This window comes from Erythrobacter sp. HI0063, assembly GCF_001635685.1.
In the GTDB taxonomy this organism is placed as follows: Bacteria; Pseudomonadota; Alphaproteobacteria; order Sphingomonadales; family Sphingomonadaceae; genus Qipengyuania.
On record NZ_LWFF01000274.1, the window covers coordinates 1 to 56,731 of the forward strand.

Below are 56,731 nucleotides of genomic sequence, written 5' to 3' on the forward strand. Positions count from 1 at the left end.
ATCGCCGCGACGAGGCCGAACAGGCTTTCCGGTCCGAACAGCAGCAGCGGCACCAGAGCGACCAGCAGCGTCAGCGAGGTCATGACCGTGCGGGCCAGCGTCTCGTTCACCGACAGGTCGAGCAATTCGGGCAGCGGCATCTTGCGGTATTTCTTCAGGTTCTCGCGGATGCGGTCGTAAACGACGATCGTATCGTTCAGCGAATAACCGATGATCGCGAGAATCGCCGCGATGATCTGGAGGCTGAATTCGAGCTGGAACAGCGCGAACATACCCAGCGTCAACGACACGTCGTGGAACAGCGCGAACAGGCCGCCCACGCCGAACTGCCATTCGAAGCGGATCCAGATGTAGAGCGCTACGGCCAGCATGGCGGCGATCAGCGCCCAGACCGCATCGTCGCGAAATTCGCCGGAAACCTTGCCGCTAACCGAATCCACGCCGTCGATGCGGACATTGGGATGGCCCTCTTCGAGTGCGGTGGTGATTTCCTGCGACACGCGATCGGCGAATTCCTTGTCGCCCTCCGCCTCGGGTGGAAGCTTTACGCGGATCGAAATCTGATTGGGCGCGCCGAAGCGCTGGATCACCGGATTCTCGACATCCTCGAGCGATCCGACCGTGTCGCGGATTTCGGCCACGGGCGCTTCTTCCTCGCCCACGAAAGTCGCGCGAATTTCCTGCCCACCGGCGAAGTCGACGCCGTAATTGAGGCCGTTGACGGCCACCAGCGCCCAGCTCGCCGCGATCAGCACCAGGCTGACCACGAAGAACGGAATGCGCCATTTGAGGAAGGCGATATTGGTATCGTCGGGGACGAGCTTCAGAAGTTTCATGGGTCTCGCCTCCTCAAAGATTCAAGTCGCTGGGGCGCGCCTTGCGCAGCCATCCTGCGACCCACATGCGGGTCAGCGTCACCGCGGTGAACACGCTGGTGAACAGGCCGATCACGAGCACTACCGCGAAGCCGCGGATCGGGCCCGATCCGAACAGGAACAGCAGCACCCCGGCGATGAAATTGGTGACGTTCGCATCGTAAATCGCGCGGCTCGCTTCCTTGTACCCGGTTTCCACAGCGGCAACCACGCGCCGCCCGCGCTTTCGCTCTTCGCGAATGCGTTCGTTGATCAGAACGTTGGCGTCCACCGCCGCACCGATGGTGAGAACGAAACCGGCGATGCCCGGCAGCGTCAGCGTCGTGTTGAGCGCCGCCATGATGCCGAGGATCATCAGCACGTTGATGACCAGAGCCGCCGTCGCGTAGATTCCGAAGCGGCCATAGGTGACGATCATCAGCACGATCACCGCGACCGAACCGATCGTCATCGCGAGCAGGCCCGAACGGATCGAATCGGCGCCGAGGTCGGGGCCGACCGTGCGCTCCTCGATCACAGCCAGATCGACCGGCAGCGCGCCGGAGCGCAGCGAGATCGCGAGATTATTGGCCGTCTCGGTGGTAAAGCCGCCTGAAATCGAAGCGCTGCCGCCAAGGATCGGCTCGTTGATATTGGGTGCGGAGAGCACCTTGCCATCGAGAATGATCGCGAAGGGCTTGTTGACGTTTTCGCGCGTCAGATTGGCGAAGCGCGCGCCGCCCTGCTGGTCGAAGGTGATCGAGACGACCGGCTCGTTGGTCTGCGGATCGAAAGTCTGCTGCGCGCCGACGAGATTGTCGCCGCGAATGCCGCCCAACCGCCTGACGGCAAGCGACGTGCCCGCCTGCGCAGTGGTGTCGGCGAAGGGAACGATCTCGCTGCCCGGAGGCGCAACGCCCGCCGCGACATCGCTCGGCAGCGCGGTCTGATCCACCAGCTTGAATTCGAGCCGCGCCGTCTGGCCGAGCAATTCCTTGAGCGCGTCGGGATCCTGAAGGCCCGGCACCTGCACGACGATGCGGGTATCGCCCTGGCGAATGATCGTCGGCTCGCGCGTGCCCAGCGAGTCGATGCGCTTGCGCACGACTTCGGTGGCGCTGTCCATCGCGTCGGTCACGGCCTGTTCCAGGCCCTGTTCGGTCGGCACGAGGACGAAACGCGTCTCGTCCACCATCGACAGATCCCATTCGCGGACCAGGCCGTTGCCGTTCACGAGCGGGAGAAGGATTTCACGCGCCCGATCGACCTCGCCCATATCCTCGACCATGAAGGTCAACCGCCCGTCGGCAGTGGATACGTCGCCGATGCGGATGCGCGGTTCGGCCTGACGCAAAGCGGTGCGAACCGCTTCCTCGAGGTTTTCGAGCCGCTGCGCCGCGACCTGGCTCGGTTCGGCTTCCAGCAGGATGTGGCTGCCGCCGGCAAGGTCCAGGCCGAGATTGACGGTCGGATCGGGCAGCGCCTCGGGCCATTTCGCGCTGGTCATGGACACCAGCGAAGGCAGCGCGGCGAAAATGGCGACGGCCGTGATCAGCCACAGCCAGGTCTTTTTCCAGGTCGGAAAATCGAGCATTGTCAGGCGCGCCCGCTCAATCGTTCGCGGGTGCGGCGGCGGTGGGCGAAATCACATCGCCGATCGTGCTCTTGACCGCGCGGACCTTCACGCCCTTGCTGATTTCGAGCTCGGCGTAGTTTTCGTCGATCTTGGTAACCTTGCCGACCAGTCCGCCTGCGGTGACGACCTCGTCCCCGCGCTTGAGACCGGCGATTTTCTGCTGATGCGCCTTCTGCTGCTTCATCTGTGGGCGGATGATCAGGAACCAGAAGATCAGGATCATGCCGACGATCGGCAGCCAGCTGATCCAGGCGGGCGGCGGCGCGGCGCCGGTGGCTGCGCCTAACATGTAAAGCATCGGTATACTGCCTGTAATGATACGATCCGTGGGGCCGCACTTGGGGTGGCGCGTGCCGGAATCAAGACATCCCGACGCCGCGCCCCGGCGGCAATGCGGCGGCGCGTAGCAGTATTGGGCAGGCTTGCAAAGCCGGAGCGAGCGCAGCTGCAAGCGAACCGTGGATCGGCGCTTGCCTTCGCGCAAACCCCCACCTATAGGGCCGCCCTCCACTGGTTTCGGGACGTAGCGCAGCCTGGTAGCGCATCACACTGGGGGTGTGGGGGTCGCAGGTTCGAATCCTGTCGTCCCGACCAGTGGAAATTCTCTCCATTCGACGGCTCAGCGACCGGGAAGCACCGCGACTTCGGGATGCAGGTTAATTCCGTTCCGCGCACGCTCTCGCCTGGTCTCACGGGCCTTTGCTTGGTTAAAATTCCAGAAGGGTCACCTTTATTTAAGTCTGCGTCTTTAATCGCAGGGCCCATGTTCCGCGCCCGAAGAGCCAGCCCAGCCCCCGTATGGCTGATCCCTGTCGTGTTCGCAGGCCTCTATGCGGTTTTCGCCGCGTTCTCGCTGGCGACGACGCAGACCGAGCATGGTATCGCCCTCATCTGGCCGTCCAGCGGCGTTTTGTTCGCAGGCCTGTTGCTGTCGACGAGGCAGTCACGCCTGCTGCTGCTGGCGTTGATCGCGCCTGTGAGCATGGCCGTCAATATGGCCTTCGGAGCCACTTTCGCCATAGCTGCGGGATTGACGCTCGCGAATGTCTTGGAAGGTGCCATCGCGGTGGCGATCGCCTGCGGGCTGGATGGCAGATGCGGCCGCTTCGATGATCCGAGATGGATCGCCCGCTTCGTTATCGCTTCGGTCTGTGCGTCCGCGGCGAGCGCACTCATCGCTTCGGTCGCGACAGGCGCGATCGACAGCCCGACCTTTCTCTATTCCTGGTTCAAGACCGTGTTTCTGGGCATGCTGATCGTTGCCCCGGTCATAGTGACCGGCGTCCACACCGTGTCGGATCGGACTAGGATTGCGTTCGACAGGCGAAAGATCCTGGCTGCAGGCCTGTTCGCGACCGTCTCCATCGTGGCGACTTTCGGACAAACCGACTATCCGCTTCTGTTCCTGCCGGTCGTGGCGATCGTCTTCGTGACCTTCATTGCCGGTGTGGCCGGAGCGCTCGTCATGATCTGCGCGATCACGATCGCGGCGACAATATCCCTGATCGTCGGAACCAGCCCGATCACCTTCGTGTCCGATCCACTCCAGAAGATCTACTTCACGCAATTCTATCTGCTGACGATCTTCGCATCGTCCCTGCCGCCGGCGGCCCTGCTCGCCAGATCCCGCGCGCAGATGGCGGAGATCGAACTGCGCAAGGCTCAGCACGACGCCGCGCAGGCCTTTGCCCATGTCGGCCATTGGCGATATTGCCTCAGGACCAATACGAGCCAATGGTCCGACGGCATGCTCGCCATTTACGGCCTCGATCCGAAAGTGGACCGCGCGCGTAATCTGGAGCACGGATCCATCGTCGAAGAGCTCGAAGGGCATGTCCGCGAGACCTTGAAAAAGGCTGTTCTGGACCGGCAGCCGTTCACTCTGGCCGCTCGCATTCTGAACGCGCAAGGCGAGAGCCGGTACATCGAATCCGCCGGGGACGTGGAAATCGAAAACGGGAAAGTCGTCGCGATCTTCGGCGTTCTCAAGGATGTGACGAACCATGTCACCGCGCTGCGGCAGCTCGCCGTCGAGAAGGAACGGGCCGAGGCACTGGCGCAGAAATCCCAACGGCTGTCCGAAACCGATCAGCTCACGGGAATCGCGAACCGGCGCAAATTGCTCGACACGCTGGGCCGCGAGATCGCGAGGTCCGAGCGGGAACACACCGACTTGTCGATCCTGATGATCGATGTCGATCATTTCAAATCGATCAACGACCGGTTCGGCCACGCGGTGGGTGACGAGGTGCTCAAGCGGCTGGCCAATCTGGGATCGACGACGCTCAGGAAAGGCGATCTTTTCGGCCGTCTGGGCGGCGAGGAGTTTCTCGCGATCCTCCCCTCCGCATCGGCCGAAACGGCGGCTCATATCGGCGAAAGACTGCGCCGCGAGTGCGAGGAACTGGATTGGCCCAAGATCGCGAAGCTCGATGGCGTCACCATCAGCCTCGGCGTTGCGATGTGCCAGTTCGGATACGATGAAACCAGCCTTCTCCACGCGGCCGATACGGCGCTTTACGAATCGAAGCGCTCGGGCCGCAATCGACTGACCATCGCCGATCGGGACGGTTCGATCGAAAAGGCGGCGAAACTGATCTCGGCTTCCCGGCGCTAAAGCTGATATCGACAGATTCCGCTGTCCTACACTAACCGATTTGGTTAGCCAGTGCGCTTTCTCGAACCGGAGTAAGCGCCATGCCCCTCGTCGAATCGCTGATCGGCCCCCTCGCCTCGCTGATCGACAAGCTCATTCCCGACAAGGAGGCGCGCGCCAGGGCGAAGCTCGAATTGCTCGCACTGGAAGGGACGCAGGAATTGCGCGTGATCGAGACGCGCCTTTCCGCCATCCTCGCCGAAGCGCAATCGCACGATCCGTGGACCAGCCGCGCGCGACCATCCTTTCTCTATGTCATTTACATCCTCATCCTGTGGGCGCTCCCCATGGGTGTGATCGCGGCCCTGTCGCCCGATACCGCACGGAATATCGCGGCGGGGATGAACGCCTATCTCGGCGGCCTGCCCGAACCGCTCTACGCGCTCTTCGGCACCGGCTATCTCGGTTACACCGCCGCGCGCCAGTGGGGAAAGGTCAGGGGCGTGGATCGCTGACGCCGCGCTTCCCGAAAGAACGACGCTGCGATAGGAACCGCCGCATGACTGCCACCGTCTTCATTCTCAACGGCCCCAATCTCAACCTTCTCGGCACGCGCGAGCCGGAAATCTACGGTTCGGACACCCTCGAAGATATCCGCACCATGGCACAGGCGCGCGCCGCCGAACTCGGCCTCGCAGTGGATTTCCGCCAGACCAACCACGAAGGCGTGCTGGTGGACTGGCTGCACGAGGCGCACGCGGCGGGCGCGAAGGCGGTCCTTCTGAATGCGGCGGCCTACACGCACACTTCCGTTGCTCTGCTCGATGCCATCAAAGCGATCAGCGTTCCGGTGATCGAAGTGCATCTGTCGGACCCCTCCACGCGCGAGGCGTTTCGCCACCATTCCTATGTCGAACCCGGCGCGGTGGATGTGGTCAAGGGATTGGGCGCCAAGGGCTATCTCGTCGCTCTGGACAAGGCCGCCGCGCTCTGAGGATCCCCATTCGTGGCGTTACGCGCAGCCCCGCCCCCTTGCCTTGCGGCGATCGGGGTAGCATAGGCGCCCGATCCACAGAACAAGGGTTCCCATGGCCGAACGCAAAGGCACCGCCGGTTCCAAATCCGGCATGAACGTCGATATCGATCTGGTTCGCGAGCTGGCAGAACTGCTCGCCGAGACCGGTCTGACCGAAATCGAAGTCGAGGACAACGACCGCAAGGTGCGTGTCGCGCGCGGCGGATACGCGCCCGCCGCCGCCCCGGTGGCGGCCGCTCCGGCTCCCGCACCGCAGGCCGCGCCCGCCCCGGCCGCCGCTCCGGCCCCCGCCGTCGAACCGGCGCTGCCCGACACGGCCGGCGCGCTCAAATCGCCGATGGTAGGCACCGCCTATCTCGCGCCCGAGCCCGGCGCGCCCGACTTCGTCAAGGTCGGCGACAGTGTGAAGGAAGGCGATACGCTGGTGATCGTCGAAGCGATGAAGGTGATGAACCCGATCGCCGCCGACAAGTCCGGCACGGTCAAGGCGATCCTGATCGAGAACGCCCAGCCGGTCGAATTCGACCAGCCGCTTGTCGTCATCGGGTAAGGCGTCGGCGTGACTATCAAACGCATCCTGATCGCCAATCGCGGCGAAATCGCGCTCCGCATCCACCGCGCCGCGCATGAAATGGGTATCGAGACGGTGGCGGTCCACTCCACCGCCGATGCCGACGCCATGCATGTGCGCCTGGCCGATCACGCGGTCTGCATCGGCCCGCCGAGCGCGACGGACAGCTATCTCAATATCGCGAACATCATCTCGGCGGCGGAAATCAGCCAGGCCGATGCGATTCATCCCGGCTATGGATTCCTGTCCGAAAACGCCAAATTCGCCGAGATCGTCGAAGCGCACGAAATCAAGTGGATCGGTCCCAAGCCCGAACATATCCGCACGATGGGCGACAAGGTGGAGGCCAAGCGCACCGCAGGCGCCCTCGGCCTGCCGCTGGTCCCCGGTTCGGACGGCGCGGTGTCCGATTATGACGAGGCGAAAAAGATCGCCGCCGAGATCGGATACCCCGTCATCATCAAGGCGGCGAGCGGCGGCGGCGGGCGCGGGATGAAGGTCTGCGCCGAAGAAGACCAGCTCGAAACCCTGATGAAGCAAGCGGGCAGCGAGGCGAAGGCAGCCTTCGGCGACGCCACCGTCTATATCGAGAAATATCTCGGCAATCCGCGCCACATCGAATTCCAGGTCTTCGGCGACGGCAATGGCGCCGCGATCCATCTGGGCGAGCGCGATTGTTCGCTCCAGCGCCGCCACCAGAAAGTGCTCGAAGAAGCGCCCTCGCCCGTCCTTTCGACCGAAGAGCGCGACCGGATGGGCGAAATCTGCGCGCAAGCCATGCGCGACATGGCCTATCGCGGCGCAGGCACGATCGAATTCCTGTGGGAAAACGGCGAGTTCTACTTCATCGAGATGAACACCCGGCTCCAGGTCGAACACCCGGTCACCGAAATGATTACCGGGATCGATCTGGTGCGCGAACAGATCCGCATCGCCGACGGCAAGGCGCTCTCCTGCAAGCAGGACGAGATCCGCTTTTCAGGCCATGCCATCGAATGCCGCATCAACGCCGAAGACCCGTTCACCTTCGCGCCCAGCCCCGGCAAGATCGACTATTATCACGCGGCGGGCGGAATGCATGTGCGCGTCGATAGCGGCCTCTATGCGGGCTATCGCGTGCCGCCCTATTACGACAGCATGATCGCGAAGCTGATCGTCTATGGCCGGTCACGCGAGAAATGCATGATGCGCCTGCGCCGCGCGCTGGAGGAAATGGTGATCGAAGGGGTCAAGACCTCGATTCCGCTGCATCAGGAACTGATCCAGCAAGCCGACGTGCAGAGCGGCGACTATTCGATCAAGTGGCTCGAGGAATGGCTGCAAGAGCGGGAAGGCTGAGCAAGCTCGAGCTCGACCGTGATGGAGCGGCGCTCCATCACGGCGCGGCAGCTGGCTTTCTCGACACGCTCGCTTGCGCTTTCGCGCAGGGCCCATCGCCCGGACGGCGGATCAAATGCCTTACGGGGCTGGAAAGCGTTCTTGGTCGCTCCGGTCCGATAGGCAAGATCGCGTCGCGTCTTCTCGGGCCGACAAGCCGCCCCGTTCGCGTGATCGCTTTCGACAAGACCGACGGTGCGAACTGGTCCCTCGGCTGGCATCAGGATCGCACGATTTGTGTGGAACGGCGTGTCGATCTGACCGGCTTCGGCCCCTGGACGGTGAAGCAGGGCATGCCCCATGTTGAGCCGCCGTTCGATCTCCTCGCCCGGATGCTGACCGTGCGCATCCATATCGATGCCGTCGATGCCGAGAACGCGCCCTTGCGGATTGCGCTCGGAAGCCATGCCATCGGTTTGATTGCGGAAAGCGATATCCTGGCCCACGTGAAGCGGTCCGAAATACACGACTGTCTGGCCGATGCGGGCGACGTCTGGGTCTACCGCACGCCCATCCTCCACGCTTCCGACAGAGCCGCGAACGGAAGACGGAGGCGGGTTCTGCAGGTGGATTATTCGGGCGACGATCTGCCTGATGGGTTGAGTTGGTTCTACGACCAAGGCGAGGCTGAGGGTGGCCCGTCGTAGACGACATCACCGCCGACGCGTTCTTCTCCTAGGTGGAACAGATTCGCGTCGGCTGTCGCTCCCCTCGCAAAAGCTTGCTTTCTTCGCCGTTTTCGCTTAGGCGCGCGCCCGTTCTCGTACTCCTTTGGATTCTCGCAGGACCTTCGCCCGGCATTCGGCCTGGCGGAGAATACGGCCCTCTTGCTCCGTATGGCCCGCAATGGTGCGCGGCTGGCGGGAAAGACCCCGGGAAAACCGGTGGCCGGTAGCAAAACGAACGATAGGAATATCCTACCTTATGGCAACTGCAGCCAATCCCACCCGTGACGATTTCGCCGCCATGCTCGACGAGCAGCTCGGCGCTGCCGATGAAGGCGGCTTCGAAGGCCGCGTCGTCAAGGGCACCGTCACCGCCATCGAAAACGGCATGGCGCTCATCGATGTCGGCCTCAAGAGCGAAGGCCGCGTCGATCTCAAGGAATTCATGCGCGGTGAAGACGCGCACAGCCTGACCGTCGGCAGCGAAGTCGAAGTCTTCGTCGACCGGGTCGAGAACGCCGACGGCGAAGCCATGCTGTCGCGCGACCGCGCCCGCCGCGAAGCCGCGTGGGACAAGCTGGAAAGCGAATTCGGCGAAGGCAAGCGCGTCGAAGGCCGCATCTTCGGCCGCGTCAAGGGCGGCTTCACCGTCGATCTCGACGGCGCCGTGGCGTTCCTGCCCGGTTCGCAGGTCGACATCCGCCCCGTGCGCGACGTCACCCCGCTGATGGACATGGCCCAGCCCTTCCAGATCCTCAAGATGGACCGCCGCCGCGGCAATATCGTGGTCTCGCGCCGCGCCGTGCTGGAAGAAACCCGCGCCGAACAGCGCAGCGAGCTGATCAACGACCTGACCGAAGGCCAGGTGATCGACGGCGTCGTCAAGAACATCACCGATTACGGCGCCTTCGTCGACCTCGGCGGTATCGACGGCCTGCTGCACGTCACCGACATGAGCTACAAGCGGGTCAACCACCCCAGCGAAATGATCGAGATCGGCCAGACCGTAACCGTCCAGATCATTCGCATCAACGAAGACACCCAGCGCATCAGCCTCGGCATGAAGCAGCTGGAAAGCGATCCGTGGGATGGCGTTGCGGCGAAGTATCCGGTCGGCATGAAGCTGACGGGCACCGTCACCAACATCACCGAATACGGCGCGTTCGTGGAAATCGAGCCGGGCATCGAAGGCCTGGTGCACGTGTCCGAAATGAGCTGGACCAAGAAGAACGTCCATCCCGGCAAGATCGTCTCGACCTCGCAGGAAGTCGAAGTGATGGTGCTGGAAGTGGACAGCGAAAAGCGCCGCATTTCGCTCGGCCTCAAGCAGGCTCAGCGCAATCCGTGGGAAGAATTCGCCGAAGCGCATCCCGTCGGCAGCAAGGTCGAAGGCGAAGTCAAGAACGCCACCGAATTCGGCCTGTTCGTCGGTCTTCCGGGCGACGTCGACGGCATGGTCCACATGTCCGACATCGCATGGGGCATTTCGGGCGAAGACGCGCTGGCGCTTCACCGCAAGGGTGAGCAGGTCGAAGCGGTCGTGCTCGATGTCGACATCGACAAGGAACGCATCAGCCTCGGCATGAAGCAGCTCGAAAAGGGTGCTCCGTCGGCAGACGGCACCGATTCGGGTGCGCTGCGCAAGGGTCAGGTCGTCACCGTGACCGTGCTCGAAGTCCGCGATGGCGGCCTCGAAGTGCAGGTCGGCGACGATGGCGCGACCGGCTTCATCAAGCGTTCGGACCTCGGCCGCGACCGCGACGAGCAGCGTTCGGACCGCTTCCAGACCGGTGCCAAGGTCGATGCGATGGTCACCGGCTTCGATCGTTCGAAGAAGCCCACCTTCTCGATCAAGGCGCACCAGATCGCCGAAGAGAAGGAAGCGGTTGCGCAGTTCGGCAGTGCCGACAGCGGCGCATCGCTGGGCGACATCCTCGGCGAAGCGCTGAAGAAGAAGGAAGACTAAGCGCTTCCATCTTCGGATGAACTAAGAAAGGCCCGCCTGCGGATCGCGCAGGCGGGCCTTTTCTTGTCCGGCGCGGCTCCCTAGGTTGGTGCCATGCTCCAGATCCACCAATTCCTCTGCCTGTCCGACAATTACGGATTTCTCCTCCACGATCCCGACAGCGGCGAAACGGTCGCGATCGATACGCCCGATGGCGATAGGTGTCTCGAAGAGGCTGATGCCAAGGGATGGACGATCACGCAGATCTGGAACACCCACTGGCATCCCGACCATGCCGGCGGAAACGAGACGGTGGCGAAGGCGACCGGCGCCAAGATCGTCGCGCCCGCCGAGGTCGCGAAGCTGAGCGCGATCGACACGGAAATTAAGCACGGCGACACCGTCTCCATCGGATCGCACGAAGCGCGCGTGATCGACGTTTCCGGCCACACCAACGGCCACATCGCCTATCATCTGCCGCAGGACGATATCGCCTTCGTCGGCGACAGCGTGTTCGCCCTTGGCTGCGGGCGGATGTTCGAAGGCGAGGCCGGACAGTTCTGGCAGAGCCTCCAGCGGATTAAGGCGCTACCGCCAAAACGACTCTCTATTGCGCGCACGAATATACGGCAGCCAACGCTAAATTCGCGCTTCACGCCGATCCCGACAATGCCGCACTGCAAGACTATGCCGCCGAGATCGCCGACAAACGCGAGCGGGGCGAACCGACCGTGCCGATGGGCTTGGCGCGCGAATTGGAGACGAACCCTTTCCTACGCGCCGACGATGCCGACATGCAGGCTCGCTGGGGCGGCAGCAGCGCCGCCGAGACCTTCGCGGCGCTGCGCAAGGCGAAGGACGGTTTCTAGCGACTCGGCGAGCGCATCCGTCACCGTGCACCAAACGAAAAAGGGCGACCCTTGGGCCGCCCTCTTCCTTAAATTTCAAAGCGTTTTCGCGTCGGTTCAGATCCCGGCGATCAGCTGATCCGCCAGCGAGCGGTCCGCTTCCGCATCATGCTTTTCCGCGATCAGTTTCCGGCTGGCCGCCGTAGCGGCGATGGCGGCGCGGTTGCGCACGTCGGCGATCGCCTCACGCTCCGCAGCGGCGATCTTGTCTTCGGCCATGCGCTGGCGGCGTTCCACCATTGCTTGTCCGTCGGCTTCCGCCTTGGCGACGATCGTGTCCGCTTCGTTCCGCGCCGTTTCGAGCATGGTTTCCGCGTCTTTTTCCGCAGACGCGATCCGCTTGGCGTACTCGTCGCGCAGCGTTTCCGCCTCGTGGCGAAGCGCCTTGGCCTCGTCGAGCTGTTCCTTGATCGCGGCGATGCGGCCATCGAGCCCGCCGGCGATAGTCTTGTGAACCTTGGCGCCGAAGAAGGCGATCAGGAACAGGATCAGCATTGCGATCGAGACCCACTGGAAAGGCGCAAGGCCCAGCAGTTCGGGTTCGACATGCGTCGGAGCGCCGCCATGACCTTCTTCGATGAATGCTTCGGCGGATTCGGTGGCGAAGACCTGCGGTGCGTTAGCCATGGATCATGGCCTCCTTGACCGCCTTGTTCGCGGTGGGCTTGGTCACCTTGATCCCGGCGAGGCGCTGGACGATGTCCTGCGCCGCTTCGGCGGCGACGGTTTGGATTTCGCCCATGGCTTCGTCGCGCGAGGCGGCGATGCGCTGTTCGGCTTCCGAGAGACGCGCGTCCAGGCGAGCCTGCGCCTCGGCGAGCTTTTTCTCGTTGGCGAGAGCGGCATCGCTCTTCGCCTTGGCGATCAGCGCCTGGGCGGCGGCACGATTCTCGTTTTCGCGAGCCCGCCAGGCCTCTTCCCGCTCGTCGGCAGCGTCGCGCGCGGCCTGCGCCGCGGCGAGATCGTCACCGATCTGCTTGTCGCGCAGGGCGACGGTTTCCATCACGCGCGGCACCATCAGCCGCCCGATGAAGAAGAAGGTGATGCCGAAGAACACCAGCAGCCAGAAGATCTGGCTCGACCAGGTTTCGGCAAGTTGGGCTATCTGAGGCATTCACGCAACTCGCTGATAGAAGGCCGTTGGGGCAACTGCGAAAAATTCGAGCGGCGGGCCCTGGGGGAGCGGGATGACACCCGCCCTCCCCGAGGGCTCGACGCGTCCGCCTTACTGGAAGATCAGCAGGGCGGCGATGACGAAGGACAGCAGGCCCAGAAGCTCGGCACCGGCGAAACCGATGAAGAGACGGCCCTGCTGGCTGTCGGCGGCGCCGGGATTGCGCAGCGCACCTTCGAGGAACTTGGCGAACACGTTACCCACACCGATAGCGGCGAGGCCGCAACCGATCGCGGCGAGACCCGCACCCATGAGCTTGGCGGCTTCAGCTTCCATGATGTAAACTCCTTGACGTATGAAACAGGTGGTTAGTGAAGGTTTTCGGCGTCGTTGATGTAAAGCGACGTCAGAAGGGCGAAGACGTAGGCCTGGATACCGGCCACCAGCAGTTCGAGCGCGCAGATCGCGATCATCAGAACCATGCTGGGGATGCCGATGGCGACCCCGTAGAGCGGGCCGGCATTGCCACCCGAAATCACGAAGCTGGACAGCACTTCCAGAAGGACGTGCCCGGCCATCATCGCCACGAACAGACGCAGAGCGAGGCTGAACGGGCGGACCATGAAGCTGATCAGCTCGATCGGCGCGATGATCGGGATCATCGGCCAGGGCGTGCCGTGCGGCACGAACAGGCTGAAGAAGTGGAAGCCATGCTTCCAGAAGCCGACTGCCAGCACGATCGTGAACGAGATCACGGCGAGAATGCCGGTCACGGTGAAGTGGCTGGTGAATGTGAAAGGATGCAGGCCGACGACGCCGAGCGGCAGAAGGCCGAGCACGTTGGCGAACAGGATGAACATGAACAGGCTGAAGACGTAAGGCACGTATTTGCGCCCCGCCTTGCCGATATTGGCTTCCAGCATGTCGTCGATGAAGCCGGTGAAGCTTTCGACCATCATCTGCCAGCGGCCTGGCACCACCTGGCGACGCATGCCGCCCGCGACGAAGATACCGAGCACCACGACGGTGATCAGCATCCACAACGCGCTGTTGGTGAAGGCGATATTGAAGCCTGCCAGCTCCCAGTTCTCCGTGCCGGCAAGCGGCTCGATCGTGAACTGGTGCATCGGGTCGACCTTGGCCGATTGTGCCACGTCTCTGTGTATCCCTAGTCCTGCGGTCTCGACGCCTGCCCCCGCGAAGCGAGATCAGACTTCCGGCGGCCGGTTCGCCGATCGGAAGATATTCCTGAAGGCCACGATTATCCCGAGGAACAATCCGACCAACAGACCCCATGGCGCAGTGCCCGCCAGCCAGTCCACCAGCCAACCGAGCACCAGGCCTCCGAGAACACCGCCGAGCAAATCGGCCAGGACGCGGTTGCCGCTGCGATAGCTCGCATCGGCCCCCTTCACCTGTGGCTTGTTGCGTTTGTCTTCACGCTCGCGTGCGACCTTGAGCCGCTCCTCGAGCGCGTCGATCCGCGCATCTTCGCCAATGGGTTCCCGTGCGGGTTTCTCGTCGCTCATGCCAGCCTCCTTAACGGATCGCGCGGCACAGGCAATGAGGTGCCCGCCGAGGGCGCCGCCCCCTTAGGCGGGGGGTATCTGCGAGTCAACACGAAGGGGGAGGGAAATGGGAGCACCAAGCCGCTCGCGGCCGGTACAGTTAAGCACGGGACTGCATAAAATGCGGTCCCGTACGTGTCGGTTACGGACAGCGCGCGTCGCGCTGGGGCGCGCCGGAGCCGCGCGTCGCCCAGCTGCCGTCGGGCGCCTGGTATTTCTCGCCCGGAGATGTCTTGAGGATCGCCTGGCATCCGGCGGCAAAGGCGTATTCTTCCAGCGTGGCGCGGGCGGCCTGCGCTTTTTCCGAATAGACCGCGCGGCGCTTGATATTGATGTCGTTGACGATGCGCCGCAGCGCGGGCGTTTCCGCGCCGACGATGCCGATATAGCCGTCCATCTTCTCACCCACTTCGCCCGAGGCGCGGGCCGAGGCATAGGCCGGATCGCGCTGCGCGAAAGCAGGCGCCGCGATGCCGCCGAGCGCGGTGGCACCGGCGACGAGGGCGAAGGCGGCGTTACGGGCGAAGGTGCGTGCGGATTGGTTCGGTCGAATGGTCATGGTGCTGATCCTAGAAGATATCGGCATTCTCGTCGATCGTATTGCCCGCATCCTCGGCCAGGCGATAGATCACCTCCTGCCGGATATTGACGTTCAATTCGATCACGATCGGTTCCTCGGGCGCATTCACCGTTATGCAGCCGGGCAATGCGACCAGCGCCGCCAGTGCCCCGAGCACCAGAGGTGACGGCACTCCTTTGGTCCGAAGATATGGTCGGCTCATAGCGCTCCCTCGCTTTCTTGATCCTGAATGTCTCATGGTCGGGTTCCGGGGCCTTGGGGCACGATATCGTCCTCCTCGATGGGTTCCGCGGCCTCCTCGCCCGTCACCTCGCGGCCCAGCAGGCGCGTCCCGTCGCTCGATAGCAGGCCGAGTTCGCGCGGATCGCGCACGGCGGCCGGGTCGTAGAGCGATTTCAGCGACGTGATCAGCTGATAGAACGGCGCGCGGATGTTGACGCGGAACTGAAGCGGCAGCGCCGCCAGCCTGCGCGTGATGAAATTGGACGAGGCCCCCTCGCCCTGGCTGACTCCATCGAAGCGCACGCGCGTCACGATCTCGCCGGTCAGCGGCCCGTCCATCGCGAGGCGCATCTGACGATAGTCGAGGCTGCGCAGCGCATCGAAGGCGAAATTGGCGATGGGAGACAGGTCTTCATAAGTCAGCTCACCGACATAGGAGATATTGCCCCCCGGCGCGCGCGACAGCAGCAGCCCGTCCTCGATCCGGCCATTGCCTTGCGCATCGAAAACGATGGGAACGGTCCCATCGAACGTGCCGGTGGCACCGAGATTGCCGATATCCATCTGGTCGATGAAGGCGCCCGCATCCAGTCCGACGATCTCAAAGACGTAGCGCCGCTCCTCTTCCACGCCGAAATTCAGATCGACCTCGCGCAGGATTAGCTCGCCGCCCATGAACGGCCAGCGCCCCCCTTCGACCGACAGGAATTGCCAATTTCGCAGCGCGAATTCGACTTCGCCGTCGAGCACTTCGATCCCCGGATTGATCGAAGCGACACGCAGTGTCTGGCCCGGTGCGGTGGTGAGGTTGAGGAGATCGGTGAAGCGGATCGTTCCGCTCGCCCCGCGCACCGGGCCGAAGGCGGCGGCGAGATCGAGATCGTCGGTCGTCAATTCGCCGGAACTGGTCACTCCGTTCGCGCCCCAGTCCAGCCGACCCGTCCCGCTGACAATTCCGCTAACATTCGCAACCACGCCCAGGGCCAGACGCGACAGATCGTCAGGCTGGAGCAGAGGATCGAATTGCAGGTCCGCGATGGCGAGATCGGCATGGCCGCGCCCGGTCGACAGATCGTGGCGGATATCGGCCCCGGTCACGATCCGGTCGCTCGCCGGATTGCGCAGATCGGCATAGGCGGTGATCAGATTGTCTTCGAGCGCCAGCGTCGCGTCGCGCGCCACCAGCGGCTCGAACCGGTCGGGATCCGCCCGGTCGGTCAGAATGAAGCTGCCTTCGGCGAGTTCGAGCCGCCCGTCGCGATAGCGCCAGTTTCCTGTCGCTTCGCCGATATCGAGCGGCACGGCGTCGAGCGTCACGTCCGCGTCGGAAAACGTGCCTGCGATATCCTCGCCGAACCGCGCGTCGAGCCCGCTGACGACGAAGCGTGCCGCCGTGCCGACTGGGCCGAGCGATACGTCCAGCTCGCGCGCGGTCATCACGCCGGGATAGGCGAAGCCTACAGGCCCGCTGACGAGCCGGATCGGCGTGCTGCCTAACCTGCCCGCAAGGTCCAGCGAAGGCGCGCCCGCAGCGATCCTGATGCCGTCAGGCCCGTTGCGGACAATGGCGTTTCCCGGCGGCGGGCACAGGGTCAGGCGGCGGCGTTCGAGCGTCAGATTGGCAAGCGTCAGGCTGTCGAAGCCCACATCGGTGCAACCCGGCCACAGCGCGAGCGCCCCGCCGGGCATCCAGCGCCCCTCGATGGGCAGGCGCAGATTGCGCGTCGATCCCCCCGGCAGCGGCCCGCTCGCAATCGCTTCGCCGGTGAAACGCAAGGCGCCGCTATTGGCTTGCGCCAGCGTAAGGCGTGGGATTTCGAGCGCGGAGCCGCCCGCTTCGTAGCGGCGCATGGCCAACCGGAATTCGGTATCGCCAGTCGCGCGCCGCTCCATCCTGCCGTTGACGAACGGAAGCCCGGCCCCGCCCATGGCGATATTGCCCGCCAGAAGCGGCGGAGCACCGTCGCGAAATTGTGCCTCCACGCGCGACAGAGACATAAGCCGCGTGCCCGATCCGCCGCGCAGCGCGCCGCGCGGCATCACGAGAGTGGCTCCGCTTGGGCCATAGCGCGCGGACAGGTCGGCGGCGAAGGCGCTACCACGCGATTCGCGGCGCAGGATATCGGCGACACGTTTGGCGATCGGAGCGACCAGCGTACCCGCGCCGCTGCTCCCCAGCTCTGCGATCGCCGCATCGGATCGCGCACCGAGCCGCAGGCCATTGCTTTCCACATCGCCGCGCCAATCCAGGCGATCGAGGCTCCGATCGCTGCGCAGCGCACCGTCCAGCGTGACCAGGGCCGCCGTGGCATAAGGCGAAGCGGCACCGCGCAGCGCCAGCGTGTGCTCGAGGGCCAGCACGTCGCCGCGCAGGCTCGCTCTCACACGCCCACCGATCCCGTTTGCGGCATAGGCGCCCGCCTCCGCGCGGCCGAGGCGCAGGCCCGCCGAGCCGGAAAAATTCGCCAGTGCCGCATCGCTGCGCGCTTCGACCTGCGCCGATCCGGCGGCGAGCGACACATCCCCGCAATCGAGCGAACGGAAGCGCAGCGGCCCTTCGAAGGACGGCACCCCATCCTTCGTCGCAAGAGCGCCGTACAAAGTTGCGCCCGCGATAGCGCAGCCATCGGCCTCGATCTCTGGGGCGGCGGCGGCGATCGTGCCGGAAAACCCGTCATCGATCCGTCCCTCGCCGTCGAGCTTGAGCCCGATTGCGCCGTATCGCGTCTCGATCAGCCCGCGCCCGTCGCGGATTGCGATGTCGATTTCAGGCAGGCCGGGCGGCGCGTCGCTTTCGCGGTAGATCACTTCGTCGAGACTGCCGAAGCTGACTCGCCCGCCGCGCAAAACGCCGTAGAGGCGCGGACGTGTGAGGATAATGCGGCCGATCTCGGGGGTGCCCAGACGCTGTTCGAGGCGGACCACCACGCGCTCCGCCGTGAAGTCGGGCGCGCGCGGATCGCCGACGACCAGATCGGTTAGCACGGCCGCCTCGGGCCCGATGCTCTCGATATCGTACGTCGCCGGAAGATCGAACGCCGCAAGCTGGTCTTCGATGACGTCGCCCGCGATCCGTTCGCGCGCGAGCCACAGGGCGAGGATCGTGACGGTCAGGAGGACGAGAACCGCGAACGGCACCATCCAGCGCTTCTTGCGCCATCTAGAACGGGTGCGACCGGTCGGCACGCCATCATCGGCAGAAGCGGTGTCGGCCGGCTCGGCCTCGGCGTGGCTCTCGACCCCGGTCATAGATTGCGTCCCTTGCGCGAACGCCCTGCTAAAGGCAATGCGGCTTAACCGGCGATGACGCGGCCGGATGACGTCGGGGAAACGGGGAGGACAGCTTGCCGCAGGATGCGACCTCTCATTCCGGCACCGGTCACCGCGCCCGTCTTCGCGAACGCCTGCTGAAGGGCGGCGCCGAAGCGCTGGCCGATTACGAGCTGCTCGAATTTCTCCTTTTTGCCGGGATGCGACAGGGCGACACCAAACCGATCGCCAAACGGCTGATCGCGCAGTTCGGATCGCTCAGCGCCGTCCTGAACGCCGATCCGGCTGCGCTGATGCAGGTCAAGGGCATGGGCGAAGCGAACGCGGCATCGCTGCGCAGCGTGGCGCTGGCGGCGCGCAGGATGGCACGTGGGGCGGTGGAGAACCGCCCCGTCCTGGGCAGTTGGCAGGCGCTGATGGACTACCTCGCCATCGACATGGGGCAATTGGCGCATGAGCGCGTGCGCGTGCTCTATCTCAACACGCAGAACCGCCTGATCCTCGACCATCTCGCCAGCGAAGGCTCGATCGACGAGGCCGCGATCCATCCGCGCGAGGTGATGCGCAAGGCCTTCGACATCGGGGCCACCGCGCTGATCCTGGTCCACAACCACCCCAGCGGCGATCCGCAACCCAGCCGCGCCGACATCGCCATCACCAACCAGATCGCCGAGGCCGGGCGCCATGTCGGCGTGACTGTCCACGACCATGTGATCGTGGGCGGCGGCGGGCGGCACGTCTCGCTGAGAGCGAAGGGCCTGATCTAGGGCTCTCCGGCTCTATCGAGGCGAAAGTCCCCACTGCGCGTATTCCGCTTCGACACCCGGTCGCATCGCGACCGCTTCGGCGATCGATCGGCGCCCAGCCTCCCGGTCTCCCTGCGCAATCAGGATAAGGCCGCGCAGATATCGCGTTTCCGGCATCTCCCGATGTTCGCGCAGGGCCGCATCGGCATCGTTGAGAGCCGCAGCGTAATCGCCCATGCGATAATGAGCGAGCGCGCGACTATCGAGCGAGCCGGGACTGTAGCTCGAACGCTGCACCGCCTCTTCGCAATGCGCCATCATCGCATCGTCCACCGCGTCGCGTGTGCCCGCCAGCCAGCACATCGCGTTGAGCGTGCCGCCATCGCCGGGTCGGGCCGCCAGCGTCTCCTCCAGCAGGGCGAGACCTTCCTCGGACCGCCCGGCCCAGCCGAGCGCTTCGGCCATGACCTGATCGGCCCGATGCCGTTCCTCGACATAGTCGGCATATTCTTCGGCCAGCATCAGCGCTTCGTCCGCGCGGCCCAGGCGCCCAAGCCACTGGACCCGCTGCGGATAGCTCCAGCCGGTGGGCGAGAGATCTTCCGCCGTCTCGATATCCTCGAGCGCGGCTTCCAGATCGCCCATCATTCCGTGGAGTTCCGCACGGGCGAAATAGGTGTTCTCATCCGCCTCGATGGCGAGCGCCGCGTCGTAATCCGCCAGCGCGCCTTTGTAATCGAGCGTCCCCTGGCGGAACGAAGCGCGATTGAGATAGGCCGAAGGATCGTCCGCATCCGCCTCCTCGATCAGATCGGCGTAGATCTTTTCCATCGCCGCCAGACGGCTGCGATCCTTGCCGTATTCCCACGCGCGCATCGCGCTTTCGGGAGCGATCAGCAGCGGCAGGGCGCGCTCGTGCCGCGCCGCTTCGCGCCGGGCGGTCGCGATCTCGTCGGCAGGGATTTCGGGGCGGGTGCTGCGATTGGTCTGCGCGATGGTCAGTTTCCCGTCGTCCAACCGCGCGGTCGACGTCAGCTGGACGCCCGCGATAACGGTATCGATCGGATCGCCATTGCGCAGCGTGAAGGCATCGGCCTCTTCCGGCAGCAGCACTTCGACTTGCGAGCGGTAATAGAGCGGGTAATTGATCCGCAGCGGAATGTCCCGCCACGCCGCGCGCGACCGGTTGGAATCGATCGAAAAATCCGCTGCGGCCTGCGCGGGAGCGGATAGGCGATAGACGCCGCGATCCTGCGTCCACGGCGAAGTAATCAGGCCTTTCGCCTTATAAGTCGCGGTCCCGGTATCTTCATCGAATTCGACCGAATAGTCGCTCATCCGAACCTCGCCGAGGACACCCCCAATCACGCTGGAGACGACGTTGTAGCGCGTATCGTCATCGGCGATCTGGTCGAGGCTTTCGACGCCCACCGCTGCCGCGCCGGTGTTTGTCACCGTGATATCGAACAGGGCTGGCACTGCCACGCCCGCACGGCTGTCCAGGACCAGGCGAACGTCCCCGTCCGGCACGCTCTGCCCGCGCTGGTCGAGAGCGACGAGGTCGGCGCCGCCTTCGCGCAGGGGAAGCCCGTGATAGAAGGCGGGCACCTCGTCCATATTGGCGAGCCTGGTGCCGCGCGAAGTCCCGTCGAGCCAGTAATCCGTCCCGTCGATAGTGGCGCGCACGATCACGTGATCGAAGCTGGCGGGCGCGGGCAGCATTTCGGGCACCGCATCGCCAGCCTGGGTTCGCACGAGCACGCTTTCGGCCTCGATCCCGAGTTCTTCGAGCATAGCGGCAAGCATCAGGGACTTGGCCTTGCAATCGCCGAAGCGCAGTTTCCACGTATCGGCGGGCGATTGGGGCAGGTAATTCCCGCCATCCATCCCGTTCATAAGATAGCTGACACGATCCTGCACGAATTGAGTCGCCAAGGCAGCGCGCAGCTTGGGATTGGAGCCCGCCGCTTCGGCGATCGCCGCGACTTCGCGGGCGAGATCGCTGCCCGGAGCTATCGTGCCTTCGGTCGCGAAATAGGGTGCCATCACGCGCGACACCTGAGCGTAATCGCTGAAGCTGGTGGCCGCGATCAGGGGCGGCATCAGATACCGCAGCGGCGCGTCCTGGGGCATTTCGGGCTGTTCGGGCAGCGGCAGATCGACTTCGAGGATTGTGTAGCCGTTCGCGGTCCTCACGGTCGGCTCCTCGGCCTCGCCGCGGATTTTCCACTTGATGTCGGCATCTTCGGGCCACGAGATTTCCATCCCGAAATCGCCGAACGGGATCGGCTCGGCGACGAGGCCGTCGATGAACTGCATCTCCCTGCCCAGAGCCTGATCGCTGACCGTCGTCGAGACCGCCATGCGCAGCACGTCGCCGACCTGAGCGCCGGAAAGCGGCATGGTCGCCGTCAGCCGCCCGTCGAGCACGCGCTTCTCCAGCTCCTGCTCGCGCCGCAGGACTTCGAAGCGATTGCCATCGGCCAAGAGGTCGATGACCTTACCGTCGCGGATAAGCTGGACGCTGTGGAAGATGAGATCGCCCTTGTCGGGCATCCACACATGCGCCAGCTGATTCATCTGGGTCAGCATTTCCGGCGTGCCCAACCGGAGGGCCGCGTCCGAATAGGACCAGACCCGTCCATCCTCCAGCCGAACCCGCTTTTCCGCGCGAACCAGCGGCGATTCGACCGCCAGATCCTCTTCCGTCAGCGGTTCGAAGCCGACCCAATCGGGCGCCGGTTGATAAAGCGGTTCCTCCCCGGCCGAGGCCGGAACGGCGAACGCCGCGCAGGCGATCGCGATGGATGACACGGCGGCGACCCGAAAACTATGCATGAAATTCCCCCTGGAACGGCCAAACGGGGCCGCTTCCTGATACCGATCCTGCCTTGGGTTTACGTCGGACACAAGGGCACTTGGTTCCGCTTTGGACGAGACTTGGCTTGGCACCGGGAAATCCGCGCAATCGCCGGGGTATCCGGTCGGGGCCGGTCATGGCCTTGCCTTTATCCATGCCGCCCCCTAGCCGCTGCCGCGAAATCCCTCGCCCAGTCTGATCCGGAGTCTCCGATGGTCCCCCGTTATGCCCGCCCTGCCATGACCGCCCTGTGGGAGCCGGAAGCGAAATACCGCATCTGGTTCGAGATCGAGGCACATGCGACCAGCAAGCTCGCCGATCTGGGCGTGGTGCCGCAAAGCGCGGCGGAGGCGCTGTGGGACTGGTGGAAGACCGAGCCCGCGATCGACGTCGCGGCGATCGACGCCATCGAGGCGGTGACCAAGCACGACGTGATCGCCTTCCTCACCTGGGTGGCCGAACAGGTGGGCGATGAAGCGCGCTTCATGCATCAGGGCATGACCAGTTCCGACGTGCTCGACACGACGCTGAACGTCCAGCTCGCGCGGGCGACCGACATTCTCCTCGAAGACATGGACGGCCTGCTCGACGCGCTGAAGACCCGCGCCGAGGAACACAAATACACCCCCACCATCGGTCGCAGCCACGGCATCCATGCCGAACCGGTCACTTTCGGCCTGAAACTCGCGCAGGCCTATGCCGAGTTCGAGCGCTGCCGCGCCCGCTTGTGGGATGCGCGCGCCGAAATCGCGACTTGCGCCATTTCGGGCGCGGTCGGCACGTTCGCGAATGTGGACCCTCAGGTCGAGGCCTATGTCGCCGAACAGCTCGGCCTCGTTCCCGAGCCGGTCAGCACCCAGGTGATCCCACGCGATCGCCACGCCATGTATTTCGCCACGCTGGCGGTAATCGCGGGCTCGATCGAGCGGCTGGCGGTCGAAATCCGCCATCTGCAGCGCACCGAAGTGCTGGAAGCGGAGGAATATTTCTCGCCCGGCCAGAAAGGGTCGAGCGCGATGCCGCACAAGCGCAATCCGATCCTGACCGAGAACCTGACCGGCCAGGCCCGCATGATCCGCGCCTATGCTCTCCCGGCGCTCGAAAACGTGGCCCTGTGGCACGAGCGCGATATCTCGCATTCCAGCGTCGAGCGTTTCATCGGGCCGGACGCGACGATCACGCTCGACTTCGCGCTGGCACGACTGACCGGCGTGGTCGAAAAGCTGCTGGTCTATCCCGAACGCATGCAGGCCAATATGGACCGCATGGGCGGCCTGGTGCACTCGCAGCGAGTCCTGCTGGCGCTCACCCAGGCGGGCGTCAGCCGCGAAGATGCGTATCGGCTGGTCCAGCGCAACGCCATGAAGGTGTGGGAATCGGACGGGCGGATGCAATTGCTCGATCTGCTGAAGCAGGACGAGGAAGTGACCGCCGCGCTCTCGCCCGAACAGCTCGAGGAAAAATTCGACCTCGGCTACCACTTCAAGCATGTCGATACGATCTTTCAGCGGGTATTCGACGCGGAAGCCGCTACCGATGGCGGGGAACTGGACGAAGCGCCGGGCGCTGCGTAGGCTCGGCTGCGTAGGCTCGATACCGATCTTTCGGGAAGGATAGACAGACCATGCAAATCGTCCGCACGATCGTCTGGGTGGTGATCCTCGCCGCGCTGCTGATCTTCACCGCCTTCAACTGGAATCCGGTCGAAGTGCAGATCTGGACCAATATCGTGCTGGAAACGAAGATTCCGGCGCTGGTGATCGTCGCCTTCCTGCTCGGCCTCGTGCCGATGTGGCTGATCCATCGCGGGACCAAATGGCGGCTGAAGCGGCGGATCGCCGGTCTGGAATCGGCTGCGCGCGCCAATGCCACCGCCGCGGCGGCCACGCCTGTCGTGACAGAACCGGTCGCGCCGACCCGTCCCGGCGATGGCGTCGAAACCGAGAATACCAGCTCCACGACGACGACCGAGACGGACGAAGAACCGGCCGTCGCAGTCGAATCGGACACCGCCCCGACCCGGCCGGACAACCCATGAGCAACCCCGTCTATCTCGCGCTCGATCTGCCGCAACTGGACGCGGCGCGCGATCTGGCGATCACGGTCCGCGCGCATGTCGGCGGATTGAAGCTGGGGCTCGAATTCTTCTGCGCTCACGGCCATCACGGCGTGCTCGACATCGCGCATGCGGCGAAGCTGCCGATCTTCCTCGATCTCAAATTGCACGATATTCCCAATACCGTTGCAAGCGCGATGCAGGCGATCAACACGCTCGAACCGGCCATCGTCACCGTCCACGCCAGCGGCGGACGCGCGATGATGGAAGATGCCAAGGCCGCGGCGGGCGAACACACGCGTGTCGTGGCGGTGACGATGCTCACCAGCCTGGACGAGCGCGATCTGAAGCGCACCGGTATTACGGGCTCGCCCCACGATCACGTGCTGCGCCTAGCCGAACTGGCGCAGGACGCCGGATTGGACGGGATCGTGTGTTCGGGCCAGGAAGTCGGCGCGGTCCACAAACAGTGGAAAGACTGCTTCCTCGTCGTTCCGGGCCTGCGACCGGCGGGCGCATCGGCGGGCGATCAGAAGCGCACCGTCACGCCCCGCTCGGCTCGTGACGCGGGGGCGAGCGTGCTCGTCATCGGTCGCCCGATCAGCCGCGCCGAAGACCCGCTCGCCGCCGCCCGCGCCATCGAAGCGACGCTCTGATACGAATTTCCGGCAGGATACGCCCAGGATCTAGAATGACCGATATAAAGATTTGCGGGCTTTCCACGCCCGAGACATTGGACGCCGCCGTCGATGCTGGCGCGACTCATGTGGGCTTCGTCCATTTCGAGAAGAGCCCGCGCCATGTCACTCTGGAACAGGCGTCCAAGCTGCGCCGCCGCGTGCCCGAATCGGTCAAGCTGGTGCTCGTCACCGTGGCGATGCAACCCGAACCGCTCGCCCGCGCCTACGAGGCGATCCGCCCGGACGTGATCCAGTTCCACGGCTCCGAAACGCCGGAATGGATCAAGCTGGTGCGCGAGACGATAAAGGTCGAAGCCTGGCGCTCGATCGGCTTGCGGTCGGCCGAAACGCTCGACAATGCGAAGAAGTTCGAAGGCGCGGCGGATCGCCTCCTCTTCGATGCGCCCGCAAAGGCGCTGCCCGGCGGCAACGGCGTCAGCTTCCAGTGGGATCTGCTCGACGGGTGGGAGCCGTTCATGCCCTGGGCGCTGGCGGGCGGATTGACACCGGACAATGTCGGCGAAGCGATCGCGCGTACCGGCGCGCCACTGGTCGATGCTTCCAGCGGGCTGGAGACCGAACCGGGCGTCAAGGATATCGGCCGCATCAAGGCATTCTGCGAGGCGGTGCGCGCCGCGTGATTCGTCGGGTTCCTAGCCACGCCTCGTCCGAACAACCGGTCCGACCGGCTCCCTAGAAGAACGTGCCGATCCCCAGAGTGATCGCGTCGACTTCGTGGTAATCGCCGAATACGTGGCGGTATTCCAGAGCGACATAGGCCTTGCCCGTGCCGATATGGTGTTCGTATCCGCCGCCCAGGTGCGGCGCTTCCTCGTAATGGGTGAAGGTGTAGCCTGCGTTGGCGAAAACCTTGCCGCGTTTGCTCACCGGCGTTCCCAACCGGCCCGTGAGCGCCCATTCCCAATGGGTGTCGTCGGCGAGCATTTTCTCAACCGAGACTTCGGCGCCTGCGAAACTGCCCTTACCGAGATCGAAATCGTAACCCGCCGCAGCGCCGATGACAGGATCTGTATGACCGTGCGACCAAGCCACACCGCCGCGCAGTTCCACGCGCGGCCCGCCGGTCGATTCGCCCGCAATCGCCGGCGCGGCGCATACCGAGAGTGCCAGAGCCGATCCCATTTTCATGAAACGCATATTTTTTCCCTGTTCCAAGAGGGCCGAAGCCCGATCCCCGAAGCGGAGAGCTACAATCGATACGTAAAATACGCGTTAGCGACGGCGCTGCTTTGGACGGCACCCGCAGGTGAAGCCAGTGGACATGGATCGGACCCTCTGCCAATCGCTGTGGCGATGACCGAACAAACTACGAAGCCTGACGAGACCGCCACTCTCGCCAACAGCATGCGTCACATGCCCGACGAACGCGGCCATTTCGGCGATTACGGCGGGCGCTACGTCGCCGAGACGCTGATGCCGCTGGTGCTCGATCTGGAGCGCGAATATCGCGCCGCGCAGGCCGATCCCGCCTTTCAGGCGCAATTCGACGACCTGCTCGAACATTATGTCGGGCGGCCCAGCCCGCTCTATTTCGCCGAGCGGCTGACCGAAGCCGTGGGCGGCGCGCAGATCTGGTTCAAGCGCGACGAGCTGAATCACACCGGCGCGCACAAGATCAACAATTGCATCGGGCAGATCCTGCTCGCCATCCGAATGGGCAAGACGCGCATTATCGCGGAAACCGGCGCGGGCCAGCACGGCGTCGCCACCGCAACGGTCTGCGCGCGCTTCGGCCTGCCCTGCACGGTGTTCATGGGCGCGGAGGATGTGCGCCGCCAGTCGCCCAATGTGTTCCGCATGAAGCTCTTGGGCGCCGAAGTCCGCCCGGTGACGAGCGGGCGCGGCACGCTGAAGGATGCGATGAACGAAGCGCTACGCGACTGGGTCGCGAATGTGGACGACACCTTCTACATTATCGGCACCGCCGCCGGGCCGCATCCCTACCCGGAGCTTGTCCGCGATTTCCAGAGCGTGATCGGCAAGGAAGCGCGCCAGCAAATGCAGGACCGCATCGGCCGCCTGCCCGATCTGCTGGTGGCGGCGATAGGCGGCGGATCGAACGCGCTAGGCCTGTTCCACCCCTTCCTCGACGATGCGGACGTGAAGATGCTCGGTGTCGAGGCGGCGGGGCGTGGGCTCGACGGCAACGAACACGCGGCGTCCCTGCTCGGCGGATTTCCCGGCGTGCTGCACGGCAACCGCACCTATCTGTTGCAGGACGAGGACGGCCAGATCACCGAAGGCCACTCGATCAGCGCGGGGCTCGATTATCCCGGCATTGGCCCGGAACACGCCTGGCTGAAGGATTCGGGCCGTGTCGAATACACTGCGGTCACGGACGAGGAAGCGCTGGAGGCGTTCCAGCTCCTCTGCCGTACCGAAGGTATCATCCCCGCGCTGGAGCCGAGCCACGCCATCGCCGCGGTGGAAAAGCGCGCGAAGGAAATGCCGAAGGACGCGATCATCCTCGCCAATCTGTGCGGGCGTGGGGACAAGGACATCTTCACTGTGGCCGAGCGGTTGGGAGTGGAGATGTGAGCGATGCGGTAATGCCGTTGGGGGCCATCGCGCCATTCGCGCTGATACTTGGATTGGTGCTCGCGGTTTTCCTCGCCGTAATCATCATCGAAGGGTACGAAACACCAGTATCCGCGTCAGATTCTCTGAAACGAATATTTGGATCGACCGGAGGATGGATCGGCGGTTTTCTTGTAGCACATTTCTTTCTCAACGGGCTGAAATTCTCCGATGAAATCTGGGCTAGCGTATTTGGTGCGGCGGCAGCGATGATGATACTCTTCGTGATCGATATGGTCGCATTACGATTTAAATCGGGACATCAAAAAAACGTTGGAGAAGGAGAATGACCCGCCTCTCCTCAGCCTTCGCCAAGCCCCATCCCGCCCTCGTCTGCTTCTTGACCGCAGGCGATGGCGACACTGCGGCAAATCTCGACGCACTCGTCGCTGGCGGCGCGGACGTGATCGAGCTCGGCATGCCCTTCACCGATCCGATGGCCGACGGCCCCGCGATCCAGAAAGCTAATATCCGCTCGCTCGGCGCAGGGACAACGACGGCGGACGTACTCGCGATCGCCACTCAGTTCCGTCAGCGCCATCCGGACGTGCCGCTGGTCCTTATGGGCTATGCCAATCCGATGGTCCGTCGCGGGCCGGAATGGTTCGCAGATGCGGCCATCAAAGCGGGCGTCGACGGAGTCATTTGCGTCGACATCCCGCCCGAAGAGGACGACGCGCTCGGCCCGGCTCTGCGCGCCAAAGGTATCGCGCCCATCCGCCTCGCCACGCCGACCACCGACGACAAGCGCCTGCCGCAGGTCGTCGCGGGGAGCGAGGGCTTCCTCTATTACGTCGCGGTGGCGGGCATCACCGGGATGCAGCAGGCGGCGATCGAATCGATCGAGGCGAATGTCGCGCGCATCAAGCAGGCGACCGACATCCCCGTGGCCGTGGGATTCGGTGTGAGGACGCCCGAACAAGCTGCTGACATCGCACGCGTTGCCGATGGTGTGGTCGTCGGATCGGCGCTGGTCGATCTGGTGGCGGAACACGGTGCGGATGCGCCCGAGCATCTGCGCAGCCTGACCGCCTCTTTGGCCGAGGCGGTGCATTCGGCGCGCTAGCATCCGCTTGGGGGCTGTCATGCGCCTGAAATACGCTTATAGGCCCGGCCCATGAACTGGTTCAATCGCGTCCGAAACTCGCTGACCTTCCTGCCCAAGAAGGAGACCGACAAGGATCTCTGGGTCAAATGCCCCGGATGCCAGCAAATGGTGTTCGCGCAGGAATACGAGGACAATCTATATGTCTGCCCGCGCTGCGACCATCACGGCCGCATCGGCGCGGACGAGCGGCTGCGCCAGATACTCGATCCGGGCTACGGCGTCCTCTCGCAGCCCGACGTGCGCGAAGATCCGCTGAAGTTCCGCGACACGAAGAAATACACCGACCGCCTGAAACAGGCGCGCGCGAAGAATCCGCACAAGGACGCCTTCACCGTCGGATCGGGCGAGATCGACGGGACGCCCGCCGTGGTCGGCGTGCAGGATTTCGGCTTCATGGGCGGATCGATGGGCATGGCGGTGGGCACGGCCTTCTGCAAAGGGGCCGAACGCGCGATCGAACGCAATTGCGCCTATGTCGTGGTGACGGCAGCGGGCGGCGCGCGCATGCAGGAAGGCATCCTCAGCCTGATGCAGATGCCCAAGGCGACGGTGATGACACGCCGCCTGAAAGAGGCAGGCCTGCCCTACATCGTGGTGCTGAGCGACCCGACCACGGGCGGCGTCACGGCCAGCTATGCCATGCTTGGCGACATCCACATCGCGGAACCCGGCGCCCTGATCGGCTTTGCGGGCCAGCGCGTGATTCAGGACACGATCCGCGAACAATTGCCCGAAGGCTTCCAGCGCGCGGAATATCTCCACAAGCACGGCATGGTCGACATGGTCGTCCACCGCAGCGATCTGAAGGATACGCTGGCGACGGTGCTGGACTACCTCTCGCCCAAGAAGGCGGCCTGACGCTTATTTCTGCTCCGGGGAGGCAATGATGGATTTCGCCACCTCCGCCGATCCCGCCGTCCAGCGCCAGCTCGATCGGCTGGCTGCGCTCAGCGTGCCGCAGGGACGGTTGGGCCTCGGCACGATCCGCGCGCTGCTCGAACGGCTGGGCAATCCGCATCTGCGCCTGCCGCCGGTCTTCCATGTCGCGGGCACGAACGGGAAAGGCTCCACCTGCGCCTTCCTGCGCGCGACGCTGGAAGCGGACGGCAAGAGAGTCCACGCCACCACGAGTCCGCACCTCGTCCGCTATAACGAACGTATCCGCGTGGCGGGCAGGCTGATCGAGGATGCACGGCTGGCGGAATTGCTGGCCGAAGTGCTGGATGCGGGCGAGGAGCTGGCTCCAAGCTTCTTCGAAGTCACCATCGCGGCCGCATTCGTCGAATTCGCGGGCGTGCCCGCCGATGCCTGCGTGATCGAAGTGGGTCTGGGCGGGCGCTTCGATGCCACCAATGTGATCGAAGACCCGGCGATATGCGGCATCGCGGCGCTGGGGATCGATCACGAACGCTTCCTGCTCGCACCTGAGGAAGGCGTGCCGAGCGAGCCGCTTGCCCGCATCGCGTTCGAGAAGGCGGGGATCGTCAAACCGGGCCGCCCGGTCGTCGCCCTGTCCTATCCCGAAGGCGCGTTTCTGGAAGTCGAGCGGGCGGCTATGGCGGCGGGTGCGCCGCTGGCCGTGAAGGGCCGCGACTGGGATGGGAGCGCCGAGCTGGCTGGCCTTCATTACCGCGATCGGCATGGCGAACTGGCCCTGCCCGCTCCCACCCTGCCCGGCCCGCACCAGATCGAGAACGCTGCGCTCGCGATCGCCATGCTGCGGCATCAGGACGTGGTCTCTGTCTCGCGCGAGGCGATGGCCGAGGGTATCCGCGCCACCCGCTGGCCCGCGCGCCTTCAGCGCCTCGCGCCGAGTCGGCTGACGGGCAATCGCGAAGTCTGGCTCGATGGCGGCCACAATCCCAGTGCGGGCGCGATGCTGGGTGCGCATTTCGCAGGCCAGCGACTGCACCTGATCGTCGGGATGCTGGAGGCGAAAGATCCCAAGGCGCTGACCGATCCGCTTGGCGATAATCTCGCCAGCCTCACTGTGGTGCCGGTGCCGGGGCACGATTACCACCCTGCCGAAATCTTCGGCCCGGACGCGCAATCCGCACCCGATGTCCCCGCCGCCCTAGCCGCGCTGCCGGACAATGGCCTGCCGGTGCTGATTGCGGGCTCGCTCTATCTGGCGGGCACGGTCCTCCAGCTCGCTGGCGAACTGCCCGACTAGCTAGTCAGGCCGTCGTTCAAGCGGTTTGGGGAGTTTCCGCCGGCTCCGCTGCCAGTTCGCTGGTGTCCGGTGCCACCACACCCGCATCCTTGCCCAAACGGACCACGCGCACCCATTCCGCGATACACAACACCACGGCGATCACGCCGATCAGCGCGGTCAGGATGAAGACGTAGGTGTAGCCGCGCACTTCGATCATCTCGCCCAGCGCGCCGCGCCCCAGCGTGCCGATCAGCAGCGTCAGCGAAGCGAGCAGCGCGAACTGCACGGCGGCGTATTTCTTGGCCACGATACTCGACAGCCAGGCGATGTAGGCCGCGCCCGCGATCCCGATGGCGAAGTTTTCCCAAAAGATCGTGAAGGAAAGCCGCGCTAACCCTTCGGACGGCGGGGCGGAGGTGAAGAACAGGAAGGACAAGCCGTTCGCCACCGAATTAACGAGCCAGGTAAAGCCGATCGCGTCGCTCGCCGCCTGCATCAGCGCCCCGCCTTCGGCCAGATCGGCGTAGAGCAGGTTGGTCGCCGCGGCGACGATCGCGCCCAGCGTGAGCATGAACATCCGGCCCAGCAGAGTGATCAGCCACCCGCCCAGCGCCAGCCCGATCAGAATGGCAAAGATGCCGAGGATTTTGGAAGCGAAGGCCACATCCTCGCCCGTATAGCCCAGCTCGCCCAGATAGAACGGGTAGGCGAACACGCCCCAGACCGAATCGGTGATCCGGTAAGTCAGCACCAGCGCCAGCACCAGCACCAGCGACCAGCCCATCCGGCTGACGAATTCGACCAGCGGCAGGACCAGCGCGCGATAGAGATGATCGGTGAACGTGACTGTCGGCGGCTCGATCGCGGCGCCCGCTTCGTGCGCCGCGATCACGTTCTTTCCGTCGCGCTTCTGCTTGACGACCCAAGCGGCGATGAAAGCGGGCAGCACGATGGTCGCCAGCACGATCAACGGCCCGTAAGTGGTCGTGAACAGCGTGACGTCGGGCCGCAGCTCTGGCGTCGAGGTCATGCTGCGGACCATGAAGACGACCACGGTCACGATCGCCCAGCCCCACAGGATACCGACCGCCAGCAAAGCACGGTTGCGGATTTTCGGCGTGACTTCGCCCACTTCGTAGAGTTCCGCCACTTCGGCGTCGCTGGCGGCAGCGGTCGCCACCTTATCGTCCGAAACGCGGGCATCGGGCGCGAACAGCCCGGCTATCCCGATCGCCAGCATGACGAAGCCGAACATGACATAGACCCACGGCCAGCCGTTCTTTTCCGCCAGAATGAGGCCGATCGCACCGCCGACGAGGCTGGCGAGCCGGAAACCCATCTGCGTGATGGTGGACAGGATATCGAGCGTCGCGACCTCGTCCGCCACGTCGATACGCCAGGCGTTGATGCCGATATCCTGCGTCGCGCTGGCGAAGGCGCCGATCGCGGCGAGCAGGCTGAACCAGCCGAGCGAGGTCGCGGGATTGAGCGTGCTCATCACCACCAGCGCGATCCCGACGATCAACTGCATCGGCGCAATCCATTGCTTGCGCTTGCCAAGCCTGCGCACCCCCGGAATATCGACCCGGTCGAGCAGTGGCGACCACAGGAACTGAAAGGCATAGGCAAGCCCGACAAGGCTGAAGACGCCCATCGTTTCGAGATCGACATCGGCCTCGGACAGCCAGGCATAGAGCGTGCCGAGGAACAGCGCGGGCGGCAGGCCCTGCGCAAAGCCGAACAGCAGCATGAAGACGGTCTTGCGATTGCTCAGCGCCAGGCCGAGCACCTTCCAGGCGCTTCGCTTCGTCTGTCCTGCCACTGGCGCCATTCCGGGTACGTCCTTCCAATTTCGTAAGAATTTCGAGCGACCCTAGCAGCGTCGCAAGCGAAGGGAACCTGAACGATGGCGCTTACCGACTTTATCGCGAGTGGACGCTGCATCGAAACCGGTCTCGCACCTGAAGGCGGGTTTACAGATGGCGATCAGGCGAGCGTGCGCGACGAGATGGACAGCGCGGGCGCGCGGACCTAAAGCCGCGGCCATGCCTGCCCTGCCCGAAACCGGAGACCGGATCGCAAAATTGCTCGCCCGCGCGGGTGTCGCCAGCCGGCGCGAGGTCGAACGGATGATCGCCGATGGACGCGTGGCGCTGGATGGCAAGGTGCTCGACACACCGGCGATCAAGCTGGAAAGCCTCAAGGGTGTGACGGTGGACGGCAAGCCCGTTGCCGCGCCCGAAGCGCCGCGCCTGTTCGCTTTTCACAAGCCTTCCGGCCTCATCACCGCCGAGCGCGATCCTGCGGGGCGGCCTACGATCTATGCTGCGCTGCGCAACGCGTTGCCGAAGAACACGCCGCGTCTGATGCCCGTAGGGCGACTGGATTTTTCCACCGAAGGCCTGCTGCTGCTGACCAATGACGGCGAATTGAAGCGCGCGATGGAATTGCCCGCATCCGGCGTCCCGCGCACCTATCGCGCGCGCGCTTTCGGAGAGGTATCGCAGGCGCAGCTCGACGATCTGATGGAAGGCATCACGATCGACGGGGTGCGCTATGGCAGTATCGAGGCCGATCTCGAACGCGGCAGCGGGCGCAATCGCTGGATCGAGATGACGCTGACCGAAGGCAAGAACCGCGAGGTACGCCGCGTGCTCGAACATCTCGGCCTGAAGGTGAACCGCCTGCTGCGCACCGCCTACGGCCCCTTCGAACTCGCCGACCTGCCGCGCGGCCAGGCGGTGGAAATCCGCCAGTCGGATGTCGAACGCTTCCGCAAATCGCTGAAGCGGGGGCGCTGATGCGTATCGTCGCGGGGGAATGGCGCGGGCGGAAGTTGAGCGCGCCCAAGGGTGAGGCGACCAGGCCGACCGCCGATCGAACGCGCGAAACGCTGTTCAGCATGCTCGCCAGCCGGTTGGGATCGTTCGAGGATCTGGCGGTCGCGGATCTGTTCGCCGGATCGGGCGCGCTGGGCCTCGAAGCGCTGTCGCGCGGCGCGGGCCATTGCCTGTTCGTGGAGAATGACGGCGCAGCACTCGATACGATCCGCGCCAATATCGCGGCCCTGAAAGCGCGCGATCGGGCGACGGTGCAAGCGGGATCGGTGATGAGCCTCGGCCCGGCCAAGCAGCCGCACGATCTGATCCTGCTCGATCCACCCTATGGGACCGGAGCGGGCCAGGTGGCGCTCGACCGGATGATCAGGCTGGGCTGGATCGGCGAAGCGACTTGGATCGCGCTGGAAACGGCAAAGGACGAGGATGTCGCGGTCAAGCTGCTCGCCGTGGATGCCGAACGAAAGGTCGGCAAGGCGAAGCTCACTCTCCTGCGCCTCGCGTCCTAGATCGGAATTTCCCGCACGAAAAAGGGCGGAGCCGCCATGGCAGCTCCGCCCCCTTCCAAGCCCCGCGATCGCGCGATGCGCGGCTCGCGGGTGGCAGCTAGTTTATCGCGCGCCGCGATTGATGCAATTGTCCTGCTGCATCGGTTCGCAGATCGGAAGCTGTGCGGTCGGCGGCGGGGGGCCCTGATCGCCCGGCGTGGGCTGAACGCGGGCATTGCTGACGAAGCGGATGTTGCCCGTGGTGACGGTACGCGCACTCGCGGTGTTCGACATGTTCGCCGAACCGGTTGCCGACGCATTGTTCATGTTACCGGCCATCTGCGATGCGATGGCGGTCCAGGCCTGCGTGCGCTGGGCCGGAGTCATGCCGACGATGCGGACGCGCTGTTCGTTGTTGAGCATCCACCAACCCTGCTTCTGCTGGTCGGTGAGCGTCCAGTAATAGGTCTTCGCATTGGCGGGCCATGCGTCATAGGTCGCGCGGCGATCGGCGGGCCAGCCGTCATACATCGCCTTCTGGGCGGCGGTCATCTGCATGGATGCGGTCGCGGTGGTGTTGGCCGACTGCGCGGTGACAGGAGCGGCGGCGATGGCGAGGCCAAGAGCGGCGCCTGCGGCAAGAAGAGTCTTCATAAGTCGTATCCTTTCGTGGATCGTGTCTATGGCCCTCTTAACGGGCAAACCCCGCTGGAGGTTCCGACGCGTGCCCGACGCTGCGGCTCGGCTCGTCGCAGCGCTTGCACGGCGGCCCGCCGTTCCCTACTTGTTCGCCTGACCTCATGACCGATCTCACTGTCCCCACGTCTCGCGACGATCTGCCTGCCTATGCCCAGAGGCTGAATCCGCCCCAGCGCGAGGCGGTGACCACCACCGAAGGGCCGGTGCTGATGCTGGCGGGCGCAGGCACGGGCAAGACCGCGGCGCTGACCGCGCGGCTCGCGCATCTCATCGCCATGCGCCTCGCCTGGCCGAGCGAGATCCTTTGCGTCACCTTCACCAACAAGGCCGCGCGCGAAATGCGCGAACGGGTGGCGCGCCACATGGGCCAGGCGGTGGAAGGGATGCCCTGGCTCGGCACCTTCCATTCGATCGGCGCCAAGATGCTGCGCCGCCATGCCGAACTGGTCGGGCTGCAATCCAACTACACCATCATCGATACCGACGATCAGCTGCGCTTGCTGAAACAGCTGATCCGCGAAAACGATCTCGACGAGAAGCGCTGGCCCGCCCGCCAGCTCGCCGGTCTGCTCGACCGGTGGAAGAACCGCGGCCTCAATCCCGGCGATCTGGATGCGGTGGAGAACGAAAGCTACGCCAACGGGCTCGGCGAGCAATTCTATCGCCTGTATCAGGAGCGGCTGAAAAGCCTCAACGCCTGCGATTTCGGCGATCTGCTGCTGCACATGCTGAACATCTTCCGCCAGCATCGCGATGTGCTGGAACAGTATCAGCGGCGCTTCAAATATATCCTGGTGGACGAATATCAGGACACCAATCAGGTCCAGTATCTGTGGCTTCGCCTGCTGGCGCAGGAGCGCAAGAATATCTGCGTGGTGGGGGATGACGACCAGTCGATCTATTCCTGGCGCGGGGCGGAAGTCGCCAATATCCTCAAGTTCGAAAAGGATTTTCCCGGCGCCAAGGTCGTCAAGCTGGAGCAGAATTATCGCTCCACGCCCCAGATCCTCGCGACCGCGTCCGGCCTGATCGACGCCAACAGCCAGCGGCTCGGCAAAACGCTATGGACCGAGCTTCCGGCGGGCGACAAGGTGCGTGTAATCGGCGTGTGGGACGCGCCCGAAGAAGCGCGCCGGGTGGGCGAGGATATCGAGCGGCTGGAGCGCGAAGGCGCTCCGCTGGACGAGATCGCAATCCTGGTCCGCGCACAATACCAGACCCGCGAGTTCGAGGATCGCTTCATCCAGATCGGCCTCAATTACCGCATCGTGGGCGGTTTCCGTTTTTACGAACGCGCCGAGATCCGCGATGCGCTCGCCTATCTGCGCGTGATCGCCCAGCCTGCCGACGATCTCGCTTTCGAACGCATCTACAACCAACCCAAGCGCGGCCTCGGCGCCAAGACGCTGGAAGCGATGCGCCGCCATGCGCGCCGCACCGGCCTTCCGCTCGCCGCCGCCAGCCTCGACCTCGTCGACAGCGACGAACTGCCGGCCCGCGCGCGCAACATGCTGACTGGGTTGCTGAAGCAGTTCGTCCACTGGCGCGAAGCGGCGGAGCGGGAGACGCCCGCTAATCTCATGCGCCTCGTCCTGTCCGAAAGCGGCTATGACGACATGCTCGCCAAGGAACGCAGCGCCGAAAGCGCAGGGCGGGCGGAAAACCTTTCCGAGCTTGCCCGCGCAATGGAGGAATACGACACGCTCGGCGATTTTCTAGAGCATGTCGGCCTCGTCATGGACAATGACGCGCAAGGCGATGACGAGAAGGTCACCATCATGACCATGCATGCCGCCAAAGGGCTGGAGTTCAACAACGTCTTCCTGCCCGGCTGGGAAGAAGGCGTGTTTCCTTCGCAGCGCGCGCTCGACGAAGGCGGGCTCGCCTCGCTGGAGGAGGAACGCCGCCTCGCTTATGTCGCGATCACGCGGGCACGGCGCAAATGCACGATCCTGCACGCTGCCAATCGCCGTATCTTCGGCCAGTGGACCAGCTCCATCCCGAGCCGCTTCATCGAGGAATTGCCGGACGAACACATCGAGCAGGAAACCACGATGAGCGGCGGCGCATCCCTATGGCGCGCGAACTGGAGCGAGAGCGAGGATCCCTTCGCCCATGTTTCGCGCGACCGCCCCGACCGCAGCACCACGCGCGGCCCCGGCTGGCAGCGGGCGCTCGCCACCGGATACGAGACCAAGCAGGCGCGCATCGGCGAAAACAAGCGTTCCGCCGCAAGCTTCGCCGCCAAGGCCCGGACCGACGTCGCGATCGGTGCGCGCGTCTTCCACGAAAAATTCGGGTATGGCGAAGTCACCGATCAGGAAGGCAACAAGCTCGAAATCGCGTTCGAGAAAGCCGGGACCAAGCGCGTGATCGACAGTTTCGTCAAGCTGGCGGACTAGCCACCGTCTTTTGGCATCACCGCAACGCTCCCCCGAGGGAGCGAAGCGGTCACCCCAGAGCGGACACGTCGAGGAATGTCGGACGCGGTCCGTTCCACTCGCCTGCGGGCACGGTTTCGTCGCGCTGGTCGTCGCGGCGAGCGGCCTTGCGCTCTGGCTGCTCGTCGGAACCATCCCGCTCGATGCGAGACCGGTCACGGCGCGGCTTGTCCTTGGGCGACGCATCCTGCGCGCTGTCGTCGCGCTCTTCGCTCTTGCGGCGGCTCTTACGCGCGGGCTTTTCGTCGCGCGGCTCGTCGGTCTTTTCCGCCTTGTCCTGCGAAGAATCGCGCAGTTCGACGCGCACGTCCTCCTGCCCGAACACCTTGATCGGATTTCCGGTCAGCTTCTCGACATTGTCGATCGCCTCGGCATCTTCCGGAGTCACGAAAGTGAACGCGCGTCCCTTGGCGCCCGCGCGGCCGGTACGACCGATGCGGTGCACGTAATCGTCGGGATGCCAGGGCGTATCGTAATTGAAGACGTGGCTGACGCCCTTCACGTCGAGCCCGCGCGCGGCAACGTCGCTGGCGACGAGGATATTGACCTCGCCCTTCTTGAAACGATCCAGTTCCTGCAGGCGGCTGGACTGGTCCATGTCGCCATGGATTTCTCCGCTGCGGAAACCGTCGCGCTGCAGGCTCTTGTTCAGGTCGCGCACCGTCGTCTTGCGGTTGGCGAAGACGATCGCGGTTTCGACCAGATCGTGGGCGAGCAGCCAGCGCAGCGTATCGGCCTTGCCCCGCGCCTTGGTCATCACCTTGAAGGCGGTGATGTCCTTATTGGTGCTGGCCGCGCGGCTGACTTCGATCCGCTTGGGATCGGTGAGGAATTTCTTCGCCAGCTTCTGAATCGGCGGCGGCATGGTGGCGCTGAACAGCAGCGTCTGGCGCGCATCGGGAAGCTTGGAACAGATGAATTCGATGTCGGGAATGAACCCCATGTCGAGCATGCGGTCCGCTTCGTCGATCACGAGCAGTTCGCACCCGTTCAGCAGGATCTTGCCCCGCTCGAACAGGTCCATCAACCGGCCCGGCGTGGCGATCAGCACGTCGACGCCTTCGTTCAGCGCCTTGACCTGATCGCCCATCTGCACGCCGCCGATCAGCAGCGCGAGCTTCAGATCATGGTTCTTGCCGTATTTCTCGAAATTTTCAGCCACCTGGGCGGCCAGTTCGCGGGTCGGCGCCAGGATCAGGCTGCGCGGCATCAGCGCGCGGCGGCGTCCGGCGGCCATGATATCGATCATCGGAAGCACGAAACTGGCGGTCTTGCCGGTACCGGTCTGCGCGATGCCGATGATGTCCTTCATCATCAGGACCGGCGGGATCGCCTCGGCCTGGATCGCGGTCGGCTCGGTATAACCGGCGGCTTCGACCGCATCGAGGAGTTTTTCGGAAAGGCCGAGATCGGCAAAGGTCATGCAGGTCCGCTTCGGGTCAGGAGTGTGGAGTCCGGGGAAAGGGTCGAGAAACGAGGTGCGCGGGAAAGGTCCGCACGCGGCGCGGCCCTTGGCGCAAAATCGCCGTCAAGTCAAGAAATCGCAGCGGTTACTCGCCGCCGGAGACCGCCACCAGCTGCGACATATCGGACAGGGAACATTTCGCCCCCGTACGCGACAGCAGCCGATCGCGATCGACGCAGAGCCGCCCGTCCTCGTTGGGCTCGAAATAAAAGCCCGAATAATAGTCGCGCGCCGAACAGGACCGTTCGAGCTGCGCGCTGATCAGCCGCCGATCGCGCAGATAGAGCAGCAGACGATTTCCGGTGCTGGCCCTGACACCCGCGATGGCGGAAACGGGCAGGCAATCGTCCATCGGGCGCGTCACGAACCGAACCGGCGCGCGCGTCTGGGCAGCAGCGGGAGCGAAGCTCTGCGGGGGTACGGCGCGCGGCGAAATCCGCACGATCACCCGGCGTTCGATCCGCACCTGATTGGCAGTCTGTGGGCGGAAATCGGGCGCGAAGCGAACCCACCAGGGCGCAGCGCTCTGCGACATGTCGTTCCGGCGCCGCGCCGCCTCTTCCGTCAGGCGCGCAGGCGCATCTTGTTGCGTGTGGACCTGGCTGTTCACCACGACGCCATCGGCCACAGGCTTATCGACTGCGGAGGTCGCCAACAAAAGCAAAGGGGACAGGAAGATGGCTAGGCTGGCCATGGGCAGAAGCTGAAAGTCCCTCCAATCGCCGCGCGAGCGCGAATGTGCGCGGGCGGTCTCGTCGCAGGTCGCCCTGCCCCTGAATGCTTGAACGCGCGCTTAATTGCACCCCTGCGCCCCAACGCGGTGGCGCTGGAGCGAACAGGTGTGGCATATCGACCACCATGAATCACCCCGCCCACCCCACGTCCTCGTTCATCGATCAGGTCCGCACATTGCTCGGCCCGCGCGGTTTCACCGACGATCCCGAACTGGTCGAACCATGGCTGACCGACTGGCGCGGCCGCTTTACCGGCAAGACGCTCGGCCTCGCCTCGCCTGCCTCGACCGATGAGGTCGCCGCGCTCGTGAGGCTGTGTCACGAATACCACGTGCCGATCGTGCCCCAGGGCGGGAATAGCGGCATGTCGGGCGGTGCCACGCCCGATGACAGCGGCACGACCCTGCTCCTCAGCATGCGGCGAATGGACGCGATCCGCTCGCTCGACACCAAGGCGCGGGAGATCGTGTGCGATGCGGGCGTAGTGCTTCAGACCCTCCACGACGCCGTCGAGATGGAGCGCTTGCGCTTTCCGCTGACATTGGGCGGCAAGGGATCGGCTACCGTGGGCGGCCTCGTCTCGACCAATGCGGGCGGGACACAGGTGCTGCGCCACGGATCGATGCGCGCGCAAGTGCTGGGATTGGAGGCGGTCATGGCCGATGGCAGCGTGCTCGACACGCTCACACCGCTCAAGAAAGACAATCGCGGGTTCGACCTCAAACAGCTCCTGATCGGTTCGGAAGGGACGTTGGGAATCGTCACCGCCGCGACCCTGCGCCTGCTTCCCGAAATCGGGGGGCGGCGCGTGTTGTGGGCAGGGCTCGGCTCGATCCGGCAGGCGCGCGAGCTGCTGCTCCATTGCGAGGCCCATGCAGGCGATTTGCTGGAAGGTTTCGAGGTCGTTCCACGACATTCGCTTGCCGCCGTGCTCGATTACCTGCCCGATGCGCGCAGCCCCTTGCGCGGCGAACATGAATGGCACGCGCTGATCGAGCTTGTGGTGCAGGAGGGCGCGGACGACAGGCTCGATCTTGTGGCCCAGACTCTGCTCGAAAGCGCGCTGGAACAAGATCTGCTCCAAGATGCGACCATCGCTGCGAACGAGCATCAGGCCGAACAATTCTGGCTGCTGCGCGAATCGATCGCGCCCGCCGAACGCGCGATCGGCCCGGCGGCGCAGCACGACATTTCCGTGCCCGTGGCGCGCATGGCGGATTTCGTCACCGAGGCGGTGCCCGCGGTCGAAGCGCGTTTCCCCGATCACGACGCGATCGCTTTCGGACATCTCGGAGACGGCAACGTCCACTTCCACGTCCTCGCCCCGCGCGGCAGCGACCGGGCGGAATGGGAAGCCTCCCAGGCGAAGGAGGTCAGTTCCTTCGTCTACGACCTCGTCACGCGGTATGGCGGATCGATCAGCGCCGAACATGGGATCGGTCAGGTGAAGGTGGACGAATTGCAGCGGCTCGGCGATCCGGTGGCGCTGGCGACGATGCGTGCGGTCAAGCAGGCGCTCGATCCTCGCGGCATCCTCAATCCGGGCAAATTGCTCCCGCTTGCCTCCGCGCCGGACTCTCCGTAAAGCGCGCGCTTCACGCGTGCCGGGGGGCGGGTCCAACCGAACCAATGCGCGCAACGCTACATTCAGACCGATCCGGAGATCACCCATGGCCAGCGCGCCGCAGCCCACCCTGCCCCTGTTCTACAACGACCTGATGCCGCTCAACAGCCGCGATCACGGCAAGTTCCGCACCAAGCAGATCGACGATGCCGGGTTCCTGAAGAACCAGCACGCCGTGCCCCTGACGGTCGACGAATTCGTCCAGGCGCAGCGCAATTTCCCGATCGTGTTCAGTTCAGGCGACCAGCCGCTTCCGCTCTGCCTGATGGGCCTCAACGAAGGCGTGAACACCTATGTCGACGATCAGGGCAAGGTGAACGAGCCGGTCTACATCCCCGCCTATATCCGCCGCTATCCCTTCATGCTGGCCAAGCTGCGCCCCGATGCGGACGAGCTGTCGCTGTGCTTCGACCCGACCCAGGACAAGGTGATCGGCGAATTCGAGGAAGGCGAGCGCCTGTTCGACGACGAAGGCAAGGTTACCCAGGCGACCCAGCAGATCCTCGATTTCTGCGAGCAGTTCGAAGCCGCCGGCCAGCGCACCAAGGCGTTCATGGAAGAGCTGAAGAATGCCGACCTGCTGATGGACGGCGAAATGTCGATCTCGCGTCAGGAAGCGCCCGATACGCCCTACACCTATCGTGGCTTCCAGATGGTCAATCAGGAAAAGCTGCGTGAAATCGATGCCGAGACGGCAAAGAAATGGTCCGATAACGGCCTGATGATGCTGATCCACGCGCATATCTTCTCGCTCGACATGATGCGCGCGATCTTCTCGCGTCAGGTCGAGCAGGGCACCGCGCCGGACGCGTTCGCGGGCCAGCAGAGCGCCAACTGACAGGCGGGCCGCGCCCTTTCGAGAACTGCGATGACCTGCGATGAATAGTGGCGGGCATGCGCCCACCGCCGATCCGGGTCTTGAACGGGGCGCGTCCCCACCCATCTAGCGAGTACCGGAAGCCGCTTCCCTCATGGCGCTTCCGGCCGATGCGCGAAAGCGCATCTCCTCCCTGAACCTTGGCCACTCCGTGCTTCATGCACGGGGTGGTTTTTTGTTGGGGTGACGGCGCGCGAAACTCTTATTCCGCGGCGTGGCGGAACGTATCGCCCGAACTCGTATTCGCGACCTGCGCCGCCAGCGCGCGCACCATCTGGCCGAGCAGGCGCGCCACGCCCATGAAGCGTGGCCCGGCCTCTCGCATCTGCGCATCGAGATAGGTCGATCGGCAGATCTCGAGCTGCATCGCGTGAATTCCCCTGCGCGGCGCGCCATGCCGGTCGAGTACATAGCCGCCCGAATAGGGCCGATTATGCGCCACCCGCCGCTCCGCCGCGGAAAGGAACGTCAGCGCCGCCGCCGCCAGACCGTCGCCGCAGGACGATCCGAACCGGTCCCCGACAACGAATTCGGCCGCAGGCTCGCCCGGTCCGCCGGATTTGAGCGGCGGCATGGAATGCAGATCGATCAGCAGCACCGCGCCCCATTCGTCACGCACTCGTTCGAGAAGCAGGCCGAGTGCGGCGTGATAGGGTTTGTGGATCGAATCGATCCGCTCATCGAGCTCGGCGCGCTCCAGCCTGCCCTTCCAGATCTCGCCCATTCCGGGGAGGCGGCGCGGCACCAGCCCCAACCCGGTTCGGGCGCGGCGATTGACCGCGCCGGTCGGATGGTTGGGTACGGTCCGCCCCCGGATCATCGACCAGTCGATATCGTCGGGGGAGCGATTGAGATCGATCATGGCTCGTGGGGCATGCGCCATGATCAGCGGCGCGCCGGTCGCCTGCGCCACTTCCTGCGCCATGATGTCGATCAGCCGGTCTTCCAGCTTGAGCTTCGCGCGATCCGGCTCCCGCATGCTTTGCACGACCGTATCGGGGTAGCTGCGCCCTCCATGCGGCGCGCCTATGACTATGGGAACGGTCGCTGTTTCGCTGGCCATCAGGCCAAACGCCGCATCATCGCTGCCGGGTATCCGCCCACCGCTCTGCAAAGACGCGGCCGGACGCGGAAGGGATGTAATTGACATAGCCTACGGATTTGGGCCGTCAGCGCTCTCGTGTCAAAGCGTTCGCATCGCGGGCCCCGGATCGCCAGCGCCCCGGCGGACGAAATAAGCGACCAGCGACCCGCCGCGCGCGATCAACGGGCAAGATTTCTTAAGAGCTTGCTGGTATCACGCGCCCATGACCGAACCTCATCAGACCCGCATCCTTCTCGCGGAAGACGACGATGCCATGCGCACTTATCTGGAGCGTGCGCTGGAGAAAGCCGGCTACGCGGTCGATTCCGTCGATCGCGGCACGGCGGCCCTGCCTTTGCTCGAAACGAACCGCTACGACCTGCTCCTGTCGGACATCGTGATGCCCGAAATGGACGGAATCGAACTGGCGCAGCGCTGCAACGAGATCAGCGCCGATACGAAGGTGATGTTCATCACTGGCTTCGCCGCCGTCACCCTCAAGGCCAGCCGCGATCAGCCGCAGGCGCGCGTCCTGTCCAAGCCCTTCCACCTCAAGGATCTCGTCCTCGAAGTGGAGCGCGTTCTGGAAGACCGGATTTCCGCGTCGCTCTAGGTGATTGCGGGCAAGGCAAATTGTGTCTTGCATGGGGCCGGGCCGCTCGCTAGATGGCCCGCCTGCGCAGCCTTCAGGGCTGGCGCGTAAGCGATGGTGCGGGCGTATAGCTCAGTGGTAGAGCACTATGTTGACATCGTAGGGGTCCCAAGTTCAATCCTTGGTACGCCCACCATCGTATGATTTAGGCGCATGACGCAGGAGCCCGCCCTTTGGCGGGCTTTTTCGTATCCGCACGCAGCACCGGGATCGTCGGCCTTTTCGGCGAGTTGACCGGATATGACGAAACTCTGCCTTTTCGGAGCGACCGGCGGCGTCGGCTCGCTGGTCGTCGACCAAGCCCTTGCGCGCGGGATCGCAGTGCGCGGCGCCGAACGCGAATGGCCCGAAGATGCGAATAGCGACGAACGGCTGGAGCGCGTCACCGCCGATCTGCTCGAAGGCGATCTCGTATCGGTGATCCAAGGTTGCGATGCCGTGATTTCGACCGTGGGCCCGGGCCGCGACCTGTCGACGCTCGCCGATCCGCCACCGCTCTATTCGCGCGGCACACAGCGGATCGTCGAGGCCATGCGCGACACCGGCGTCAAACGCCTCATCGTTATAAGCGCGGCCTTTGCCGATCGGTCGGCGAGCGTTCCTGAATGGTTTCGCGCCGCCTCCCTGCCGCTCGCCAATCTGTTCGGGGACATGCGCAAGATGGAGCGCGTGCTGAGCGGTTCGATCGATATCGACTGGACGGCGGCCCGCCCCGGTTGGCTGCTCGACGAGCCGCTCAGCGGCGATTTCCACGTTGCGGAGAACGATCTTCCTTCCGACAGCCTGCGCACACGCCGCGCCGATCTGGCGCAATTCCTGATCGATTGCGCGATGGGTGATCACTGGATCCACAAGACCCCCTTCATCGCGCGCCCCGAAGCGGATTCGTTCGAGAGGCCCACCGCCCTCCTCGACGAATTCCTGCCGCACTAGCGGAGGTCGCTACGTCCGTGCGGCGCCCCGGTTGCGCGCTGGCGCGGCTCTGCTAAAGCCCGCGCAAACCTTTTTCCGACATTCAAGAGACAGGGCCATCATGCAGAAAATTCAGGTCAAGAACCCGGTCGTCGAACTCGACGGCGACGAAATGACGAAGATCATCTGGGAGTGGATTCGCGAGCGGCTGATCCTCCCCTATCTCGATATCGACCTGAAATATTACGACCTGTCGATCGAAAGCCGCGATGCGACCGACGATCAGATCACCGTCGACGCCGCCAATGCGATCAAGGAATACGGCGTCGGCGTGAAATGCGCGACGATCACGCCCGACGAAGCCCGCGTCGATGAATTCGACCTCAAGAAGATGTGGGTCAGCCCCAACGGCACCATCCGCAACATCCTCGGCGGCGTGGTCTTCCGCGAGCCGATCGTGATCGACAACGTGCCGCGCCTGGTTCCCGGCTGGACCGACCCCATCGTGGTCGGCCGCCACGCCTTCGGTGACCAGTACCGCGCCAAGGACACGCTGATCCCCGGCGCGGGCAAGCTGCGCCTCGTCTTCGAAGGCGAGGATGGCGAGAAAATCGATCTCGACGTGTTCGAATTCCAGCAGTCCGGCGTCGCCATGGCGATGTACAATCTCGACGAATCGATCCGCGATTTCGCGCGCGCCAGCTTCAATTACGGCCTCGATCGCGGATGGCCGGTGTATCTTTCGACCAAGAACACCATCCTCAAAAAGTACGATGGCCGCTTCAAGGACCTGTTCCAGGAAGTGTTCGACGCCGAATTTGCCGACAAGTTCAAGGCAGCGAACATCACTTACGAACACCGCCTGATCGACGACATGGTCGCCGCGGCGCTCAAGTGGAGCGGCAAGTTCGTCTGGGCCTGCAAGAACTATGACGGCGATGTGCAGTCGGACGTCGTGGCACAGGGCTTCGGCTCGCTCGGCCTGATGACCAGCGTGCTGCTCTCGCCCGACGGGAAGACCGTGGAAGCAGAAGCCGCCCACGGCACCGTCACCCGCCACTATCGCCAGCACCAGGAAGGCAAGGCGACTTCGACCAATCCGATCGCCAGCATCTTCGCCTGGACGCGCGGCCTGATCTATCGCGGCAAGTTCGACGATACGCCCGATGTGGTGAAGTTCGCCGAGACGCTGGAGCGGGTCTGCATCCAGACGGTCGAAAACGGCCAAATGACCAAGGATCTCGCCCTGCTGATCGGTCCGGGCCAGAGCTGGCTCACCACCGAGCAGTTCTTCGAAGCTATCGTCACCAATCTCGAAAAAGAGATGACGAAAGCGGCTTGATCCGACTGTCCCTCCATCAGGAGGGACCGACTTACGAGGCCGGGCGTCACAACGTCCGGCCTGACTAGACGGTGCGGAGCGGCGGGGGGCGCTCTGCCCATTCACTCTCCTGAACGGGCGAAGGCTCCATGGCGAACAAACCCACCGCGAAAACTCCCACCAAGCGCAAGGCTGCGAAAAAGGACGAGGAGCGCGTCGGCAAGGCCCGCCTCGTCGTGCGCCGGGCGATGATCAAGGATATCCGCGGGATCGCCGCGCTGATCCGCCGCGTCTACACCGAGCTTCCGCCCTACAAGCAGAGCGAAATCCGCGGCCAGATCAACAATTTCCAGGAAGGCTGCTTCGTCGCCCTGCTCGATGACGAAGTGGTGGGCTACTGCGCTTCGATGCAATTGCCCGAGCCGGTGGCCTTCGCGCCGCACGATTGGGACGAGATCACCGGCAACGGCTATGGCAGCCGCCACGATCCGACCGGGGACTGGCTCTACGGTTACGAGATGTGCGTCGATCCCAAGGTGCGCGGCGTGCGCATCGGGCGCCGCCTCTACGAAGAGCGCCGCTCTCTGGCGGAAGAAAAAGACCTGACCGGCATCGTCTTCGGGGGGCGGATGCCGGGTTACGACCGCGCGCGCCGCCGCAAAACCGACAAGGTGGAAAGCCCCGAGGATTACCTCGAACGTCTGGTCGCCGGAAAGCTGCACGATCCGGTCTTGCGCTTCCAGCTCGCCAACGGGTTCGAACCGCGCGAAGTGATGCGCAAATACCTGCCCGAGGACAAGGCCTCGCGCGGGAACGCAGTGATGATGGTGTGGCGCAATCCCTATGTGGAGCGCGACCAGCCGGTGAAGAAGCGCCTGCCGCGCGGCGTCGAAGCGGTGCGAGTGGCGACCTGCCAGTTGCAGGCGCGCGCCGTGGCCGACTACGACGAATTCCTGCGCGCCATCCAGTATTTCGTCGGCGTTGCTTCGGACTACGAATCGGACTTCATCGTCTTCCCGGAACTGTTCACGCTCCAGCTGTTGAGCTTCGAGCCGGAAGAACTCTCGCCCGTCGCAGCGATCGAGCGCCTGTCCGAATACACGCCCCGCATCCGCGCCGACCTGTCCGAAATGGCGATGCGCTACAACATCAACATCATCGGCGGATCGCACCCGACCCGGATGGACGATGGCGACATCCACAACGTCGCCTATGTCTGCCTGCGCGACGGATCGGTGCATGAACAGGAAAAGATCCACCCCACGCCCAACGAGCGCTATTGGTGGAACATTCGCGGCGGCGACACGATCGACGTGATCCAGACCGATTGCGGCCCGATCGGCGTGCAGATCTGCTATGACAGCGAATTTCCCGAACTGAGCCGCAAGCTGGCCGACGAAGGCGCGCGGATCATCTTCGTCCCCTTCTGCACCGACAGCCGCCAGGGCTATCTGCGCGTGCGTTATTGCGGGCAGGCGCGGGCGATCGAAAACCAGTGCTTCGTGGTCTTGTCCGGCAATGTCGGCAATCTGCCCAACGTCGCCAATATGGACATCCAGTACGCGCAGAGCTGCATCCTGACGCCCTGCGACTTCCCCTTCGCGCGCGACGGGATTGCGGCGGAAGCGAGCGAGAATGTCGAGACGCTGACCATCAGCGACATCAACCTCGCCGATCTCAGCTGGGCGCGCGCCGAAGGCACCGTACGCAATCTGGCGGATCGCCGATTCGATCTTTATCGGATCGAGTGGGACGAGGACGGCACGCATCCGGGCAAGACCCGCCCGCGCGCCGAACCGCTCGGGCCGCAGACCGTCGGCGGGGGCTGAACCTACCCGCCTCGCGCCCTTCCCGGGTCGCTCTGGAAAAATCTCGCAACCGCAGCACTGGCGCATTCGCGCCCTGCACTCTAGGATTGTCCCATGGCCGGCGAGATCGAAGCGACCCCGATGATATCCGACGCGCTGGTGATCCTCGGCGCGGCGGGGATCGTCATCCCGGTCTTTACCCGCTTCCGCATCACGCCCGTCATCGGTTTCATCCTGATCGGCATCGCGGTCGGCCCGTTCGGGCTGGGGCAGCTCGTGTACGAGCGACCGTGGCTCAGCCATATAACGATAACCGATCCCGAAGCGCTCGAACCTTTCGCGGAGTTCGGGATCATCTTGCTGCTGTTCACCATCGGGCTGGAACTCAGTTTCAAACGCCTGTGGCAGATGCGAAGACTGGTCTTCGGCCTTGGCGCGCTGGAACTGCTCGTCACCGGCGTGGTCCTCGCGATCTTCCTCGCCATGATCGGGCAATATTGGACCGGGGCGCTGGCGCTCGGCTTCGCGCTCGCCTTCTCCTCGACTGCGATCGTCCTGCCGATATCGGGCACGCATTCGCCCGTCGGACGCTCGGCGCTGTCGATGCTCCTGTTCGAGGATATCATGATCGTCCCGATCATCTTCATCCTCGGCGCCATGGCGCCCACCGCGCAGGCCGAAGGGTGGGAGGGATTGGTCGACACGCTGGTGATCGGCGGAGTGGTGATCGCGGTGCTGCTGATCGCAGGGCGGATCGCCCTGCCCCGCCTGTTCGCCCAGGCCGCGCGCACCAAGAGCCCGGAACTGTTCCTCGCCGCCAGCCTGCTCGTGGTGATCGGGGCCAGCCTTGCCACGGCGCTCGCGGGTCTTTCGCCCATCGTAGGCGCTCTGATTGCCGGCCTGCTGATCGCGGAAACCGAATATCACGGCGAGGTCGAATCGATCATCGAGCCGTTCAAGGGCCTCGCGCTGGGCATCTTCCTGATCACCGTGGGGATGAGCATCGATCTCGCCACGATCTGGGAAAATCTGGCCTCGATCGCCACAGCCGTGGTGGGCGTTCTGGTGTTCAAGGCGCTCGTCACCGGCATTCTCCTGCGCCTGATGGGGGCGCGCCGGTCCACCGCGGCGGAGACGGGTATCCTCATGGCGAGCCCTTCGGAAACCACCCTGATCGTTCTCGCTGCGGCCAGTTCCGCGCTGCTGATCCAGCCAGGCACGGCGCAATTCTGGCAGATCGTGACCGCGATCGGCCTGACGATCACGCCGGTGCTCGCTCTGGTAGGGCGCGCCATCGCCCGGCGGGTCGAACCCATGCCCGAATTGCCGCCCGAGGATGAAGGCGAGCCGCGCGTCATCATCATCGGCGCGGGCCGCGTGGGTCGCCTGATCGCGCGCATGCTCGAAACGCACGACAAGCCCTATGTCGCGATCGATTCGAACGCCGATCTGATCGCCAGCGCCAAGCGCCGCGGCTTCCGCGCGGCCTTCGGCGATGCCTCGCGCAGCGATGCGCTCGACAAATTGGGCATCGAAAGCGCGCTCGCCGTGGTCCTCACCATGGACGAGCCGGTGCTCGCCGCGCGGCTCGTATCGAAATTGCGCAAAGCCTATCCCCAATTGCTGATCGTCGCGCGCGCTCGCGATACCGGGCACGCAGCCGAACTCTATCGCTCGGGCGCCAGCCATGCCGTGCCCGAAACGCTCGAAAGCTCGCTACAATTGAGCGAGGCCGTCCTCGTCGATATCGGCGTGCCGATGGGTCCGGTGATCGCCTCCATCCACGAACAGCGCGACGAATACCGAGTGAAGATCGAGCAGGAAGGCGCGCTCAGCTATCGCCCCAAATTGCGCAGCAGCACGGCGAGCGACTGACGGGCAGGTGATGGGAGTGGCAGAGATGGGCCGCCCGATCGAGACCCGCGCAGATTGCGGGCGATGCGCGGCGCTGTGCTGCATCGCCTACCCTTCCGACGATATGCCCGGCTTTTCCGCACGTAAACAGGCTGGCGAACCCTGCCCGAAGCTGGCGGCGAACGGGCTCTGCACGATCTATGAAGACAGGGCGGAACAGGGTTTTGCAGGGTGCATCCGGTACGAATGTTTCGGCGCGGGCCAGTATGTCGTCGAGACGCTCTTTCAGGGACGCGACTGGCGCGACGATGCCGCTTTGCTGACGCCGATGGTTGAGACCTTCCTGGCGATGCGGCCGGTCAGCGATCTGCTGTTCCTCGCCCGCCGTGCACAGACGCTGGGCGCTGGCGAGCAGGCCGCTCCCGTCATCGCTTGCCTCGAAACCATGGCCGCCAAGCGCGAAAGTCTGGAGGAAGCCGACGGTCTGGCGGCCTGTGAACGCGAGCTGAGAGCCATCTACGCCGACCTGCGGCCAAGCTCCCATACCGATAATATATGAACGATCGACGCGCTCATGCATTGGAAGGGAAAGGAGAATTTCAGATGAGCAATCCCGATCCCACCAAGCCGACCCCGAATGACGAGAAGTTCAAGCCGCAGAATGTGCAGGACCCATTGAAGAGCAAGGCCAAGGTCGATCAGGGCCGCGGCCAGCCGGGCGATACCGGCGGCAACGACCTCGAACAGGGCAGCAGCGGCGTGACGAAGAAAACGCCCAACGCCTGATCCTATCTCGGAACACGCAAGTGAGAACCGCCCGTATCCAGACCGATACGGGCGGTTTTTCTATGCCGAGACCAAAGCGTCCCGCACTGCCTGGATGGCGGCATCGGCCTGCGAGCCGTCCGGCCCGCCGCCTTGCGCCATGTCGGGCCGCCCGCCGCCGCCCTTGCCGCCAAGCGCTTCGACACCCTTTCGCACCAGATCGACCGCGCTGAAACGATCGGTCATGTCGTCGGTCACGGCAACGGCGAAGGCCGCCTTGCCTTCGTTGACGGCGCACACCGCCGCCACACCCGATCCCATGCGGGTCTTCGCGTCGTCTAGCAGGGGCCGCAATTCCTTGGGGTCGAGCCCTTCGATAACCTGACCGGAAAAGGTCACGCCGCCGACATCCTCGTCCGCCGCCTGCGCCGGGCCGGACCCGCCGCCTCCACCCAGCGCAAGAGCGCGCTTGGCTTCGGCCAGTTCCTTTTCGAGGCGCTTGCGCTCATCGACCAGCGCCGCCACGCGCGCGGCGGCATCGTCGGGCGCGGTCTTGAGGGCGGAGGCGATCGCTTTCACCGCCTCGTCACGCGCCAGCAACCAGCGGCGTGCGGCATCGCCCGTCAGCGCTTCGATCCGGCGCACGCCGGAACTCACCGCGCTGTCCGACACGATGTGGAACAGGCCGATATCGCCCGTCGCCTCGACATGGGTGCCGCCGCACAATTCGACCGAGAAATTGCGGCTGCCATCGGGCTTGCGGCCCATCGAGAGCACGCGCACCTCGTCGCCATATTTCTCGCCGAACAGCGCGAGCGCGCCTGCCGCCACTGCATCGTCCGGCGTCATAAGCCGGGTCGAAACCTGCTCGTTGGCGCGGATTTCGGCATTCACTTCGGATTCGACTTCCGCAATCTCCTCTGCGCTCAGCGGCTTGGGATGCGAGAAATCGAAGCGGAAGCGATCGTCCGCGACCAGCGATCCTTTCTGCGTCACGTGTTCGCCCAGCGTGTTGCGGAGGGCCGCGTGGACGAGGTGCGTCGCGGAGTGGTTCGCGCGGATACGGTCGCGCCGTTCGGCATCGATAGCAAGATGGACCGCATCGCCCACCTTCACCTCGCCCTTCACCACCGCGCCGACATGGGCGTGCAGGCGGCCAAGCGGCTTGTTCGTCGTTTCGACGGCGAATTCGAGGCCCTCCGGGGTCCAGATGCGGCCCGCATCCCCGGTCTGCCCGCCGCTTTCGCCATAGAACGGCGTCTGGTTGGTCAGCACGATCACCTGATCGCCCGCGACTGCACGGCCGATTTCCGCGCCATCCTTCACGATCGCGACCACCTCCGCCTCGCCCGTCGTCGAGCTGTAGCCGGTAAATTCGGTCGAACCCTCGCGCTCGGCGATGTCGAACCACACCTCGTCGCTCGCCGCTTCGCCCGAACCCTTCCACGCGGCGCGCGCAGCGGCCTTCTGCTGCGCCATCGCGGCGTCGAAGCCTTCGCGATCGACACCGATGCCCCGGCTGCGCAACGCGTCTTCGGTGAGGTCGTAAGGAAACCCATAAGTGTCGTAGAGCTTGAACGCGGTTTCGCCGGGCAGCGTGCCCCCCTCGCCCAGATCTCCGGTCTCTTCGTCGAGCAGGCGCAATCCCTTGTCGAGCGTGCGGCGGAACTGCGTTTCCTCGCGCTCGAGAACTTCCTGGATCAGCGCCTGTCCGCGCACGAGTTCGGGATAGGCCGCACCCATCTCGCTCACCAGTTCGGGCACGAGGCGGTGCATCAGCGGCTTGTCCGCGCCGAGCAGATGCGCGTGCCGCATCGCGCGGCGCATGATCCGGCGCAGGACGTATCCGCGCCCTTCGTTCGACGGCAGCACGCCATCGGCCAGCAGGAAGCTGGTGGAGCGCAGATGGTCCGCGATGACGCGATGGCTGGCCGTCCGCTCGCCTTCGGCCTTCACGCCCGTCAGCCCCTCGCTCGCCGCGATCAGGGCCTTGAACGTGTCGGTATCGTAATTGTCGTGGACGCCTTGCATAACCGCCGCGACGCGTTCGATCCCCATGCCGGTGTCGATGCTGGGCTTGGGCAGATCGCCGACGATCTCGTCCGCTTCCTGCGTGAACTGCATGAAGACGAGGTTCCAGATCTCGACGAAGCGATCGCCGTCTTCCTCCGGCGATCCGGGAGGGCCGCCCCAGATGTGATCGCCGTGATCGTAGAAGATCTCCGAACACGGTCCGCACGGCCCGTCGGACCCCATGGCCCAAAAATTGTCCTTGGTCGGGATGCGAATGATCTTCTCATCCGCGAAGCCGGTGAGCTTCTTCCACAGGTCGAACGCTTCGTCGTCCGTGTGATAGACGGTGACCAGCAGGCGCTCTGGATCGAGACCCCATTCCTTCGTCAGCAGCGTCCAGGCGTGATGGATCGCCTGTTCCTTGAAATAGTCGCCGAAGCTGAAATTGCCCAGCATCTCGAAGAAGGTGTGATGCCGGGCGGTGTAGCCGACATTGTCGAGATCGTTGTGCTTGCCGCCGGCGCGCACGCATTTCTGCGCGCTTGTCGCGCGCGGCGCGGGCGGGCTTTCGAGGCCGGTGAACGAATTCTTGAACGGCACCATCCCCGCGTTGACGAACATCAAGGTGGGATCGCTGAAGGGGACGAGCGGCGCGGAGGCGACTTCCTTGTGCCCCTGACCGGCGAAATAATCGAGGAAGGAGCGGCGGATGTCGTTGGTCGAAGTCATGCCCGGCAGTTAGGCAATCGGACGGCTAGCGACAAGCCGGGAATGGCATGCGCCGAACGGAGTTCGTCATCCCGCGTGGGCGGTGACGATCCAGGCCGCTGCGGGAAGCGCGATCCTGTCCTGCTCGCGATGATCCGCGAGCATGGCGCGCAGGTTCGCGATTGCCCGTTCGCGTGTCGCCCCTTCAAGCGCGGCGATGGCGCTGGCGGCCGAGCCTATCCGCAGGAAATAGGCCACCGCCTCTTCGAGGGCGTCCTCGCCTTCGCCTGCAATCATGGCGTAATCGAGAGGTTCGAAGGCGATGTCTTTCCACCCGGCATCGCGGAGGATCACGCTCACCCGATCTTCGTTGCCGAAGGCGAACGGTCCGGGCGCATGCGGATCGGGCGTGGTAGGTGGCTCCGGCAGAATGCCTTGCAACAATTCAGCCCAGCCATTCGCGTTTCGTTCGCGGAAGCAGGAGAAGCGGAGCAGGGCGTTTGTGGAAGCTAGTAAGCGAAGATGCGCAAAAGCGGCGACTGGATGATCGAAGAACATGACCCCGTGGCGCGAGATCAGGAGATCTGGCGCGATTGCCGCCTTGTCGAGATGCCAGGTGGCAGCATCGGCATGATGAAAGGCGACATTCGGTAATTCCGCAGCGCGTTCTCGGGCGATGGCGAGAAGATCGGACGAGATATCGAGTCCGGTGATTGCAGCATTGGGATTGCGGGTCGCGAGAGCGATCGAAATCTCGCCTGCACCGCAGCCGATATCGAGCGCATGCGAGAAGCTGCTTAGAGCGGTGGGATCAAGCAGGCGATCGGTCAGCTCGCCGAAGCTGCGATCGGTGCGCTGCCATTCTTTGGCCCACACGCCGCCGACGCGGCCAGTCCACTCACCAGCGCCGGTCATGGCCTCACCATACGAAATAGGGGCCGCCGCGTTCGCGGGCACGCTGCCAGGCCGGGCGGGCGTGAACTGCTTCGACGAAGCGCGCGAGTTTCGGTGCGCGGTCGGAGTAGCCTTGCATCACGGCGATTTCGGCCGGGAAGCTCATCATCACGTCGGCCGCAGACCAATCCTCGCCGACGAAATGGAGATCGTCGGAAATCCGGCTTTCCGCATAGTCGATATGCGCCACGAGCTGCTCTTCGATGCGAGGCATCAGCGGCGCTGCGGCCTCACCGAGGCGCCCGGCATAGATCTTGAGCATGACGGGAACGAAGAAGCTGCTTTCGCCGAACTGCATCCATTCGAGATGATCGATATGCGCGTCGCTGGTGGGATCGGGAAGCCAGCTCTCCCCGCCGTGGCGTTCGCAAAGATACTGAATGATCGCCCCGCTCTCCGCGACGCTGCGTCCCGCATCCTCGATCAGGGGCGATTTGCCGAGCGGATGCGCCTGCTTCAATTCGGGCGGCGCGAGATTGGTGGTGGCATCGCGCTGGTAGGATACGATCTCGTATTCAGCACCGAGTTCTTCCAGCAGCCAGAGAATGCGTTGCGAACGGCTGTTATTGAGATGGTGGACGGTGATGGTCATGCGCGCGCTCCCGAAAGCTGGTTCGCGTGTCATGTAGTCGAGAGAAAGCGGGATGGCCAATGGGCTTGGGCAAGCCGGATACGCGAGAGACGAAGCCCGCGGCCTGAAACGCGAAAAGCCGGCGCTGCGAGGGACTTTTTGGACAGCCCTCGCCAGCACCGGCTTTCCGCGTATTCGGATGCCTTTTTCGGGACTCGGCCTGTAGGTAGGAAGGCCGCGGCACCCGCTTGAGAAGATGGGTCTTAGTCCTCCGCGTCAGGACCGGTCATCATCTCCTCGGCGACTTCGTCGGTTTTGCCGCGAATGGCGGCTTCCAACCGGTCGCAAACGTCGGAATGCTCTTTAAGATAGGTCTTCGCGTTTTCACGGCCCTGGCCGATGCGGATGCTGTCATAGCTGAACCAGGAGCCCGACTTTTCGACGATGCCCGCCTTGACGCCGAGATCGAGGATCTCGCCGATCTTGGAGATGCCTTCGCCATACATGATGTCGAATTCGACCTGCTTGAACGGCGGGGCGACCTTGTTCTTGACCACTTTCACGCGAGTCGAATTGCCGATGATGTCGTCCCGATCCTTGATCTGGCCAGTACGGCGGATGTCGAGGCGGACCGAGGCGTAGAACTTCAGCGCGTTGCCGCCCGTCGTCGTCTCCGGATTGCCGTACATGACGCCGATCTTCATGCGCAGCTGGTTGATGAAGATCACCATGCATTTGGAGCGGTTGATGGAGCCGGTGAGCTTGCGCAGCGATTGCGACATCAGGCGCGCTTGAAGGCCGACATGGCTGTCCCCCATCTCGCCTTCGATTTCCGCGCGCGGAACCAGCGCGGCGACCGAATCGACCACCAGCACGTCGATCGCGTTGGAGCGCACCAGCGTGTCCACAATCTCCAGCGCCTGTTCGCCGGTATCGGGCTGCGACACGATAAGCTCGTCGATGTCGACGCCCAGCTTGCGGGCATAGACCGGGTCGAGCGCGTGTTCCGCATCGACGAAGGCGACGGTGCCGCCCTGCTTCTGCGCTTCAGCCAGAACATGGAGTGCCAGCGTGGTCTTGCCCGAGCTTTCCGGCCCGTACACTTCGATCACGCGGCCCTTAGGCAGGCCGCCCACGCCCAATGCGATGTCGAGACCGAGCGATCCGGTGGAGATCGACTCCACATTCATCGCTTCCTTCTGACCCAGCTTCATCGCCGAGCCTTTGCCGAACGCGCGATCGATCTGCGCGAGCGCGGCGTCGAGTGCCTTTTGACGGTCCACGGATTTTTCCTTGCTGTCCACGAGCTTCAGACTGGCCGCCATGACATGTCCCTTCCTATCTGCCTAGAGCCGCGATCGACTCTTCAACCGAAGCGGTATGTACCACTTCTGTTCCAGAGAACAAGAGGGGAACGAAAAGAATCTTTGTGCAGCGCCCTTCGCGGCGTTCGCAAACGCCGACCCGTCAGGCCTTTTCGCGCTTGCGCTTCTGCAGGCTCAGCACGTCGGCCACCTTGGCGTTGATCTGCTGGACGCTGAACGGTTTGGGGATGAAGTGCATGTTTTCGATATCGATTTCGTTGCGCAGATGCTCTTCGGCGTATCCCGACATGAAGAGGATCGGGATGTCCGGCTGTACGCGGCGGATCGCCCGCGCCATGGCGGGGCCGTCCATCACCGGCATGACCACGTCGGAAACGACGAGATCGAATTGTTCGCCAGAATTGGCGACGATGCCCAGCCCGATCTCGCCGTCGCTGGCCGTCGTGACGGCATAGCCTGCGCGCGTGAGCGCCCGTTCCGCCACGGCGCGGACCGTATCCTCGTCCTCCACCAGAAGCAGTTTGCCGCCTGCCGACCATTCGCTGGCCTTTTCGCTTTCGTCGCGGCGCGGCTTGGCTGCGCGCGGCATCTCGCCGCGATGGACGGGCAGATACATGGTGAAGCGCGCGCCTACCGGATTGCCGCCCGGCCCCTGAACATTGTCCGCGAAGATGAAGCCGTTCGACTGCTTCACGATCCCGTAGACCGTCGACAGGCCCAACCCGGTGCCCTTGCCCTGTTCCTTGGTGGTGAAGAACGGTTCGAAGATCTTGTTGATCACGTCACGCGGGATGCCGCCACCCGTGTCCTGTACGATCAGGACGGTGTAATCGTCGGCGGGCATGATATCGATGCCCATTTTCCGCACGTCGCGCGCCGAAACCCGCCTTGTTGCCAGCGTCAAGCGGCCCTTCCAGTCGTTGGGCGCATTCTGACCGTAGGAATGCATCGCGTCGCGCGCATTCACGGCCAAATTGATGATGACCTGTTCCAATTGCTGCGGATCGGCGCGCACCGGGCCCAGCTCGCGATCGTGACGGATCGAATATTCGAT

Annotated in this window: 53 protein-coding genes, 2 tRNA genes and 1 pseudogene (1 of these 56 cut by a window edge); 33 read left to right on the forward strand and 23 right to left on the reverse strand. The window is 64.3% G+C overall.

Annotated elements, in window-relative coordinates; genetic code table 11:
- The 3 genes from secF to yajC form a co-directional block, all read right to left on the reverse strand.
- Positions 1-836, reverse strand: an 836-nt coding sequence (gene secF, locus A3736_RS08575; protein WP_067681679.1) for a protein translocase subunit SecF, incomplete at its 3' end; no start/stop codon positions are given.
- A 13-nt stretch (positions 837-849) separates the two neighbouring features.
- A complete protein-coding gene (gene secD / locus A3736_RS08580) occupies positions 850-2,448 on the reverse strand; it encodes a protein translocase subunit SecD (protein WP_067681682.1) in 1,599 nt (532 codons plus the stop codon).
- A 16-nt stretch (positions 2,449-2,464) separates the two neighbouring features.
- Positions 2,465-2,788: a preprotein translocase subunit YajC gene (gene yajC / locus A3736_RS08585; protein ID WP_197465559.1), complete on the reverse strand. Its 324-nt coding sequence runs from the start codon at positions 2,786-2,788 to the stop codon at positions 2,465-2,467.
- 219 nt (positions 2,789-3,007) lie between these two features.
- Here yajC and A3736_RS08590 point away from each other — a divergent pair.
- From A3736_RS08590 to gloB, 9 genes and pseudogenes are all read left to right on the forward strand, one after another.
- A tRNA-Pro gene (locus tag A3736_RS08590) sits at positions 3,008-3,084 on the forward strand.
- Positions 3,085-3,253: 169 nt separating this feature from the next.
- Positions 3,254-5,107: a diguanylate cyclase gene (locus A3736_RS08595; RefSeq protein ID WP_197465560.1), complete on the forward strand. Its 1,854-nt coding sequence runs from the start codon at positions 3,254-3,256 to the stop codon at positions 5,105-5,107.
- 80 nt (positions 5,108-5,187) lie between these two features.
- Entirely contained in the window at positions 5,188-5,601 is a 414-nt protein-coding gene (locus A3736_RS08600) for a holin family protein (protein ID WP_067681688.1), read from the forward strand.
- 44 nt (positions 5,602-5,645) lie between these two features.
- Entirely contained in the window at positions 5,646-6,080 is a 435-nt protein-coding gene (locus A3736_RS08605; protein ID WP_067681691.1) for a type II 3-dehydroquinate dehydratase, read from the forward strand.
- Positions 6,081-6,174: 94 nt separating this feature from the next.
- Positions 6,175-6,672 carry an acetyl-CoA carboxylase biotin carboxyl carrier protein gene (gene accB / locus A3736_RS08610; protein ID WP_067681694.1) on the forward strand — a complete coding sequence of 166 codons (498 nt, stop codon included), beginning with the start codon at positions 6,175-6,177 and terminating at the stop codon, positions 6,670-6,672.
- Between the two features lie 9 nt (positions 6,673-6,681).
- Positions 6,682-8,031 carry an acetyl-CoA carboxylase biotin carboxylase subunit gene (gene accC, locus A3736_RS08615; protein WP_067681701.1) on the forward strand — a complete coding sequence of 450 codons (1,350 nt, stop codon included), beginning with the start codon at positions 6,682-6,684 and terminating at the stop codon, positions 8,029-8,031.
- Positions 8,007-8,717: a phytanoyl-CoA dioxygenase family protein gene (locus A3736_RS08620; protein WP_067681704.1), complete on the forward strand. Its 711-nt coding sequence runs from the start codon at positions 8,007-8,009 to the stop codon at positions 8,715-8,717. Before accC ends, A3736_RS08620 begins: the two co-directional genes overlap by 25 nt.
- A 277-nt stretch (positions 8,718-8,994) precedes the next feature.
- A complete protein-coding gene (gene rpsA / locus A3736_RS08625; RefSeq protein ID WP_067681707.1) occupies positions 8,995-10,701 on the forward strand; it encodes a 30S ribosomal protein S1 in 1,707 nt (568 codons plus the stop codon).
- 93 nt (positions 10,702-10,794) lie between these two features.
- Positions 10,795-11,549, forward strand: a pseudogene (gene gloB / locus A3736_RS08630) (hydroxyacylglutathione hydrolase).
- 96 nt (positions 11,550-11,645) lie between these two features.
- Here the strand turns inward: gloB and A3736_RS08635 are convergent.
- The 8 genes from A3736_RS08635 to A3736_RS08665 all read right to left on the reverse strand — a co-directional run bounded on the left by A3736_RS08635 (position 11,646) and on the right by A3736_RS08665 (position 18,321).
- Positions 11,646-12,215, reverse strand: a complete 570-nt coding sequence (locus A3736_RS08635) for a hypothetical protein (RefSeq protein ID WP_067681709.1) — start codon at positions 12,213-12,215, stop codon at positions 11,646-11,648.
- Positions 12,208-12,702, reverse strand: a complete 495-nt coding sequence (locus A3736_RS08640; protein ID WP_067681711.1) for an ATPase — start codon at positions 12,700-12,702, stop codon at positions 12,208-12,210. The genes A3736_RS08635 and A3736_RS08640 overlap by 8 nt, the downstream gene beginning before the upstream one ends.
- A gap of 111 nt (positions 12,703-12,813) precedes the next feature.
- Entirely contained in the window at positions 12,814-13,038 is a 225-nt protein-coding gene (locus A3736_RS08645; RefSeq protein WP_067681716.1) for a F0F1 ATP synthase subunit C, read from the reverse strand.
- Between the two features lie 32 nt (positions 13,039-13,070).
- The gene (locus tag A3736_RS08650; protein WP_067681719.1) at positions 13,071-13,856 is read right to left on the reverse strand and encodes a F0F1 ATP synthase subunit A; all 786 of its coding nucleotides are present in this window, start codon (positions 13,854-13,856) and stop codon (positions 13,071-13,073) included.
- 54 nt (positions 13,857-13,910) lie between these two features.
- The gene (locus tag A3736_RS08655; RefSeq protein ID WP_067681723.1) at positions 13,911-14,231 is read right to left on the reverse strand and encodes an AtpZ/AtpI family protein; all 321 of its coding nucleotides are present in this window, start codon (positions 14,229-14,231) and stop codon (positions 13,911-13,913) included.
- 181 nt (positions 14,232-14,412) lie between these two features.
- Complete coding sequence (locus A3736_RS08660) at positions 14,413-14,829, reverse strand: YdbL family protein (RefSeq protein ID WP_067681727.1); 417 nt, start codon at positions 14,827-14,829, stop codon at positions 14,413-14,415.
- Between the two features lie 10 nt (positions 14,830-14,839).
- Entirely contained in the window at positions 14,840-15,022 is a 183-nt protein-coding gene (locus A3736_RS16715) for a YnbE family lipoprotein (RefSeq protein ID WP_233999328.1), read from the reverse strand.
- 62 nt (positions 15,023-15,084) lie between these two features.
- Positions 15,085-18,321, reverse strand: coding sequence for a YdbH domain-containing protein (locus A3736_RS08665; RefSeq protein ID WP_082851400.1), 3,237 nt, complete (start codon positions 18,319-18,321; stop codon positions 15,085-15,087).
- Positions 18,322-18,416: 95 nt separating this feature from the next.
- Here A3736_RS08665 and radC point away from each other — a divergent pair, with 95 nt between their 5' ends.
- A complete protein-coding gene (radC, locus tag A3736_RS08670) occupies positions 18,417-19,109 on the forward strand; it encodes a DNA repair protein RadC (protein WP_067681730.1) in 693 nt (230 codons plus the stop codon).
- Between the two features lie 12 nt (positions 19,110-19,121).
- On the opposite strand, the gene A3736_RS08675 is transcribed toward radC, so the two are convergent.
- Positions 19,122-21,926, reverse strand: a complete 2,805-nt coding sequence (locus A3736_RS08675; protein WP_067681733.1) for a DUF3857 domain-containing protein — start codon at positions 21,924-21,926, stop codon at positions 19,122-19,124.
- 234 nt (positions 21,927-22,160) lie between these two features.
- On the opposite strand from A3736_RS08675, the gene purB reads away from it, so the two are divergent.
- From purB to A3736_RS08695, 4 genes are read left to right on the forward strand one after another with little or no spacing between them, the layout of a single operon-like run.
- Entirely contained in the window at positions 22,161-23,522 is a 1,362-nt protein-coding gene (gene purB / locus A3736_RS08680) for an adenylosuccinate lyase (RefSeq protein WP_067681736.1), read from the forward strand.
- Positions 23,523-23,572: 50 nt separating this feature from the next.
- The gene (locus A3736_RS08685; protein WP_067681740.1) at positions 23,573-23,986 is read left to right on the forward strand and encodes a DUF1049 domain-containing protein; all 414 of its coding nucleotides are present in this window, start codon (positions 23,573-23,575) and stop codon (positions 23,984-23,986) included.
- Positions 23,983-24,660, forward strand: coding sequence for an orotidine-5'-phosphate decarboxylase (gene pyrF, locus A3736_RS08690; protein WP_067681743.1), 678 nt, complete (start codon positions 23,983-23,985; stop codon positions 24,658-24,660). Before A3736_RS08685 ends, pyrF begins: the two co-directional genes overlap by 4 nt.
- Positions 24,661-24,695: 35 nt before the next feature.
- A complete protein-coding gene (locus A3736_RS08695) occupies positions 24,696-25,325 on the forward strand; it encodes a phosphoribosylanthranilate isomerase (RefSeq protein ID WP_067681747.1) in 630 nt (209 codons plus the stop codon).
- 52 nt (positions 25,326-25,377) lie between these two features.
- On the opposite strand, the gene A3736_RS08700 is transcribed toward A3736_RS08695, so the two are convergent.
- Positions 25,378-25,842, reverse strand: coding sequence for a porin family protein (locus tag A3736_RS08700; RefSeq protein WP_233999329.1), 465 nt, complete (start codon positions 25,840-25,842; stop codon positions 25,378-25,380).
- Between the two features lie 156 nt (positions 25,843-25,998).
- Between A3736_RS08700 and trpB the strand changes: the two genes are divergently transcribed.
- Genes trpB through A3736_RS08725 form a run of 5 tightly spaced genes read left to right on the forward strand, consistent with a single transcriptional unit; the run spans position 25,999 to position 30,563 of the window.
- On the forward strand, positions 25,999-27,243 hold the full coding sequence (gene trpB, locus A3736_RS08705) for a tryptophan synthase subunit beta (RefSeq protein ID WP_067682088.1): 1,245 nt from the start codon (positions 25,999-26,001) through the stop codon (positions 27,241-27,243).
- Positions 27,240-27,572, forward strand: a complete 333-nt coding sequence (locus tag A3736_RS08710; protein WP_156502055.1) for a hypothetical protein — start codon at positions 27,240-27,242, stop codon at positions 27,570-27,572. The genes trpB and A3736_RS08710 overlap by 4 nt, the downstream gene beginning before the upstream one ends.
- Positions 27,569-28,348, forward strand: a complete 780-nt coding sequence (gene trpA / locus A3736_RS08715) for a tryptophan synthase subunit alpha (protein WP_067681751.1) — start codon at positions 27,569-27,571, stop codon at positions 28,346-28,348. Before A3736_RS08710 ends, trpA begins: the two co-directional genes overlap by 4 nt.
- Positions 28,349-28,399: 51 nt before the next feature.
- Complete coding sequence (gene accD / locus A3736_RS08720) at positions 28,400-29,248, forward strand: acetyl-CoA carboxylase, carboxyltransferase subunit beta (protein WP_067681754.1); 849 nt, start codon at positions 28,400-28,402, stop codon at positions 29,246-29,248.
- 25 nt (positions 29,249-29,273) lie between these two features.
- The gene (locus tag A3736_RS08725) at positions 29,274-30,563 is read left to right on the forward strand and encodes a folylpolyglutamate synthase/dihydrofolate synthase family protein (protein ID WP_067681758.1); all 1,290 of its coding nucleotides are present in this window, start codon (positions 29,274-29,276) and stop codon (positions 30,561-30,563) included.
- Positions 30,564-30,579: 16 nt separating this feature from the next.
- Here the strand turns inward: A3736_RS08725 and A3736_RS08730 are convergent, their stop codons facing one another.
- Positions 30,580-32,376 carry an MFS transporter gene (locus tag A3736_RS08730; protein ID WP_067681761.1) on the reverse strand — a complete coding sequence of 599 codons (1,797 nt, stop codon included), beginning with the start codon at positions 32,374-32,376 and terminating at the stop codon, positions 30,580-30,582.
- Between the two features lie 75 nt (positions 32,377-32,451).
- Here A3736_RS08730 and A3736_RS18155 point away from each other — a divergent pair, with 75 nt between their 5' ends.
- From A3736_RS18155 to rsmD, 3 genes are read left to right on the forward strand one after another with little or no spacing between them, the layout of a single operon-like run.
- The gene (locus A3736_RS18155) at positions 32,452-32,580 is read left to right on the forward strand and encodes a hypothetical protein (protein ID WP_255362977.1); all 129 of its coding nucleotides are present in this window, start codon (positions 32,452-32,454) and stop codon (positions 32,578-32,580) included.
- A gap of 10 nt (positions 32,581-32,590) precedes the next feature.
- Positions 32,591-33,346, forward strand: coding sequence for a pseudouridine synthase (locus tag A3736_RS08735; RefSeq protein WP_067681764.1), 756 nt, complete (start codon positions 32,591-32,593; stop codon positions 33,344-33,346).
- Positions 33,346-33,891, forward strand: coding sequence for a 16S rRNA (guanine(966)-N(2))-methyltransferase RsmD (gene rsmD, locus A3736_RS08740; protein ID WP_067681767.1), 546 nt, complete (start codon positions 33,346-33,348; stop codon positions 33,889-33,891). The genes A3736_RS08735 and rsmD overlap by 1 nt, the downstream gene beginning before the upstream one ends.
- Positions 33,892-33,993: 102 nt before the next feature.
- On the opposite strand, the gene A3736_RS08745 is transcribed toward rsmD, so the two are convergent.
- Complete coding sequence (locus A3736_RS08745) at positions 33,994-34,524, reverse strand: hypothetical protein (RefSeq protein ID WP_233999330.1); 531 nt, start codon at positions 34,522-34,524, stop codon at positions 33,994-33,996.
- Between the two features lie 146 nt (positions 34,525-34,670).
- Between A3736_RS08745 and A3736_RS08750 the strand changes: the two genes are divergently transcribed.
- Complete coding sequence (locus A3736_RS08750; RefSeq protein ID WP_067681770.1) at positions 34,671-36,971, forward strand: ATP-dependent helicase; 2,301 nt, start codon at positions 34,671-34,673, stop codon at positions 36,969-36,971.
- A 49-nt stretch (positions 36,972-37,020) separates the two neighbouring features.
- Here the strand turns inward: A3736_RS08750 and A3736_RS08755 are convergent, their stop codons facing one another.
- The gene (locus A3736_RS08755; RefSeq protein WP_067681773.1) at positions 37,021-38,433 is read right to left on the reverse strand and encodes a DEAD/DEAH box helicase; all 1,413 of its coding nucleotides are present in this window, start codon (positions 38,431-38,433) and stop codon (positions 37,021-37,023) included.
- Between the two features lie 127 nt (positions 38,434-38,560).
- Entirely contained in the window at positions 38,561-39,169 is a 609-nt protein-coding gene (locus A3736_RS08760) for a hypothetical protein (protein ID WP_067681776.1), read from the reverse strand.
- A gap of 164 nt (positions 39,170-39,333) precedes the next feature.
- Between A3736_RS08760 and A3736_RS08765 the strand changes: the two genes are divergently transcribed.
- Both A3736_RS08765 and A3736_RS08770 read left to right on the forward strand, forming a co-directional pair.
- The gene (locus A3736_RS08765) at positions 39,334-40,794 is read left to right on the forward strand and encodes an FAD-binding oxidoreductase (RefSeq protein ID WP_067681781.1); all 1,461 of its coding nucleotides are present in this window, start codon (positions 39,334-39,336) and stop codon (positions 40,792-40,794) included.
- An 85-nt stretch (positions 40,795-40,879) separates the two neighbouring features.
- Positions 40,880-41,671 (forward strand): SapC family protein, encoded by a 792-nt coding sequence (locus A3736_RS08770; protein ID WP_067681783.1) that lies wholly within the window; start codon positions 40,880-40,882, stop codon positions 41,669-41,671.
- 241 nt (positions 41,672-41,912) lie between these two features.
- On the opposite strand, the gene A3736_RS08775 is transcribed toward A3736_RS08770, so the two are convergent.
- On the reverse strand, positions 41,913-42,773 hold the full coding sequence (locus A3736_RS08775) for an N-formylglutamate amidohydrolase (RefSeq protein WP_233999331.1): 861 nt from the start codon (positions 42,771-42,773) through the stop codon (positions 41,913-41,915).
- Positions 42,774-43,017: 244 nt separating this feature from the next.
- On the opposite strand from A3736_RS08775, the gene cpdR reads away from it, so the two are divergent.
- The 8 genes from cpdR (at position 43,018) to A3736_RS08815 (ending at position 50,127) form a co-directional block, all read left to right on the forward strand.
- Positions 43,018-43,407 (forward strand): cell cycle two-component system response regulator CpdR, encoded by a 390-nt coding sequence (cpdR, locus tag A3736_RS08780; RefSeq protein WP_067681799.1) that lies wholly within the window; start codon positions 43,018-43,020, stop codon positions 43,405-43,407.
- Between the two features lie 100 nt (positions 43,408-43,507).
- Positions 43,508-43,582: transfer RNA gene (locus A3736_RS08785), tRNA-Val, on the forward strand.
- 104 nt (positions 43,583-43,686) lie between these two features.
- The gene (locus A3736_RS08790; RefSeq protein ID WP_067681802.1) at positions 43,687-44,379 is read left to right on the forward strand and encodes an NAD(P)-dependent oxidoreductase; all 693 of its coding nucleotides are present in this window, start codon (positions 43,687-43,689) and stop codon (positions 44,377-44,379) included.
- Positions 44,380-44,479: 100 nt separating this feature from the next.
- A complete protein-coding gene (locus tag A3736_RS08795; RefSeq protein ID WP_067681806.1) occupies positions 44,480-45,700 on the forward strand; it encodes an NADP-dependent isocitrate dehydrogenase in 1,221 nt (406 codons plus the stop codon).
- A 227-nt stretch (positions 45,701-45,927) separates the two neighbouring features.
- Positions 45,928-47,508, forward strand: coding sequence for a bifunctional GNAT family N-acetyltransferase/carbon-nitrogen hydrolase family protein (locus A3736_RS08800; RefSeq protein ID WP_233999336.1), 1,581 nt, complete (start codon positions 45,928-45,930; stop codon positions 47,506-47,508).
- Positions 47,509-47,601: 93 nt separating this feature from the next.
- Positions 47,602-49,362 (forward strand): cation:proton antiporter, encoded by a 1,761-nt coding sequence (locus A3736_RS08805; RefSeq protein ID WP_067681814.1) that lies wholly within the window; start codon positions 47,602-47,604, stop codon positions 49,360-49,362.
- Between the two features lie 25 nt (positions 49,363-49,387).
- Positions 49,388-49,900, forward strand: coding sequence for a hypothetical protein (locus A3736_RS08810; RefSeq protein WP_067681818.1), 513 nt, complete (start codon positions 49,388-49,390; stop codon positions 49,898-49,900).
- 44 nt (positions 49,901-49,944) lie between these two features.
- The gene (locus tag A3736_RS08815; RefSeq protein ID WP_067682094.1) at positions 49,945-50,127 is read left to right on the forward strand and encodes a hypothetical protein; all 183 of its coding nucleotides are present in this window, start codon (positions 49,945-49,947) and stop codon (positions 50,125-50,127) included.
- A gap of 60 nt (positions 50,128-50,187) precedes the next feature.
- Here the strand turns inward: A3736_RS08815 and alaS are convergent, their stop codons facing one another.
- The 5 genes from alaS to A3736_RS08840 all read right to left on the reverse strand — a co-directional run.
- Complete coding sequence (alaS, locus tag A3736_RS08820) at positions 50,188-52,848, reverse strand: alanine--tRNA ligase (protein WP_067681822.1); 2,661 nt, start codon at positions 52,846-52,848, stop codon at positions 50,188-50,190.
- A gap of 66 nt (positions 52,849-52,914) precedes the next feature.
- Positions 52,915-53,742, reverse strand: coding sequence for a trans-aconitate 2-methyltransferase (locus A3736_RS08825; protein WP_067681825.1), 828 nt, complete (start codon positions 53,740-53,742; stop codon positions 52,915-52,917).
- Positions 53,743-53,746: 4 nt separating this feature from the next.
- Positions 53,747-54,373, reverse strand: coding sequence for a glutathione S-transferase family protein (locus A3736_RS08830; protein ID WP_067682097.1), 627 nt, complete (start codon positions 54,371-54,373; stop codon positions 53,747-53,749).
- Between the two features lie 242 nt (positions 54,374-54,615).
- Positions 54,616-55,677 carry a recombinase RecA gene (gene recA / locus A3736_RS08835; protein WP_067681827.1) on the reverse strand — a complete coding sequence of 354 codons (1,062 nt, stop codon included), beginning with the start codon at positions 55,675-55,677 and terminating at the stop codon, positions 54,616-54,618.
- A 142-nt stretch (positions 55,678-55,819) separates the two neighbouring features.
- Positions 55,820-56,731, reverse strand: partial view of a response regulator gene (locus A3736_RS08840; protein WP_067681830.1) — the 3' portion only. The gene runs 1,575 nt beyond the window's last position; 912 of the gene's 2,487 nt are visible here — the last part of the coding sequence; its start codon lies off the right edge, out of view; its stop codon occupies positions 55,820-55,822.

What these genes read in the sequence shown, in the direction of transcription:
- secD (WP_067681682.1), bottom strand. Translation starts at nt 2,448, where the DNA reads ATGCTCGATTTTCCGACCTGGAAAAAGACCTGGCTGTGGCTGATCACG.
- yajC (WP_197465559.1), bottom strand. Translation starts at nt 2,788, where the DNA reads ATGCTTTACATGTTAGGCGCAGCCACCGGCGCCGCGCCGCCGCCCGCC.
- A3736_RS08595 (WP_197465560.1), top strand. Translation starts at nt 3,254, where the DNA reads ATGTTCCGCGCCCGAAGAGCCAGCCCAGCCCCCGTATGGCTGATCCCT.
- A3736_RS08600 (WP_067681688.1), top strand. Translation starts at nt 5,188, where the DNA reads ATGCCCCTCGTCGAATCGCTGATCGGCCCCCTCGCCTCGCTGATCGAC.
- A3736_RS08605 (WP_067681691.1), top strand. Translation starts at nt 5,646, where the DNA reads ATGACTGCCACCGTCTTCATTCTCAACGGCCCCAATCTCAACCTTCTC.
- accB (WP_067681694.1), top strand. Translation starts at nt 6,175, where the DNA reads ATGGCCGAACGCAAAGGCACCGCCGGTTCCAAATCCGGCATGAACGTC.
- A3736_RS08620 (WP_067681704.1), top strand. Translation starts at nt 8,007, where the DNA reads ATGGCTGCAAGAGCGGGAAGGCTGAGCAAGCTCGAGCTCGACCGTGAT.
- rpsA (WP_067681707.1), top strand. Translation starts at nt 8,995, where the DNA reads ATGGCAACTGCAGCCAATCCCACCCGTGACGATTTCGCCGCCATGCTC.
- A3736_RS08635 (WP_067681709.1), bottom strand. Translation starts at nt 12,215, where the DNA reads ATGGCTAACGCACCGCAGGTCTTCGCCACCGAATCCGCCGAAGCATTC.
- A3736_RS08640 (WP_067681711.1), bottom strand. Translation starts at nt 12,702, where the DNA reads ATGCCTCAGATAGCCCAACTTGCCGAAACCTGGTCGAGCCAGATCTTC.
- A3736_RS08645 (WP_067681716.1), bottom strand. Translation starts at nt 13,038, where the DNA reads ATGGAAGCTGAAGCCGCCAAGCTCATGGGTGCGGGTCTCGCCGCGATC.
- A3736_RS08655 (WP_067681723.1), bottom strand. Translation starts at nt 14,231, where the DNA reads ATGAGCGACGAGAAACCCGCACGGGAACCCATTGGCGAAGATGCGCGG.
- A3736_RS08660 (WP_067681727.1), bottom strand. Translation starts at nt 14,829, where the DNA reads ATGACCATTCGACCGAACCAATCCGCACGCACCTTCGCCCGTAACGCC.
- A3736_RS08665 (WP_082851400.1), bottom strand. Translation starts at nt 18,321, where the DNA reads ATGACCGGGGTCGAGAGCCACGCCGAGGCCGAGCCGGCCGACACCGCT.
- A3736_RS08675 (WP_067681733.1), bottom strand. Translation starts at nt 21,926, where the DNA reads ATGCATAGTTTTCGGGTCGCCGCCGTGTCATCCATCGCGATCGCCTGC.
- purB (WP_067681736.1), top strand. Translation starts at nt 22,161, where the DNA reads ATGGTCCCCCGTTATGCCCGCCCTGCCATGACCGCCCTGTGGGAGCCG.
- A3736_RS08685 (WP_067681740.1), top strand. Translation starts at nt 23,573, where the DNA reads ATGCAAATCGTCCGCACGATCGTCTGGGTGGTGATCCTCGCCGCGCTG.
- pyrF (WP_067681743.1), top strand. Translation starts at nt 23,983, where the DNA reads ATGAGCAACCCCGTCTATCTCGCGCTCGATCTGCCGCAACTGGACGCG.
- A3736_RS08695 (WP_067681747.1), top strand. Translation starts at nt 24,696, where the DNA reads ATGACCGATATAAAGATTTGCGGGCTTTCCACGCCCGAGACATTGGAC.
- A3736_RS08700 (WP_233999329.1), bottom strand. Translation starts at nt 25,842, where the DNA reads ATGCGTTTCATGAAAATGGGATCGGCTCTGGCACTCTCGGTATGCGCC.
- trpB (WP_067682088.1), top strand. Translation starts at nt 25,999, where the DNA reads ATGACCGAACAAACTACGAAGCCTGACGAGACCGCCACTCTCGCCAAC.
- trpA (WP_067681751.1), top strand. Translation starts at nt 27,569, where the DNA reads ATGACCCGCCTCTCCTCAGCCTTCGCCAAGCCCCATCCCGCCCTCGTC.
- accD (WP_067681754.1), top strand. Translation starts at nt 28,400, where the DNA reads ATGAACTGGTTCAATCGCGTCCGAAACTCGCTGACCTTCCTGCCCAAG.
- A3736_RS08725 (WP_067681758.1), top strand. Translation starts at nt 29,274, where the DNA reads ATGATGGATTTCGCCACCTCCGCCGATCCCGCCGTCCAGCGCCAGCTC.
- A3736_RS08730 (WP_067681761.1), bottom strand. Translation starts at nt 32,376, where the DNA reads ATGGCGCCAGTGGCAGGACAGACGAAGCGAAGCGCCTGGAAGGTGCTC.
- A3736_RS18155 (WP_255362977.1), top strand. Translation starts at nt 32,452, where the DNA reads ATGGCGCTTACCGACTTTATCGCGAGTGGACGCTGCATCGAAACCGGT.
- A3736_RS08735 (WP_067681764.1), top strand. Translation starts at nt 32,591, where the DNA reads ATGCCTGCCCTGCCCGAAACCGGAGACCGGATCGCAAAATTGCTCGCC.
- rsmD (WP_067681767.1), top strand. Translation starts at nt 33,346, where the DNA reads ATGCGTATCGTCGCGGGGGAATGGCGCGGGCGGAAGTTGAGCGCGCCC.
- A3736_RS08745 (WP_233999330.1), bottom strand. Translation starts at nt 34,524, where the DNA reads ATGAAGACTCTTCTTGCCGCAGGCGCCGCTCTTGGCCTCGCCATCGCC.
- A3736_RS08750 (WP_067681770.1), top strand. Translation starts at nt 34,671, where the DNA reads ATGACCGATCTCACTGTCCCCACGTCTCGCGACGATCTGCCTGCCTAT.
- A3736_RS08755 (WP_067681773.1), bottom strand. Translation starts at nt 38,433, where the DNA reads ATGACCTTTGCCGATCTCGGCCTTTCCGAAAAACTCCTCGATGCGGTC.
- A3736_RS08760 (WP_067681776.1), bottom strand. Translation starts at nt 39,169, where the DNA reads ATGGCCAGCCTAGCCATCTTCCTGTCCCCTTTGCTTTTGTTGGCGACC.
- A3736_RS08765 (WP_067681781.1), top strand. Translation starts at nt 39,334, where the DNA reads ATGAATCACCCCGCCCACCCCACGTCCTCGTTCATCGATCAGGTCCGC.
- A3736_RS08770 (WP_067681783.1), top strand. Translation starts at nt 40,880, where the DNA reads ATGGCCAGCGCGCCGCAGCCCACCCTGCCCCTGTTCTACAACGACCTG.
- A3736_RS08775 (WP_233999331.1), bottom strand. Translation starts at nt 42,773, where the DNA reads ATGGCCAGCGAAACAGCGACCGTTCCCATAGTCATAGGCGCGCCGCAT.
- cpdR (WP_067681799.1), top strand. Translation starts at nt 43,018, where the DNA reads ATGACCGAACCTCATCAGACCCGCATCCTTCTCGCGGAAGACGACGAT.
- A3736_RS08790 (WP_067681802.1), top strand. Translation starts at nt 43,687, where the DNA reads ATGACGAAACTCTGCCTTTTCGGAGCGACCGGCGGCGTCGGCTCGCTG.
- A3736_RS08795 (WP_067681806.1), top strand. Translation starts at nt 44,480, where the DNA reads ATGCAGAAAATTCAGGTCAAGAACCCGGTCGTCGAACTCGACGGCGAC.
- A3736_RS08800 (WP_233999336.1), top strand. Translation starts at nt 45,928, where the DNA reads ATGATCAAGGATATCCGCGGGATCGCCGCGCTGATCCGCCGCGTCTAC.
- A3736_RS08805 (WP_067681814.1), top strand. Translation starts at nt 47,602, where the DNA reads ATGGCCGGCGAGATCGAAGCGACCCCGATGATATCCGACGCGCTGGTG.
- A3736_RS08810 (WP_067681818.1), top strand. Translation starts at nt 49,388, where the DNA reads ATGGGCCGCCCGATCGAGACCCGCGCAGATTGCGGGCGATGCGCGGCG.
- A3736_RS08815 (WP_067682094.1), top strand. Translation starts at nt 49,945, where the DNA reads ATGAGCAATCCCGATCCCACCAAGCCGACCCCGAATGACGAGAAGTTC.
- alaS (WP_067681822.1), bottom strand. Translation starts at nt 52,848, where the DNA reads ATGACTTCGACCAACGACATCCGCCGCTCCTTCCTCGATTATTTCGCC.
- A3736_RS08825 (WP_067681825.1), bottom strand. Translation starts at nt 53,742, where the DNA reads ATGACCGGCGCTGGTGAGTGGACTGGCCGCGTCGGCGGCGTGTGGGCC.
- A3736_RS08830 (WP_067682097.1), bottom strand. Translation starts at nt 54,373, where the DNA reads ATGACCATCACCGTCCACCATCTCAATAACAGCCGTTCGCAACGCATT.
- recA (WP_067681827.1), bottom strand. Translation starts at nt 55,677, where the DNA reads ATGGCGGCCAGTCTGAAGCTCGTGGACAGCAAGGAAAAATCCGTGGAC.